Here is a 57671-nt window from a genome sequence, read left to right on the forward strand (position 1 = left end):
TCTTTGATAATCCAAAAGAAATCAAAGATTTAACACATGGATTCAAAAATATTACTGTAGCAGGTGGCGGTGTCTTAGGTAGTCAAATCGCATTCCAAACTGCGTCTGGTGACTTTAACGTGTCACTTTATGATATTAGTGATGATGCGATTGAAGCTGCTAAAGGCCGTGTAAAACAAATCAAACAAGATTACAAATCAGATATGAATGTGGATGACGCAACTGTAGACAAATTTGAATCAAATATTAGCTACTATACTGATTTAGCTGAAGCAACAAAAGATGCAGATTTAGTTATTGAAGTTGTACCAGAAAACACTGATATTAAAAAAGATTTCTATAAACAATTAAGCGAAGTCTTAAATGAAGATGCGTATATCGTTACAAACTCTTCTACATTAAGACCAAGTGACTTTGAAGACTTAACTGGTCGTCCAGAAAAATTCGCGGCATTACACTTCTCAAATGGTGTATGGCTTAAAAACACTGGTGAAGTCATGGTTGCAAGCAAAACAACAGAAGACACATTTAATAAAATCTTAGCATTTGCACGTGATATTCACTTAGTAGTGATTCCAATTCACAAAGAACAACCAGGATATATCTTAAATACGTTATTAATTCCATTACTTCATGCTGGACTTAAATTATTAGTTAAAGACATTGCAAATGTTGAAACAATTGATAAAACATGGATGATTGGATTCCATGCGGTTCATGGTCCATTAGCTATTGTAGATATCATTGGATTAAATACGATGTATCACATTTTAAATGCTATTTACCAAGAATCTAACGATGAAATCGATGGTAAAGTTGTTGATTTATTACAAAGTAAAATCGATAAAGGTGAATTAGGCCGTGGCGTAGGTAAAGGTTTCTATGACTATTCAAATGGTGCACCATATTTAGACCCAGATTTCTTAAAATAAGCATTCTGCATTAGTAGATGTAAAGATTCATTAGTGACAGTTCCCTTTAACAATTAAAATCATTCAATAGATGACATATAAATAATTTCCCCAAACCCCCTTTACTATCCGCCGTAGTAAAGGGGTTTTTGCTATTGATTAAGCGTATCAAAAAAGCTCGACAGCGATCGCTACATTGATCTTTGTCGAGCTTTAGTCGGTTAATCACCATGTCACGTTAATAAAAGGAGGTCTTCATATGCTGATTAACCATGAGATGGGGTGAATATGGGTTTATGGGATAAAATGATTACGCTAAAATTTGTTTACTGATAATCCAGTTTTTATGGTGTTTAAGCAAAATATTTTGCTCTTTCAATTCTTGAATAATATGGCCAGTTGTTTCACGTGAAATACTTGCAAGATCACTAATCATTTGAATTGTTAAAAATGATTTGATTTCATAAAATTCGTCGTTATCATAACCAATCATGTGACATAAATAAATTAATATTTTAATCACGCGTTCTTTTGCACTTTTAGAACTGAGTGCCATATGATATTCAATTTGTTGTTTCTGATTGTTACATAACAATTGGTAAATTCTAATAAACACTTTGTCATTGTTTCTACATAGATATTCAATAAGATCAATGGGAACGGCAATCATGATACAGTCTGTAATGGCTGTACACATTTCATTCGTTGTCTTCTCTTGGAAGAGATTATGCATGGGGAATAATTTATCATCCTTGTTTAAGATGCGGTATACATCACCATTCATACTAAATTGTTCTCTTAATATATAACCATCAATCAAATAGTAAATATGTGTTAATTCGTCAGAAGAATAGTAAATGACTTGTCCTTTGTTATATTGTCTAACGATACATTCATTTTTGTAAGGTTGTAAAGCAACAGAAGGGATGTGAATCAATTGGGCAAGTCGTTCAAGACACTGATCACTATGATTTGTGATTATTGAATTATCGATTGCAATGCCTCGTGATTGGTTGTTTGTCATAAAGTCACCACCTTAGTGATTAATGCTCGATTTGTGTGCCAACATGTCCTTTGAATGCTTCATATGCATTATCTAAATTAGTGATAATCGCGCGTCGGCCTTCACCACTTTCAACAAAATCAATGGCAGCTTCGATTTTAGGAAGCATAGAACCCTCGGCAAATTTACCATCTTTGGCATATTGTTTTAACGTTGCAACGTCAACGTTTGTTAATGCCTCTTGATTAGGCTCGTTGTAGTTGATATATACATGCTCTACGTTCGTTAATATCATTAAAGTATTAGCGTCGATGAGTTGTGCTAAGCGTTCACTGGCAAAGTCTTTATCTATTACAGCTTCGACACCTTCATATGTGTCGTTGCGCTTAATAACTGGTATGCCGCCGCCACCACATGCAATGATGATATTTTGATTCTCTACTAATGTACTAATGAGTTGATGCTCTAAAATAGACACTGGCAAAGGTGAAGGTACCACTTTACGGTAACCACGTCCAGCATCTTCCTTATAAGTTGATTCTGGATTGGCTTGCTGTAATTGCTCAGCTTCTTCTTTAGTGTAAAATGGTCCAATAGGTTTAGTTGGGTTAGACATACGGGGGTCATGTTCGTCGACCTCAACACGAGTAATTACTGTACCTGCACGTCTTGGACTCTTAATTTCAGCAAGTACTCTGTTGACTTCCGTCTCTATCCAGAATCCTATCATACCTTGGGTCATGGAACCACAAACATCAAGCGGCATGGCAGGGGTTTGTGGACTATCTGCTTTAGCTTGTTGGATTAACATCGTACCAATTTGTGGACCGTTACCATGAGAGATAACAATGTCTGCATCAGTATCAAATAAAGGTTTGAGTGCTTGCATTGTCGAACGTATTGCTTTTCTTTGTGCGTCAGCTGAGCCATCATCAGTTTGTATGGCATTACCGCCTAACGCGATGACGATTTTGTTATCCATATCGTTCACTCCTTAATTAGAATACATTTACGGCACCAGTGATTAATCTAAAAATGCCGATGATTGCTAGAATTGTGATTAATACAAAGAAGATATAGTCAACCTTGCTTAAAGGTTTCCGGTTATTTTTTTGGACGGTTTGGTAAACGAATAAGCCTGGGATATAGAGCAACATGGTTAATAGTAAGTAATCTATACCCGCTGCATAAACGAGCCAAATCGCGTAAACAGAAGAGATAATACCAATAACCCATTGTTTCGTTGTAGCACGTTCCTTCGTTAAGTAAGTGTATTTAACTTGATAGAAAGCACTGAACATATATGGGATAAGGATCGCACTGGATGCGAGTGAAAAGGCGAATTGATAAGCACTCTCTGTGAATAACATACTGATTAAAAAGATTTGTACTAATATATTCGTAATTAATAATGAATTGACAGGCGCTTTATTTTTATTTTCTTTTGCAAACCATTTAGGGAATAGGCCATCTTTCGCAACGACGAAGGGTAATTCACCTGCGAGTAGTGTCCATCCTAACCAAGCACCTAATACTGAAATGATTAAACCAATGTTGACTAGTACTGAACCCCAATGTCCTACTATATGTTCTAAGACTGCGGCCATAGATGGGTTAGATAGTTCTGAAATATGATTCTGTTGAATGACACCTTGTGCGAGAACAGTCATTAAGAAATAGATGACTAATACAGAGATAAGACCGATCACAGTTGCAGTACCGACGTCTTTTTTACTTTTAGCACGGCTTGAAAAGACAACCGCACCTTCAATACCTGTAAATACCCAGACCGTTACAAGCATTGTACTTTTCACTTGGCCTAATGTGTCACCCCAACTGAATATGCCAGTATCGCCACTTGTCATGCCGTATAAACCAGCTTTAAAGGTCTCAAAGTTAAACGCACCAATCATACATACGATGACAAGTAAGATAGGGATGAGTTTGGCAACAGTAACGATACTATTAATAAACGCAGCTGTTTCTACACCTTTTAAGATGAGGTAATGCACGCCCCATAAAAGGATAGAAGCAACGATAATACTTGGTAAGGTATTTCCACCTTTGAAGATCGGGAAGAAGTTACCGACCGCTGACATTAATAATGTGGCATAGGCCACATTGCCTAGAAAGGCTGCAAACCAATAACCCCAAGCACTTGAAAATCCAATAAAATCACCGAACCCGGCTTGTGCATAACTATAGATACCACCGTCTAAGTCTTGTCTTTCATTCGTTAAGTTTTGAAAGACAAAGGCTAGGGAAATCATACCAATTGCTGTGATAATCCAACCAATAATGATGGCTAAACCACCAGCTTGATTACCCATATCTGAAATAATGTTAAATGCACCGCCACCAATCATTGAACCAATGACGAGGCCAATCAAGGAGGTTTTACTTAATTTATTTCCATCTGATTCACTCATATGTCATGTCTCCTTTGAATAAATAAGCAGGTTCAGTTGTGATTCATATATAGGAGTTCAGTGATATGAGGGTATCGTAACCAAACCTGCGTCTTCTTTTTAATTGCAAACTATCCTAGCGTAGCCGCCATCACAGCTTTAATCGTATGCATACGGTTTTCTGCTTGATCGAATACTTTAGAATGTTTGCTTCTAAATATCTCGTCAGTGACTTCCATTTCAGATAAACCATAGTCATCTTTGATTTGTTGACCGTATGTGGTATTTGTATCATGGAAGGCTGGTAAACAATGTAAGAAAATCGTGCTATCTTTACCAGTTTTATCGAACATAGCTCTATTAACTTGATAGTCTTTTAATAATTTAATACGTGATTCAAACTCACTTTCTTCACCCATAGATACCCACACGTCAGTGTAGATAACATCGGCATCTTTAACACCTTCGTCAATATTATCTGTAATTGTGATTGAACCACCATCTTGTTTGGCACGTCTTTCTGCAATATCAATATAGTCTTGAGATGGGAAGAGTGCTTTAGGAGAACAAATTGTTACGTCTACACCAAGCATTGGTCCAGCCACAAGTAGTGAGTTAGCCACATTGTTACGTCCGTCACCCACATAAGTAAGTTTGATGCCATCTAAATGACCAAAGTTTTCTTTAACTGTCATGTAGTCAGCTAACATTTGTGTTGGATGCCATGCGTCCGTTAAACCATTCCATACAGGTACACCTGAATATTTAGCTAAGTCTTCAACCATCTCTTGTGAGAAACCGCGGAATTCGATACCATCAAACATTCTTCCTAGTACTTTAGCTGTGTCTTCAACAGATTCTTTTTTACCTAATTGGATATCATTTTTTCCTAAGAATTCAGGATGTGCACCTAAATCAATAGAGGCAACAGTAAAGGCTGCACGTGTACGTGTAGAATTCTTTTCAAATAATAGGGCGATATTTTTATGATCTAAATAACGATGTGGAATCCCTTTTTGTTTATAATCTTTTAAAGTAATAGCGAAATCGATTAAATCGCTAAATTCTTTTTTCGTAAAGTCATCTTCTTTTAATAAATGTCTACCTTTTAAGTTAAGTGGTTGTTGAATTTCTGACATGATTCATTCCTCATTTCTTTAAAATGTATTAGTAAAGTGCATGTGTGTACTGAATTAAATATCTTCTCTATATAATGGTTGGCTCATACATCTTGGGCCCCCACGACCACGTACTAATTCACTACCTGTAATTTCAATAACTTTAATGCCTTTATCACGTAATAATTGGTTAGATACATAGTTTCGGTCGTAAGTTACGACAACCCCTGGACGGATAGTCAATGTGTTAGAACCGTCATTCCATTGTTCACGGGCACCATCGATAACGTCACCATTACCTGTTGGGATAAATTCAATATTGTCGATGTTAAGCGCATCTTCTAATGTTTCTTTTAATTTGTTTGAGTGCGTAATTTTAATGTCTTGACCTTGTTCATCTTTTTCAATGGTGAAGATGTTCATGTTATCTTCTTCTTTGAAAATCGCAGCATGCATTGTAAATTTGTCGTAGTCAATCATGGTAAATACTGTATCTAAATGCATAAATGTACGGCTGTTTGGAATTTCGATGGCAAGTACTTTAGTAAATGTAGATTGATCATCGAATAAAATTTGTCTTGCTAAGCGTTCGATAGCTTGTGCAGAGGTACGTTCAGAAATACCAACTGCAAGTACATCTTTAGATAGAATTAATTCATCGCCACCCTCAATATTGAATGGTGAATTTCTATCTAACCAAACTGGGACATCGTCGTTTTTGAATCTTGGGTGATATTTCAAAATATATGTCATGAAGATAGATTCACGACGACGGGCACGCCAATACATACGGTTGATAGTCATTCCTCTACCTACAGATGCTTGTGGGTCTCTAGTGAAGTAAAGGTTTGGCATTGGATCGAGATAGAATGGATAGCGGTCATCCATATATTCTACGAGGTGATTCGTTTCTAATTGAATTTCTTCTTTACGTACACCAGCCATAATTTTTTCTACCAGTTCTTGGTCATTTAATGTTGCGAATAGTTCTTTAATTTCTTTTTCATGACCGAGGACAGTCTTTTGTGATTCTTTTAAAATATCGTCGATAAATTGTTCGCGAACAGAGGCATCTGCAATGGCTTCTGCAGCTAGGTGTTCTAAATAGACAACCTCGACACCTTCATCTCTGAGTACTTGCGCGAAATGGTCATGCTCTTCTTGAGCAACTTTCAAATAAGGAATATCGTCAAATAGCAATCCACTTAGATGATCAGGCACTAAATTTTCTAATTCTTTACCTGGTCGTTTAAGTAATACCGTTTTTAATTTGCCGATTTCACTGTTTACGTGGATAGGTCCTTTTTCCATTGTTATTTCCTCCTTTGATTTAATACACCTAGAGTATAAAGCGCTTTCAACATAGAGATTGAGAATCTTTTCACAATAATAATGTCGAATATCTCATATAAAATATTTATTCAATGCAATTTGATGATAGATTATGCAATATAAACGCATAAAACCTATAACTACATGTATATTAAGTTAATACGATAATAAATAATTAATATAATATGATTTTTTATTCGATTGAATGTATGGATAGTCATGCATGATTAATTAACTATAAATGTTAAATCTGTCTATATTTTAAGAAGATTTTTATACATCAATATAAAACTTTTTATAAAAATTGTTATAAATGAGAAATACTTCACATATTGTATGAAAGAAATTTGATATGGTATTTGTGATGAAGTTTGTCTGTATTTTGTGAAATATGCAGATAAAGGAGTAAATAGATATGAGAAAAAGTAAACGATTGGATTTAATATCGACAATTGTGAAAGATAATGACATACGTTCAAAAGCCGAAATTGTCGACTATCTTGATAAACATTTTGGTATCAAATATAGTGTGGCAACGATTAGTAGAGATTTAAATGAACTTAAAATATATAAAATGCCTACCGCCAATAATGATCGATGTTACCGAAAGTTTAATGATAATGCTCAAAACGAAGCGAAAACGAAACTCATAGCCTTTTACAATGATGAGATCGAAAAGGTCACAATTAAAGATCACTACCTTATTGTCAAAACATCGCCAGGATTTGCGCAAAGTGTGAACTTTTATATCGATCAGCTCAATTTAAATGAGGTATTGGGAACAGTTGGCGGTAATGATACGATATTGATATTAGTCAGTTCAGCAGATGTTACCGAATTTGTACATTATCAATTATTTGGGCAGACATATCAAGAAGAGCTAAAGTCATGATTCATGTGACGTGATGTATATTAAAAGTCGATGACAAGTATCAAAATGAATTTTGCCATTGAAGCGTGCTTGATGTTATAATGCGTAAGGTTTCAATTCGGCAAATAAAACGCGATTCAATTGATATATGTCATATAGTGAGTGGCACGTAGGATAGTCAATAAATAACAATTCTAATGAGATGATAAGATAGCCACCTTCATGGGCGAGTGATGAAACCAAGTTGAATGACACAATGGTTTCTTACTCGCTCTATTTTATTGCGGAAAAAGTGGACGGTGTCATATGTATGCAAAGTGCAAATATATGCATATTTTAAATACGATAGGGACGTAATGAGCGCTTTATCAATATTGAATTTAAATAGTATGAAAAGGAGCGGATGTTATGGTAGATAGTTGGAAAGTACAGTGGTTTAATCAACCGATGAAAAATATACTAGCAGGTATTGTAGTGGCACTTGCTTTAATTCCAGAAGCGATTGCCTTTTCAATCATAGCGGGGGTAGACCCGATGATTGGTTTATATGCGGCGTTTATCATAGCGACAGTGACAGCGATTGTTGGTGGACGACCGGCAATGATTTCAGGTGCTACAGGTGCTGTTGCACTTGTTGTGACACCACTCGTGAAGGAACATGGAGTGGAATATTTATTTGCAGCAACGATTTTAATGGGTTTGATTCAACTTGTCTTAGGTATTTTAAAAGTAGGAAGACTGATGAAATTCATTCCACAATCCGTAATGATTGGCTTTGTTAATGCATTAGGTATTATGATCTTTCTATCTCAAATTGAGCATATTTTTAATATATCCATTGCGACTTACATTTATGTCATTATTACTTTATTAATCGTATATATTGTACCTAGATTCTTTAAAGCAATTCCTGCTCCATTAATTGCGATTATTTTATTAACAGCATTATATATGTTTACAGGTGCCAATGTGCATACCGTTGGCGATTTAGGTACGATTAAGCAAGCATTGCCTCATTTCATTATTCCACAAGTACCGTACACACTGGAAACGTTACAAGTCATCTTACCATTTTCAGTTTCGATGGCGATTGTGGGGTTAGTAGAAAGTTTACTCACAGCTAAAATTGTTGATGAATTTACAAATACTTATAGTAGTAAAAATAAGGAATCTCGTGGACAAGGTATCGCAAATATCATTACAGGATTCTTCGGTGGTATGGGTGGTTGTGCGATGATCGGACAATCTGTCATTAATGTGAAATCCGGTGCGACAAGTCGATTATCGACATTAACTGCAGGTATAGTACTCATATTTATGATTATTGTATTAGGGGATTTAGTAGTGCAAATTCCAATGCCTATTTTAGCGGGAATTATGGTCATGGTATCTATTGGAACAGTAGACTGGCATTCCTTTAAATATGTTAAAAATGCTCCAAAAACGGATGCCTTTGTGATGATTCTAACAGTTATTATTGTATTGATGACACATAATCTAGCCATTGGTGTTATCGTAGGTGTAGTATTTAGTGCACTCTTCTTCGCGACTAAGATTTCTAACGTGAATGTGACAACAGAGACGTTTGATGAGACGTTACATGTATACTTTGAAGGCCAAATTTTCTTTGTATCTATTGATTCCATGATGAACCAAATTGACTTTAATGTGGACCATTCAGTCATTGAATTAGACTTCAACCATGCACATTTATGGGATGATTCAGCAGTGAATGCGATTGATACTATCGTACAGAAATTCGAAGCCAATCATAATACCGTCTATGTGAAAAAGTTAAATTCAGATAGTAGAAAAATTATTTCCGAGCTAAGTCAGATTAATCATAACCAGTTGATTTAATCGACACTAGCTGTAAAATATAGAGGAACTCATGACGGTAATTGTGTAAAATATCAGCGCACTAACTATGATGAGGGGTGATAGGATGAAATTCATCATCAGACAAGAGCAAAAAGAAGATTACCTGCAAACTGAAGAAGTAGTGAAAAAGGCTTTTGAGAATGAATCATATAGTGATCAAAGTGAGCACACATTGGTTGCGAAATTACGAAAGTCAGAGGCATTTGTTCCAGATTTATCATTAGTCGCTGTAAATGAAGATAAAATCATAGGACATATATTATTATCTAAAATTTTGATTGATACTAAGGATAAGAAAGTAGAATCTTTAGCATTAGCACCTATTTCTGTTTTACCCGAATATCAAAATAAAGGTGTAGGTCAAAAATTAATACAACAAGCTTTAACCATTGCAGAGAGCCTTGATTTTGAATCAGTCATCGTTATGGGACACGAAGCATATTATCCGAAATTTGGTTTCAAAAAAGCATCTCATTGGGGCATACAAGCGCCTTTTGAAGTATCAGATGAGTTATTGATGGCAATTGAATTAAAAGATAGTGCTTTAAATCATGCTTCAGGTATCATCCAATATCCAAACGCATTTTTTGAATGATGAGGTTGAGATTGATAATGGTATGTAAAAAACATAATGTAGATTGGTATATAAAAGAATAAATTTATGATCATAGAAACTATAATTTGACTCCTGTTAACTTCATGTAACGGGAGTCTTTTTTTATCTAACTGATTTTTTGGCTAATATTGTGATTTTAATAGAAACTATAATTATATTAAAAAATTATAAGAGATTATTTGAAAATTCCAGGTTTTTAGTTACAATATAGGCGAACAATATTTTAAAGGAGTGTTTAAATGTTCGTTTCTCAAAGCTGCATTGGAAGAATAGAAAATCGTTGCGAGTGGTTGAATCGAGAAATTAAACAATCTAAAGAAGTTATAGAATCGAAAGGATTTCCATGTGTATTTGGCATACAAGGACATAAAAAGGAAGTTCACTTTTATTCTGCATTAAATTATCCATATAGTCCTGAAGAATTATCTAAAGATATAGATCTTTATTTAAATGAATTAAAAAAGATGCCTAAAAAAGATAGGGGCATTTCTGGATTGTTAGTATATTTTGAACCAATTGGCAATATGAGTATACATGCAAAGCAGTTTATGGTTTGGCAACTTCTTTCATCAATGAAAAATAAGTATTGATATAAAAAGGATAATATTGATAATAATCCTTTAGACGATGGTTATGCGTATCGTTTTAAAAATGAATTATGGTTCATTAATTTTAGTTCTAATAGTTATAAACACAGAAAATCAAGAAATTTAGGTGCTTTTATAACATTAGCAATGCAAACTCTTAGTAAATCAGATGAATATTTTAATTACAATATGGAAACTAAAGCTAAAGCACAAAAAAATGTTAGAAAATTAGCAGAGAAATATGATGGTTGTCCCGTACATTCTGGTTTAGGACCTGTTATTGGTTCAGGAAAATTTTCACCAGCTAAATTATCTTATTTTATAGGGGATACCAATTCGGAAAAATCTTATGAACCATGGAAATTTCAAGCATTTAGACCACAAAAAATAATATTAGATGAATCAATTATTAGTGAAAATGGACCTCAAGTTAAGCATTTTGAATGTCTTTATGGAAACGAAAAAATTAAACGATATTCAAACTGTAAAGAAGAACATGACATAAATGAAAACAATCTACTAGTTACTAATTCCTCAGATTTAGTAGATTTATATAATAGCAATATTCAAATAGCAACCTTTAATAAGAATATAGCTTCAGAGTACAATGTTTTTGATATAGATTATATGAATGATTTATTGGCATTAAGATTCATCAAAGATAACGCTATTTATAACTAATATAAATTTGAAAGGAGTAAATGTTTTGTATAAAAATATAATATTTGACTTCGATGGAACAATTGCTGATTCAAAAAAAAGTAGTTCGATAGCAACCAAAAAAGCATTTTCAGAATTTGGTTTACATATACCTAGTGACACGCAAATTGAATATTATATGGGGATACCTATAGAAAAATCTTTTGATTTAATGAGTGAAAAAAGTTTATCTGAAAATGAATTGAATCAATTAATGGAGTTATTTAGAAGATATTATAAAGAAACAGAAACATTATATTTGAATATTTTTGACGGAATGACAGAACAACTCGCAGAGCTCCATGAAAAATATAAGTTGTTTGTAGTATCTAGTAAAAAAACAGATGTATTAAAACGAAATCTAAAAAAATTGAAAGTTGAACATTTCTTTTTAGAAGTTATAGGTTCGGATAAGGTTGAAAACTATAAACCTTCCCCCGATGGAATAATATATATATTAAATAAATATAACTTGCATCGTAATCAAACGATATATATAGGAGATGCAGTTTTCGATATAAAAATGGCTAATAATGCTAATTTAGATTCTTGTGCTGTAACTTGGGGAAGCCATGGTGTTGAAGAATTAAAACGTGAAAATCCTACATTCATTATTACAAATGTTCACCAACTAGATTTTGAGGAATAGTATATGGCCATCAGTAAAAGAATAACAATTATTGGATTTTTAACAATGTTTATCGTAGGCGTATCAGATTTGATAGTCGTTGGTATGTTAGGTGAAATGAGTAAGGAATTTCATGTAAGTAAAGCTTTGATAGGTCAATTGGTCACTTTATATGCTATTGCTTTTTCGATATTAAGTCCTATCTTAACGAAACTCACAAAAAATATAAATGATAAAAACATCTTAGTGTATGGTTTGATTATTTTTATTCTGTTAACTTTAATGACTACGATAATTAGAAATTACATTTTGTTGTGTTTAGTTAGAATTGTATTAGCAGGTGTCGCTTCATTAATAACAGTAAAGTTAATGGCAACAGGTGCCAACATTGTTCCAGAAGAATATAAAGCTTCTGTAATTGCTAATATATATGTTGGATTTAGTGCTGCAAACATATTAGGTATACCATTAGGTACGCTAATAGCTTCTCAGTATAATTGGAAACTTCCATTTTATTTAATCGCAATTATAACTTTTTTATGTTTATTAGGTGTATTGTATTTTATACCTCATAAAACCGAAGATCAAAGTGTTAATAATACTGAATATAAAGTAATTAATTATAAAGGTATCATATTGATACTTGTTTTTTTACTATTAATGATGGTTTCTAATAGTATATTGTTTACATATATCGAGCCTTTAGTAAAAAGCAACGGTCATAGTATCTTTATTGTAAGTTTATGTTTATTCCTTTCAGGTATTGCAGGTGTACTAGGATCAAAATTAGGTAATAGTTTGTCGGAGAAAAAAGGATACAATATAGCTGGAAATATAATTATTGGGGTATACACAATCTCTATTATATTCATTTGGTTCGCCGGTGGAAATGTTTTAATTCTTACTTTATGTGTATTTATATGGAATTTATTTCATTGGGGAACAAATCCAACAGTTCAATATGCATTACTTAAATTTTTACGAGGAGACCCGAGTCAAATATTAAGTTATGATATCTCAGTATTAAATTTAGGAATAGGATTAGGTTCATTTATAGGGGGGATATTATATTACATAGATTATCATTTTAATTTATCTTTAATGATTTCAATCATATTAGCAGTTTGTTCATCATTAATTTTAAAAATGGTGGTTCGCTCAGAGTATATGAATTAAATATTAAAGATCATAAATGGAGCTTCACTGTTTTAATCTCATTCATCAAAATAATTTGGATACGTATTCATATAAAAAAGCAATTTCTATTCGAAGTGGATAGAAATTGCTTTTTTTAATTTGAACATAGTCTATTTATTTGTAATTCACACTTATTGTTTTCAACAATAGTAAGTATTTTTATTAAATGATATCTAACTCATTTTTGAAGTACGTATATTTCATAAAGTTGTAGCTACTATTTAAAAAAATTCTAGTTTTATTTAAAATTGTTGCTAATTTTTTTATTAAGTTGTGTTAATATTTAATTATTAAACGAAAAGGGTGGGGAGAAATGAGAATTAAATACATAGCAATACCTAGTATTGCAATTACTTTATTATTAACAGGTTGTGGTCAAAAGGATAATGACCAAGATAAAGATTCTAAAAACAAACAAGAACAAAAAAAGAAAGATAATAAGAAAGAGAAATCAAAAGGTAAAACTACAAATAATTCTACAGAGAATAATTATAATGAAAATTCTCAACAAAATTCTAATAATGAAGAAACTGCTAATACTTCTAATAATCAACAAGGAGAACAAGAACAAGCTAATACTAATTCACAAAATAATAATGTAAGTAAAAGTAACACAAATAATGAAAGTGTAAATACTAATAGTAAAGAATATAAAGAGTATTTAGATGCTAAAAAGAGCCAATATGATATTACACATTTAACACCTGAACAAAAAGCTAATGGTGCTGGTGGTGGTGGTTCCAGTTGGGCTTATGCTGATGAAAATGAAAGTTTTAATGATTGGAAAGCTAGAACTGATAAAGAAAAAGCTGAGGCAGGATATTAATGAAAAAAATATTATTTTTGCTTGTGTTATCACTAGTAGTTTTGTGTGGTTGTGGAAATAGTGCAGAAAAGAAATTAGAAGGCCATTGGTATAATGAAACTTTTGAAGAAAATTGGGCTATTATTAAAGATGGTAAAATGGAACAAAGAGACACAAGAAATGAGATGGAAAATATTAAAGAAAGAGGAGACTCAGTAAGCTTTGATATTTATGATTCTAAAAACGATGTAACGCAACATTTTACATTTAAATTTGATAAAGATAACCCTGATAAAGCAAAGGTTACTTTGTCTGCTGAAAATGTTATATCTATACAAATAGACGCAGTGAAAAAAGATAGTAGCTCTTCAAGTATTACAAGTTGGCTGACTAGAATATGTATAGTAATAGCATTAATTTGGTTTATTTATACTATATATAGTATTAAAAAGAATACTAATAGTAAAAATAGAGTTGAATAAACTCATTATTAAAGTCAAGTAATTTAAATCGAAAAAATATTTTTATTTTATCGAGTTGTGTTTAGCCCAATAGTTGTCAGTGTTCGAAAGAAAAGACGAACATTTGGCATAAAACTTTAACTTTAAATAAGTTTAGGTATTATGTATAATTATCCTTATAAAACTTAGTTCAAAAATTTGTCATATGTTATCGCTTTACACTTGAGAAAGTGAGGTGATGCGTATGACTATTCACTTAGATATAGATATTTCTATAGTTGTAAGTTTCATTAGTACTTTATACGTAGTCATCAAAATGACTGCAAAAAAATAAGCTCTCGTACTACCAATACGAGAGCAGAAATATACATTGTGATAACATATTAACCCAAGAATTTCAAAATTAGGTTTACTAAGTTTTTCCAGTCTCAAAGTTGAGATTGGTTTTTTTGATAAGTATATATTATCATGATATTACACATTTAACAAACGATTTTTTCGTACTAAAAAACTACTTTTGGGTAGTGTTATTTAAGATTTTTTTAATTCCATGTATTTGCTTTGATTTTTAATACAAGAACTTCTCTGAAAAAGAATATCATTTCAACACAATCTTAAGTTCATTAATATTCTTAAAGAGTTATGTATGTTTGGTTGGTATCTACTTAAAGTTATTATTTTTCTCAATTTAATATATTTGTTAATAAAAAAATTATTTCCGAGCTAAGTCAAATTAATCATAACCAGTTGATTTAAAAGTTAGATGATGTGAAATATACCAATTAAATCGATAGCTATTAATTTTTACATTTCATCATAAACATGAGAAAAAGCAATTTCTATTCGAAGTGGATAGAAATTGCTTTTTGTTTTGAATGTATAAAACTAAATTTTAATGTAATGCTTGATTCTTTTGCTTTTTTGAAATTACAATATTAGCGATTAACCATGCTATTTGCACTATAAATGGAATTAAAAATGCAAATCCTAACACACCTAGATTAACTAACTTTAGTTCGGTTGTTTGTGTTACGCCAGCTGCATCTACATTTCTATTCCACACCATAAACGCGAAAAAGATGAAAGTTATAATTTCTAGAATACTCATTATCCACCAAGAAATCCATGAAATTTTCATTTTATTCACCTCAACTTAGTTACTTTTAGATTAACATAATTAAGTTAATTTTCTGAAATGATATTTCATAAGCCCCCTTACTATTTTATTAGTAGGGGGATTTTTGGATAGATGAATTTTAAGTCAATACAATAGATTTTACTTTTATCATTAAGTGAATGTCTCTTATTAAGCGTTTATTCATACAGTGCCTGTTGTATTATACTCACGAATGTATCAATTGTGAGTTGGTTAGCGTGTCTAGCTTGGTAAGTACGATGTAAGTCGAACTGTTGATGGTTAGTAGTGATATCGTGTAACACTTGGTTAAACTGGTTCAATTGTTCTAATGTAAATGTGTTTTCTGGTGCAGTAAATGGACGCTGATGCGCAACCTCATCCCACGCTAAGATAACGTGTTGATGATGAAATGCCCGTGCTACTGCATTTTCAATTTCGTTGCCTTGATTAATGTCGAGGTAAATATCACAGAGTTGGTATAGTTCCGCAAATATATCTTTAGTTGCTGCTGGATATAAATGTACGTGTTGATGTTGATCGTACGTCATGAGTTTGGACGACATTTCAGTTAATGCAGCGATATGGAATTGCATATTAGGGTGCGCCACTATAATATGTTCAAGCTGCGGTATTTCATCTGAGTTTGTCAGGATGAGTGCATGGTTTGAATATTGATTTGATTTATCAAAGTCATACAGATAACCGGCTTGATAAACATGCGATGCTTGTTCAGAATTAAGTTGTGCCACCACAGTATGATATTCTCTGTAATCAGGTATCATCACAGAGAATTGACGTTGTAATGTACCATCTAGTAATGACAACATATTTCCTGGGACATGACCGTTACTACTTTCTTGCCAGAATAATAAGCCTTTACCTTCTGTATTCATATGATGTAAGACTAAGAATGGTGTTGATAAAGAATTAATAATGATCTCAGATAAATCCACTTGAATTTGTTGAAGATAGAAGGTTATAAACGCCACTTTAGAAGGGAAGAAATAGGATTGTCCTTGCCAGTCTAATACATAATCCCCTGTGACATAGTTTTCATATATCACTTCTTTACCTTCTCGGGTTACATATTTCTTTAATATAGCTTTTCCAGCCAAATCATAAATCGTTTCAGCAAATTTAAAGCCATGTTTTGAATAATGATCTTCAGAACGCAAGCGACCTTTATCGTCGAACCAACGCACATGACTAACTATGCGCGTTTTATAATGAGGGCGATAACGTATTTCGCCTCTAATATGTCCCATATCTTTAATTTGAGCTGATTGCCCATCGCCACTAATTTCCCAAAATGGTGGGACATCAACAGCATTAAAGAATTTAGGTTGATCGTCATCATGTAATAAATTAGCCGCAAAGAACTGATAAGGGGATGTCACCTCATCTGGTAGGAAACCATCATCTTCAATACAAATAGTGAAGTTATGATAATCTGCTTGTTCAAGTGTTTGATGTAATAACTGAGTCGGTTGATTATAATATTCAAATAAATTAATCATAGAGCACCTCGTCGACTAAATTCTGCCATTTGTTAATCATTTCTGCTGTCTTAAATGGTGTAGCAATATCATATGAAACTTGCTGAGGAGATGTAGGGCCATTGTTAAAGTATTGAACTATTTTATCAGCCATGCGATCTGTAATCTCCTCGATAGATTCTTCCTTAGTCGGTTTATCTAATAAGTAACCGTTTTGACCATCTGAGATGAAAGTGGGGTTCCCATAATTCACATTGAAACCAATCATACCTAAGCCAGAACCTACTGCTTCCATAAGTGTTAAGCCAAAGCCTTCACTTTGTGATGCTGATACAAATAATTCATATTGTGTGTAAATTTCATCAAGATTGACGTGACCTCGTAAGTGAATGTAGTCTTCGGCATGATGTTCACTGATGATTTGTTGAATTTTATCTTTTTCTGGGCCGTGTCCGTAAATATCAAATGATAGCTGTGGTACTGCTTGTTTGGCTTTAATGACTGCTAGTGCGATCCAATCTACGTGTTTCTCAGACGCTAAACGTGAAGCGGTTAGGATAGAATATGGTTGTCTTTCTACACTTGGCATTGTTAATTGGTCGAGACTACCCACAGGTATTGTTCTAATACGTGGTTGAAATTTTGTATATTGCGCAAATTGTTGTGACAGAATTTGATTTTGTAAATCGGTAGCCACAATATAGAAATCAATATATGGTGCGTGATTAAACTGATATTCATAATAATTGTTCCATAAAATGTGCGTACCATCTGTGATATTGTCACTATAATGTTCTGCATGTACCACAATACCGACATGACTTTGGCCTTTATTTTGTAGAACTGCTTGGCCGATATCAGTGGCACGATCTAATATGACAATGTCGTTATGCGTTAAATATAATTGTTGAATAAAGTAAGCAACAAAGGCTTCTTTACTATCAAAACGTGCATCGTTAAATACATAGGAATGTGCATCACCATCTATGATCTCTTGATAGGCGATAGAGCCATTTTCATTGTAGAACTGACGCATATACAATTTGGCATAGTTATCATATGGTGCGTAATATTCAGAGAAGACACGAACGTAGCTATAGAAATCTTTGCGAATTAACATACCATTAACGACAAATTCAGCACGGTCAACATAGGGTTGGTCGGCATTTTTCATATAACAGGTTACAAATGTTTGAGATTGATGGTCTAAATAAAGACGTTGTACCTTGCCTTGTTGATCGACTTCAGTCCGTGTCACTGTATTTCCGACATCAAGTTTAAGTTGATCAATGGTATATGTAGTTGGTGCTATTGGGATATCTGTAAAGTATTGATATAACCAAATGACTTCATTGTCTTGAAACCCCAAGTTAGCTGTTAAGGTTTGTATATTTTCTGACGCAATAAAATCTAAAAATATGAATTTTGCATCTTCTTTTAAATGTCGTAGCATTTGTGCGCGATAACTTTGTGCATATTCTACGCCGCTACTTGCCCAACCAATGCCAAAGTTGATGTTATAAATTGTCATAAATAGCCCTCCTTTTAAGGGAAATGAATGGTTAAATCACCATTTTGTTGTTCATCAATGATACTTAAACATAAGTTTCGAATCATACGATGTTTAATATCATGTTCCATATCATTAAATGAGTCTAATGCCACTTTATGGTATTCAAATATAGAATTCCGTTGACCTTTTTGACGCTGATTGACGTTCGCTTTGAGTTGTTGTAAATAGTCTACTTGCTCAATCCATGATGTGTCGATGGCTTTGAGTACTGCTTTTCTTAAAAATTGTTGGTATAACTCGTTGTCACTAATTTTCTGTTTATTAGTGGCCAGTTGGTCTTTAAATTGTGTTATTAAAAACTCAATATTTTCATCGTGATTTTGATGATTAAATTCAAAATTAGCATCCACAAAACTAAAGCTCAAGTTTTTATAGATATAACGAACAATATGATCTCTTGTCATACTACCGTCAGTCTTAAAGTCATGATTAAAGACATCACGAGCAATACTTTCAAAGTCTAAGTCATCTAAGTTTTCACTATTAAGTATACGGTTACGTTCACTATAGATTAATTGACGTTGTGTACTAATACTCTTCTCGAATTCATTTGCCGTTTCACGTGCTTTCATGCCTTCTTCTTCAGAAACACGTTGTGCCTTTTTAACAATACGTTTGATTTTATTATTAAAGGTAGGGCTATCAGATAGGTATGCTGTATCTTGTTTCATCAATGATGGATTGTCTTTTAACTTGGAATCGCTCCAACGTTGGACTAAGTAATCATCTAATGAAATAAAAATTTGAGACTGACCTGGGTCACCTTGACGACCGGCACGTCCTCTTAATTGTCTATCGATACGACTATTTTCCATGTGCTCGTTAATCAGTACTGTTAGACCACCGAGTTCGTGAACTTCTTTAGATAGTTTAATATCTGTACCTCTACCAGCCATACTTGTAGCTACAGTAACGGCATTCAATTGACCTGCCTCTGCAATCATTTGGGCTTCACGAGCGACATTTTGTGCAATCAGCAAGTTGTTCGGGATATGTCTATTAAATAATTCACTGGAAAAGTATTCCGCTGCTTCAGCTGTACGTGTAATTAATAATACAGGACGATGCTTTTGATGATAGTCAATCACTGTATCTAAAATTGCGACATTTTTATCATCATCATTCACAAATACTTTATCCGGTAAATCTCGTCTTATCACAGGATTAGATGTTGGAATTTGAATAACGATTTTTGAATAAAGGTCGAAAAATTCTTTCTCCGCAAGTTTACCTGTCGCCGTCATTCCAGAAAAGCGCTCAAATTGCATAAAGAGATTTTGGAAGGTAATGGTAGCCATGACACTCATATCATCTGAAATATCTAAATGCTCTTTAGCTTCTAAGGCTTGGTTAAGCCCGGCTTGCATTTTAGTGCCTGGTAACATACGTCCAGTGATACGGTCGATTAACATGATTTCGCCGTCCATAATAATGTAATCTAAATTAAGATCAAATAAATAAGTGGCACGTAATGCAAGATTAATATTCCTTACTAAATCAAAGTAGGGGGCATCATAGATATTAGGCACATCAAAATATGTATTGGCCTTTTCGATACCTTGTTCAGTTAACCAAATTTCACGCTTTGTCTTTTTCATTTTGAAATCTTGATCCTCTTTAAGTGTTGCTACAAAGGCTTTTACAATTTCAAACAAATTAGATTGTACTCTTGGTGCACCAGAAATGACGAGTGGTGTTTGTGCTGCATCTAAGATAATAGAATCCACTTCATCAATGAGGGCATAGTGTAGTTCAGGTAAGAACTTGCTTTCTTTCGTATCAGCTAAGTTATCGATAAGATAGTCAAAACCTAAATTACCATTGGTTGTGTAAATAATATCGTGATGATATAGCGTCTGCTTTTCTTGATTGGATATAGGTCCTTGAGGATTCTCTACAAATCCCAGTGATGTTGTAAGACCTAACCATTCATATAAAGGTTTCATTTCTTCATAGTCACGTTTCGCTAAATAATCATTTGTAGTGATTAAAAAGACAGACTTACCTGATAGCGCATTTAAGTACAAGGGTAATGTGGCAGTTAATGTTTTCCCTTCACCTGTCTGCATCTCTGAAATATTTCCTTGATGCATCACTATTGCACCTAGTACCTGTACGTCTTTGTGATACATACCTAATACACGACGTGACGCTTCTCGGACAACAGCATAGGCTTCAGGTAAAATATCATTCAACGTTGCGTTACCATCTTGCAGCTGCTGTTTGAAGTCTATGGTTTTGTCTTGTAATTGTTCATCTGAATATTGACGCATGTCTTCACTATAACGATTGATTTTATTTAATATTTTATAAAGTTTTTTTAACCTCATATGATTAATTGCGGTATTCACATTGAGATTCATAGTTATCCTCCTTTCTGATTGATTAATGGATTTTAATTATGATCACGTTTTGGACGTGTTGTTTTCATGATTTGATTGACTAAGTTAACATTCTCCTGTGGTGTACGTGGTCGACCGTCCTCTGATGAATGTGTCTCTGTTATATCATCAGAGCTCGTTAAAATGTCATTGGTTGATGATTCGATAGATTCGGCGATTTCTTTATCTTTATCCTTTACAAAATATCGTTCAGTTAAGGTGATTTTCTTAAATATAAGATGATGACATGCAGCGTTCATCAAGCAAATATCATAACTATAAGCCTCATTTGGATAAATAAAATAGCTATCAGTTTCTTTAATCATACAGTGGTCGAATGCTTTACCATTTTTTAAATAAAAGGTCACAATGACATAAACACTTTGTGCTGGCGTGGCAGTAATATCTAGATGAATATCATAACGATAACCTCTCTTTAACATAGGGAGTTTAGGCGGATGGCCATCTTTATCAAATGTAGTGGCTGGTTCCCATAAGTTAATTTGCAAGCCTGATGGCATGAGTTGATTTTCATAATATGTGTAGTCATCGTGAAATTGTATTGTTGCGCCATGTTTGTAAGTATGACGTGTCACTTTGCGCCATCTTACGTCTAATGTTTGATTACTTTGCATGATTGTCTCTCCCAAAATGATCTTTTAATAAAATATGATAAAAGTTCATAAACCAATTCACAACGGTTGATGTATCATCATTATGTCGACCTGGTACGGCTTTGTTCATCAGATGGACATGATGTCGGCTTAATACTGGTAGCAAATCTTCGAATGCAGACTGATCGTAATCGTCATTTTTCATATAAGTAATAGCAATGGATGTATCGCTAATATGACTATTTGAAAAGACATTCCAGAATTTGTCGTCTAAGTCTTTAATATGCTTCAAATCGTTGTTAGTTTGTGATGACTCGGTCATTGTATGTTCGGGTGAAAGGGCGATATCTAATGATGTTTCGAAATCATTAGGTCGTAATAATTTCATATTTTTAGCTATAGTACCGACATTGACTAAAGGCTTACCAACGTTAATGCCTTTAGGATTTAATTGGGCACCGTAGTATAAAGCACCAAATGATCCCATAGATAAACCTGATAGTATCAAGTCATCTTCTTTGAACTCGAGTTGGTTTAGTGTATCGGTAATGACCTGTTTAATACCATTTTCATACGTATCCGAACCTAAGTAAAATGCGCCACCTTGAATTCTTGGATCACTAATCAGTAAGAAAGGCGCACCTAATTGATTCATTAGAAAATAAGCTTCAAATCCTTCAGCTTCACGATAACCACTGAAGTAAACATTAAGTGGTGGTTTGAAATCTCCAGGATTAAAGTAATAAAAGAATTCTTCGCGATTTTCATCTACAAAACGATGACTACCGAGTAATAAATGACCGAATTCAATATGTGATAAACGTTTATGTACGGCGCCGATATGAACGGTACCATTACCTTTAACACTGACTGATGTTGAAATGTATGCCGTATAGGGTCTGCGTTGTAAATAAAGTGGCTCGGCAAGTTCTTCCTCACTTAGAACAATCTTTTCAAGGACGCCTTCTTCTGGATTTAAAGATACTAATCGAAACGTATATTCTAAGGTGACATCACCTTCAGTTCGGAATTCCGGCCAAACTTCAATCACTTTATCTTTATCGTATACGAGGTTTTGCTGCCAATTGAGCACCGGAATCAATTCATCACCGAAATGACCTTTCAATTGAATTTCTCTATTACCATAATGAATCACTTCGATATGTGCTGGCGATTGGATATGTGTTCGAGCTGGACTCACCTTATCTCCGTATTGCCCAGGAAATGAAATAGATATCAATTTATCATGAAGATCATCCGTCGTATCATAATGAATAGGACGAATGAGATACCTCTGCACTAAATCAAGTTCTTCATAGCCACTTGGCCAATATTGTGCATCGACAAGTGTATTATATGGATGACTCACAATATGCAAGAGTTGTGTTAATGCATCTGTCAGGTTCGCTTGTATAAATACTAAATCAAACTGTCCAGATTCCTCGACAATCTCTTTAATACTATCGATATACCCACTATCAAATTCAAATAATTGTGTATCAAAATAGTCCCAAGCGACTTCTGGTTTATGCGTGAATAGATATTCTAAATCTGTTCCACCAATTTGTAATACTTTAAATTTACGTGGCATGGTTATCACCTTCTAAAAAGTGGTCAAGTTGTTCAATAATGTGACCTGAACTTAAATCTTCAATCATATTGGTATTAAATGTAAACGCACCATTCCAATGCTTTAAGGTACTTAAGAAATAATCTAACGCAGTCGTAATATCCGCATAACTATTAATCAAAAAGCCATTTTCTAAATGAGTGACATAACTACTTTGATGCATATTTATTTGTGGAATTCTGACACTGATACTTGCAATTTGTAAGAATAAATCCGGCTCAGCACTAAGGTCAATGACAATTCTTAGTCGGGATAATGCCTTTAATACGTCATATTCAAATGGCACCGATTGAATTTGTACTAATTCCTCAAAGTCTTCCGCTGATTTTGCTTGGATTAATTCTGATTTGGCTAAATCTTCCTCATCTTCTTCGTTGAACGTTTCATTGACATTTTGTATTAATTGAGATAGCCATTGTTGTAATTGTGTAGCGCTATTTTTCGTTAAAATGACTAGGCGATACGATGGATGACGTTTAATATAAGTGATTAAATCATTGATTAATATTTGTAAATAATCGTCATTAAGACCATCAATCCAAACACCTATGTAAGTTTCATCTAACTGGCTACTAAGATTTTCTAAGATTTGTGTATCGAATGGTGTAAATCTCAATATTTCAGGTTTAGTATCTAGTGTTTCAATGAGTTGATGTAAGATATGTTCGTTTTCATGTGTATCAACAAGCCATTTGTTGCTATGCGCCATACTCTTAATCAATGGTTGGTCAATCGTACGATTACGTTTACTAAAAATGGAGTAATATACTTGCACGTCATTTCTAATCGTATTAAAAATGCCGTTATGAGCAATATGTGATGAAACAATCAGTTTATCATTCGCTTGCATATGTTGATTACAAAATGTGTTTAAACGTTCTGTAATTAAATCAACCATTGATGGATAGGTCTTGGAATGAAATTGGTGCGCATGATCTGCCATAACTTGAACAACATTGGTCTCTAGGTTTTCACGTAAAACAACATCACCCGAAGCGGTTAAATAATCTTGATATTGTTCGTGACCGAGTTCGTTGTAATAGCGGATAGCACTCAAATAACCACGTTCATCAAAGATATAACGACGCTGATGAATATCATGTTCAAAATCGTCCACTACAATTAAATAACCGTCTTGATTAAAATAAATTTTGGATACGTAATGTGCTTTCATAGCCTGTATTAAATAAGGTGAATAGAAAAATTCAGTGTTATCAGGCCACTCTAAGTCTTCAAATTGAAAGGATCTAGGTGGAATGTCTTCGAATCCCTGAATTTCGTCAAATAACGACCAAATATTTGCTTCATATAAGTCATACTTATGCAGAAATAAACGTAAGTTGGGATTAAAACTTAAATGAAGTAGTTTAAAATCTTCGTCATTTTTTTCATGCATCGACATGAGACTAATGGAATCATCAAACTCTATCATTGCGTTTTTTATATAAAATGGTTGATTCAAATTACGCCACCATTGATCATTGTTGTACCAAGCTGGAACGAAATATTTCATACCTTACTCCTTACCAATATTTGTTTAAAAATGATTTATATTTATCAAAGTATAAATATGTTCTAATTGTTTCTGTAATATTTATCGTAATGTAAATTAAAATAATAAACTGCGTAAAAATTGAAATTTGATCATAAATACCAGATATAAATATAGAACTAATAAGCGGCAGACTAATGATAAAACCAATTATTAAGGCACCGATTGCACTAATTTTTTTAGCTCTACGGTTTAAATAATGTCTTGTATCATCACCAGGATAAATGCCGTCGAAATAATTCCCACTCTTTTGAAAGTCTTTAGCAATACGTTTCGTATTCAACATAACTCGGGATAAATAATAGTTTAAGATGATCAACATGATGATGAATATCAATACCCCAATTGGATTATCTAATTCTAAAAATGGTGGTCGATATTGAGCATCTCCAGTGATCCATCTTCCAACTAAATGTATTAAGACACCTAATAAGAAGAAAAGTGAAAAGTTAAACATGATTGAAATACTACCAGCAGGGTTTAATTTCCAAGATACATAAGTGTCTTTTTTAGATGTACTGATATTCATAATATCTCTGTAAATCATCCGATATTCAATCATTTCTATGAATAATAAAAGAATCAACACGACTAATATCATAATTCCACCGATCATCATTGTTTGGGTATCCAACAATTGAAGATGCTTATTTTGAAACATAGATTTGATAATACTAACTAATACGATAGGCGTTGGACCTGCAATACCATAAACAGTATTTTGATCAGCTAACCACACGAGTAACATTGTGCCGGCTACTAAGATAAGTAACATTAAAGGGAAATTAGCGTGATGAATCATACCCTTATTAATGTACTCACTTAAGATAAAATAGCCTTGAATTAATGCTAATAAAATAGTGAAAAAACGTTCTTTATAGCTACGTTCTAGACGTGTTTGTTTTTGACCTTTCTCCATATTTCGATAGGTCAGTAACGTCATAATAATCATCGTGGTAAGCCAAGGACTTAGACCCAATGAGAATAGGTTGAGTGTTGTAATATCTCCGCCGACATTTGAAATAGCTAAATCAAGAAATTGATTCGTATGTTGTGCTGATGATTTCATATCAGCAATTTTAATATTACTACCCAATATGTATATGAAAATGATCATTAGAGTGAAAAGAATACGTTTATATAAAATTTTATATTCGATATTTTTAATGTTTTTAATATTCATCAATTTCCCACACTAATCCTTTTCTTTAAATGATTATAAAGAGGCAAAAGAACCCATTATTTTTTGAGTAATCAATTGAGTACTTTAGAAATAACAATGCTTCTGCCTCTATTTTATTCTAATTAATTATTGTTATCTTCTTTGCGATCTTTTTTGTCTTTTCTAGATTTTCTAAATATAGCTAGACCGAAAATTAATGATAATAATCCTGATAGTAAACCTTTAGATTGATTGTCATCTTCACCAGTGTCAGGTAATGCTTCTGAATGAGGTTTGTTGTTGTCATGATGTTGTGCCTCAGAAGTTGGATGCATTGGTGAAACATTAGTTGATTCACTAGATGATGCGCTCATGCTATGTGACATAGACTGAGATGTGCTGTCGCTTGTAGAAGCGCTTGTGCTCTGACTATGAGATATACTTTCACTTGGTGTTTCGGACGTAGACATTGATGCGCTATGACTGTTTGAATCACTGCCACTTGTTGAACCACTGCTACTTACTGATTGGCTGAATGAGTGACTATGACTTGGCGTATCCGATGTACTTACACTAGCGCTATCTGACATGCTATTACTATTTGAGTCACTGCTACTTGTTGAATCACTAATAGAAATACTATTTGTATGGCTATGTGATTGACTATCAGAAGTAGACATGCTTGCACTATCAGATGTCGACGTGCTCGTTGAGTCACTTGTAGAAATACTGCTACTTTCTGAAGTCGACGTACTAGTGCTAACAGAACCACTTAGTGAAGTACTTGTTGAAGTACTGTCACTTAATGAAGACGAAGTGCTTGTACTTACAGAGTCACTTAGTGATGTACTACCGCTTGTAGATGAACTGTCAGAAAGTGAAGTACTAGTTGAGTTACTTGTTGAAGTACTACTACTTTCTGAAGTAGACGTGCTCGTTGAGTCACTAGTAGAAGTACTGTCACTTAATGAAGTGGATGTACTTGTGCTTTCGGAATCACTCAATGACGTACTACCACTCGTTGATGAACTGTCAGAAAGTGATGTGCTCGTTGAGTCACTAGTAGAAGTACTGTCGCTTAATGAAGTCGAAGTACTAGTACTTTCAGAGTCACTCAATGATGTACTACCACTTGTAGATGAACTGTCAGAAAGTGAAGTACTCGTTGAGTCGCTTGTTGAAGTGCTGTCACTTAACGAAGTCGAAGTACTAGTACTTTGAGAATCGCTCAATGACGTACTACCACTTGTCGACGAACTATCGGAAAGTGATGCACTCGTTGAATCACTCGTAGAAGTACTGTCACTTAAAGAAGTAGACGTACTTGTACTTTCGGATCCACTTAGTGAAGTCGAAGTACTAGTGCTTTCAGAGTCACTCAATGAAGTACTACCACTTGTTGACGAACTGTCAGAAAGCGAAGTACTCGTTGAATCGCTCGTAGAAGTACTGTCACTTAATGAAGTGGATGTACTTGTGCTTTCGGAATCACTCAATGATGTGCTACCGCTTGTTGACGAACTGTCATAAAGCGAAGTACTCGTTGAATCGCTCGTTGAAGTACTGTCACTTAACGAAGTAGAAGTACTTGTACTTTGCGAATCACTCAATGACGTACTACCACTTGTAGATGAGCTATCAGAAAGAGACGTACTCGTTGAATCGCTCGTAGACGAGCTATCACTTAATGATGATGACGTGCTTGTACTTTCGGATCCACTTAGTGAAGTCGAAGTACTAGTGCTTTCAGAATCACTTAGTGACGTACTACCACTCGTAGATGAACTGTCAGAAAGCGAAGTACTCGTTGAATCGCTCGTTGAAGTACTATCACTTAATGAAGTGGATGTACTTGTGCTTTCGGAATCACTCAATGACGTACTACCACTTGTCGATGAGCTATCGGAAAGTGAAGTACTCGTTGAATCACTCGTTGAAGTACTATTACTTAATGAAGTGGATGTACTTGTGCTTTCGGAACCACTTAATGAAGTACTACCACTGGTAGATGAGCTATCGGAAAGTGACGTACTAGTTGAATCACTTAGCGATGTACTTGTTGAAGTACTATCACTTAATGAAGTAGAAGCGCTTGTACTTTCAGAGTCACTCAATGACGTACTACCACTCGTAGATGAACTATCAGAAAGTGAAGTGCTAGTTGAGTCACTCGTTGACGTACTACTACTTTCTGAAGTCGACGTACTTGTACTTTCGGAGTCACTCAATGAAGTGCTACCGCTTGTTGACGAACTGTCAGAAAGTGAAGTGCTAGTTGAGTCGCTTGTTGAAGTACTATCACTTAACGAAGTAGAAGCACTTGTACTTTGAGAATCGCTCAATGACGTGCTGCCACTTGTAGACGAGCTATCACTTAATGATGATGACGTGCTTGTACTTTCGGATCCACTTAGTGAAGTCGAAGTACTAGTGCTTTCAGAGTCACTTAATGAAGTACTACCACTCGTTGACGAACTTGTACTTACAGAGTCACTTAGTGATGTACTTCCACTTGTCGATGAACTATCGGAAAGTGAAGTACTTGTTGAGTCACTCGTCGAAGTACTATCACTTAACGAAGTTGAAGCACTTGTACTTTGAGAATCACTTAATGACATACTACCACTTGTAGATGAACTATCAGAAAGCGACGTACTCGTTGAGTCGCTTGTTGAAGTACTGTCACTTAAAGAAGTCGAAGCACTAGTACTTTGAGAATCGCTCAATGATGTGCTACCGCTTGTTGATGAACTGTTAGAAAGCGACGTACTCGTTGAGTCGCTTGTTGAAGTACTATCACTTAAAGAAGTGGATGTACTAGTGCTTTCGGATCCGCTCAGTGATGTAGACGTGCTTGTACTTTCAGAATCACTCAATGACGTACTACCACTAGTAGATGAGCTATCAGAAAGCGATGTACTCGTTGAATCGCTCGTTGAAGTACTAGTACTTTGAGAATCGCTTAATGACGTACTACCGCTTGTTGACGAACTATCAGAAAGTGAAGTACTTGTTGATCCACTAGTTGAATTACTGTCACTTGTTGACGAACTATCAGAAAGTGAAGTGCTCGTTGAGTCACTCGTCGAAGTGCTATCACTTAAAGAAGTGGATGTACTTGTACTTTCAGAACCACTCAATGACGTACTACCACTAGTAGATGAGCTATCGGAAAGTGAAGTACTTGTTGAATCACTCGTCGAAGTACTGTCGCTTAATGAAGTGGATGTACTTGTACTTTCAGAATCACTCAATGACGTACTACCGCTCGTAGATGAACTGTCAGAAAGCGACGTACTCGTTGAACCGCTCGTTGAGTCACTCGTAGACGAGCTATCACTTAATGATGATGACGTGCTTGTACTTTCGGATCCACTTAGTGAAGTCGACGTACTAGTACTTTGAGAATCACTTAATGAAGTACTACCACTTGTCGATGAGCTATCAGAAAGTGAAGTGCTCGTTGAGTCGCTAGTTGAAGTACTGTCACTCAATGAAGTTGAAGTACTAGTACTTTGAGAATCGCTTAATGAAGTACTACCGCTCGTAGATGAACTGTCAGAAAGCGACGTACTCGTTGAACCGCTCGTTGAGTCACTCGTCGAAGTGCTATCACTTAAAGAAGTGGATGTACTAGTGCTTTCAGAATCACTCAATGACGTACTACCACTAGTAGATGAGCTATCAGAAAGTGAAGTACTTGTTGAGTCACTCGTCGAAGTGCTATCACTTAAAGAAGTGGATGTACTAGTGCTTTCAGAATCACTCAATGACGTACTACCACTAGTAGATGAGCTATCAGAAAGTGAAGTACTTGTTGAGTCACTAGTAGAAGTACTGTCACTTAATGAAGTCGACGTACTTGTACTTTGAGAGTCACTCAATGATGTGCTACCGCTTGTTGATGAACTGTTAGAAAGCGACGTACTCGTTGAGTCGCTTGTTGAAGTACTATCACTTAAAGAAGTGGATGTACTAGTGCTTTCGGATCCGCTCAGTGATGTAGACGTGCTTGTACTTTCAGAATCACTCAATGACGTACTACCACTAGTAGATGAGCTATCGGAAAGAGACGTACTCGTTGAGTCACTTGTAGAAGTGCTTGTACTTTCAGAATCGCTCAATGACGTACTGCCGCTTGTCGACGTACTATCACTTAACGAAGTCGACGTGCTTGCACTTTGAGAACCACTTAATGACGCACTCGTACTGCTAGAAGTCGATGCACTATCACTTGCATATGTACTAGAAGAAGTAGAATCACTGGCACTTGTTGAAGCACTTGCGCTATCACTTAATTTACTACTAGTACTTGTCGACGTGCTTGCGCTTTGAGAACCACTTAATGACGCACTTGTACTGCTAGAAGTGGATGCACTATCACTCGCAGACGTACTAGAAGAAGTAGAATCACTGGCACTTGTTGAAGCACTTGCGCTATCACTTAATTTACTACTAGTACTTGCAGACGTGCTTGCGCTTTGAGAACCACTTAATGACGCACTTGTACTGCTAGAAGTCGATGCACTATCACTTGCAGATGTACTAGAAGAAGTAGAATCACTGGCACTTGTTGAAGCACTTGCGCTATCACTTAATTTACTACTAGTACTTGCAGACGTGCTTGCGCTTTGAGAACCACTTAATGATGCACTTGTACTATCAGAAGTCGAAGCGCTCGTCGAAGTCGATGCACTTAAACTGTTGCTTTTCGAATCGCTCAATGACGTACTTGTACTGTTCGAAGCCGAAATACTATTACTATTTGATGTACTATTAGAGGTACTTGTACTAGTTATAGTAGACGTGCTTTGGGAGTTGGATAGTGAATCACTAGCTGCATTACGTTCTATATTCCATGTAAATGTTTTAGTTGTTGTATTGTTACTTGCATCTTTTGAAGTAACTGTCACAGTATAACTACCTAATTGTGATGGTGTACCGCTTACTGTTTTAGTAGATGGATCATATGTTAATCCTGGTGGTAACCCAGTTACTGTGTCAGTCGTTGAACCACTATTATCACTTGTATTGATAGTGACATTGTTAATAGGTGTGAACACTTGATTAGACTGATTACCGATATCAATCACAGGATTAGTAGTATCTACGACATTGATAGTGAAAGTAGATGATGATGAATTACCTGCTTGGTCTACTGAAGTAACCGTCACCGTATTATTGCCTAATTGAGTTGGCGTACCTGTGATTGTATTTGATGTTGAATCATAAGATAATCCAGCAGGTAGTCCCGTGACAGTATTAGTAACTGTTCCGGTACCATTATCTGTACTATTCACTGTGATTGGTGTAATAGGACTATTAATTTCTTTAGTTTGATTCGTCATATTAATTGTTGGCGCTTTAACATCTTTATAGAAGATGGTGATAGCTTGACCAGCATTAGTTAACTTAACAGTTTTATTTGTAGCATTGTATGTCGGTGCATATGTACTATCTACATTGACTAATTGATAGCCTTTAGGTGTGATTGTACTTTGTTGATCGTCAATGTTAACTGTATTATCAACATCTCCAGCCAATGTTTTAGGTGGAATGATTTCTTTACCAGTATTAGCATCAACATAGTGCACTTGTGCTGTAGCAGATTCTGTATAGGTAAATGAGTCAATTTGAACTTGTTGTAAATTTCGTGCACCACCTGTAGAAGCAGTCATAGATAAAGAGAAATTGGTATTATTACTTGCTTTAATCCAATCTGAAATATTTCTTGTCCATGTTTGACCAGCATACGTGACTGTCATCACTTTTGTATCACCATTATAATCAATGACGAAATCTTGGAAGGTACCGTTAGGTTGTGTCGTTAATTTCGCTGCGTTTGCTGTCTTAGTGCTATCCGTATATGTCGATGCGACACCGCTTGAATTGGTTGTTACAAATGCACCAAATGCACCGCCGCCTGATACGTTCGCAGGGTCTTTATTGGCACTAGCTGATGCGTTTGGTTGAGAGGTATTATGATAACTATCTAGTTTAAATCCGAATGCATTATTTAAGCCACCGATACCTAAAGCTGCACCTTCTTTACCGATTTGGCCTAAAGTACCAGGTGAGAAAGCAAATCCAATTCCATCTCCGCCAGTAACGCCATCAGGACTAAAACCTTCATAACGCGTTCCTAAGTTAACTTTACCAGTGAAGTGGAAACTCTTATTGGAGTTGATTTTAGTACCAAGTGAAATGGCACCTTTTTGACTACTTGCATCAGGTGTCAGTGTAGCGATACCAGTGTTTTTATCAAAAGTTGCAGAACCAACTGTTGTGAAATGGTCGGTAAAGTTATTTTTATCAACAACAACTTGTGATGTTGTTGGTGCAATAGGTGTTGGTGTTGCAGCTGCTGCTAAACGATTGACCGCTAATCGACTAAACGCACGTACTTTAGTTGTATTAGCTGGTTTAGTAGACTCACTTGCAACGGGTGTTGTGACTACACTTTCAGAAGCAGCATGTGTCATTCTTTCATTCACATAGGATGTTTGATTTGTAATCGATTCACTTTTAACAATGTTATTTTGATTAGATGATGATTCACTAGTTGTAGCATTGTTTGGTGTTTGACTATCTTTACTTTGTGTTGGTTTTTGAGACTGACCCTCATTTGTATCTACTTTAGATTCACTAGACGTACTTTGTTGTTGGTCTTGTGAGTTAGATGTAGATTTTTGTGATTGTGCATCAGTTGATTTGTCGTTAGTAGAAGATGCCGTACTTTTAGCATCTTTACTATCACTTTCACTAGATGTCGTACTATTATGTTCTGATTGATCTTGCTTGGATGATTGTTCTGAGTGGCTGTCGTTATGTGATTGATCGGATTCACTTTGTTGTTCAGTTTGATCTTTCACACTCTCACTTGATTGTGTGTTTGATTGATCACTTTGACTATCCGTAGATTGAGTACTATCAGCATTGTCATTTTTTTCTGAACTTTGTGTTTTTTCTGAGGAAACCGATTCGCTATTTGAAGGATTTTCGTTGGTGCTTGCATGTTTAAGTTCTGTTGAATTTTGATTTGCAACAGCTTCACTTTGCGTGGAAAGTTCTGAAGTTATAGGCAATTCAGAAGCCGCCATAGCTTGATGATTATGTAACATGTTCACTGTAAAAGCGCCACCAGCTATGGTTGTAGCTTTTATAGCATTTCTTTTTACGAAATTACCTTTGTCTTGTGTTTCATCAGGACCTTCACTTGTGTGATTAGAAAAGATAGGTAATCCCATGATTTGCATGAGTTTAATTTCTTTGATACCTGATTTAATCCAGTGTTTGCCTGATTTATATAATTTAACCCGTGATTTTTCTTCTTCTAAACTGTGTTTTAAATTTCTTTGTCTTTTTGACATTGAACCATACTCCTTTTAAATGTTGCTTTGTAAGAATGGGTTAGTCTCAATGTAATAATACACTAATATATAACTTCAATATTACAATACAAATATACCACATATAAAGAATAATAAATAATAATATTATTTGGAAAATGAATTTGTTACTTTTTAGTAACGAATAGAGCTAAATTAAATAATATTGTGTTTGCAATATTTTTGTCGACAATTATAGTTAGAAAGCAATTAAAATTAAGTTAAATGTTTTTGAGAAATCTCATTTTTATAACTTTGCAAGTAAATAGGGTGAAGACGACTTCAATATAAAAAGAGATAATGAAAGATATTTGATAAGGGTACACTTCGGTTTGTCTGAGGTCAAACTGACATCCGTCTTAATAGTAGTAGGTTAAAGATAAATGAGCTTAATAAGTCTTCAAAGTCTAATTGATATGCTGTCATGCTATCACTTAGGCTTTTTTAATTAATTTAATTGTGGCTATAAATTTATATTGTATTATTTACTTTTTTATAGTAATCTTTAAAACGAAATAATTACGATTTGAAAGGTTAAGGATAACAATATGGGAAATACATACGATGTTTGGTGGAAAAAGGGAGAAGAAACGGATGATGATATGGCAAGGGACCATCAAGAGTCTTGGCAAAGAATCATTCAGATGCTTGATCCAGTCCATATTAAGGGACAAACAATTTTAGACTTTGGTTGTAATCAGGGTGGTTTTTTACGACAACTGTATCAGACACATGAATTTGATAAAGGTGTGGGCATCGATTTAGCATACAACTCATTAGAAAAGGCGAACACATTAAAAGAACAACGTCCCCTCGAATACTATTTAACGGATAAGCCTCAAACAACAGGATATAAGTTTGATACAGCTATAAGTACGTCTGTGTTATATCTCATTGAAGATGTGCCTCAACATGCAAGAGATTTAAAAGCAGTTTTAAAAGAAAAAGGTGTTTATTACGCCACATTTGCAGATCATACGAATAATCCAAGTAGATATTTTATGAAAGAAACTATCGATAAATATGGCGCGACGCCATCTCAAGATCATTCATTAAAACATATTGTTGATAGCTTTGTCGCAGAAGGTTTTGAAGTAGCAGTAATAAAAGAAAGCGTACCTGACGTTATCAATCTTACAAACTATAGTGATTTTTATTTATCTCCGAATGACTACTTACGTACATTATTTGAAGAATCATTTTTAATTAAAGCTACATTGAAAGAAGGAACAAAATAGTGAAAAAGCGAATATTATTATCAGTTGCAACAACGACGTTACTATTAGCGGGTTGTTCAAGTCATACTAAGGATGATCACAATATTAATGTGTCATTACCAACAGAAGCGAAAGCAGATAAATTAGATGCACAAGGTTATGATGCTGCGATGCCGGTTTATAGCGCAGTATATGATTCACTTGTTCAGTACGATAAGAAGAAAGGCATCAAAGTGGGTCTAGCAGATCGTTGGAAAGTTGATAACGCAGGAAAAGAATATGAATTTCATTTGAAAGATAATGTGAAATTCTCTGATGGGTCTAAACTAGATGCGAAAGCAGTTAAATTTTCAATTGAACGTGCTAAAAAGATGAATAAAGAAACGACTGTTGAAACATTAAAGCAATTAGATCAAGTGGTAGTAAAAGATTCACATACAGTACAGATTATATTGAAACAACCGTCTAATCAGGTGTTGAATGAACTAACACAAGTGAGACCACTTCGTATTATGAGTCCACATGCAGTTGAAGGTGGCAAGGTCGATGGCAAGTTTAAGAAGGCAATTGGTACGGGTGCATTCGTTGTAGACAAAGCAGGTAAGGAAAAAACTACAATGAAACCGAATAAGTATTACAATCACGAGCATCCAGTTAAATACGACTTATCTTTCCAAACGATAGAAGATGGTGATTCTAGAAATTCAGCTATACAGAGTGGTTCTGTAGATATTTCTGGTGGTTCATTAGGAATGTTATCAGACCAACAATTAAAACAAGATAAGAAAAATAAAGACTTAACAATAGAAGACCGACCAAGTACAGTCAGTCATTTTATGGCTTTTAATCCAGATCATAAGACATTAAAAGATGACAAAATAAGAGAAGCAATAAGTAAAGCCATCAATACAAATCAATTATCAGATCAACATATGCGCGGCATTTTCCAAAAGGATGTTCAATTTGTAAATGATAAGAACCAACAACAGCATGACTATAATATTAAAGATACTGAAAAAATTCTTAAAGAGGAAGGCTATCAGAAAAATCATAATGGCATTTATGAAAAGGATGGTAAACCATTATCATTCAATCTTGTCATTCAAACTGCAGAATTTCCAAATTGGAAAGATAAAGCAGAGCAAGTTCAAGATCAATTGAAAAAAGCAGGTATCGAATTAAAGATTAAAACATTAGATTCTCAATCATATTATGACACATTATGGACGAAAAAAGACTTTGATCTCATTTTCTATAGAACATACTCAGATGCCTTAATACCTTATAACTTTATGAATTCAGTATTTAAAAATAGTGATGGTAAATCAGGGGTGCTTGCAAACGATAAAGTGTTATCAGAGAAATTAGATGCGTATCCTAAAAAGATTAACCGTGATGAGCAACAACAGGCAATGGATGATATCTTTAAACATTTTAATCGTAGTTATTATGGTGTGCCGATTGCTTATCCAAATGAAACATTTGTGACGAGTCATAAGATTGAATCATTTAAATTCTCAGGTCTTACTGATGCGCCTATCGACTATAAACATTTGAAAGTTAAGCAATAAAATGTTTAAACGTACGTTGAAATTATTGCTGTACTTATTTATGAGTTCATTCATTATATTTCTGTTAGTGGAAAAGACATCAGGAAATCCAGCCATCTTGTATTTACAGAGGCATGGGTACACACATATTTCCCAGGAAAATATAGAAGCAGCACAACATCAACTAGGTCTAGGTCATCATGTGATATTAAGGTATCTAGACTGGGTTGCGCATGCTTTTACAGGCGATCTCGGTTATAGCTTTAGTACTCGTGAGCCAGTGACTTCTATGATTATTCAATCATTAACGCCTACATTGACATTAATGGTAATTGCAACGGCTATTTTATTACCGTTAGGATTCGCTATTGGTTATGTGGTTGGCGTCAATCCAGGTCATAAATGGAGGATAATGCTTAGAAGTATCGCTCAAATCTTAACCTCAATGCCGGAATATTGGTTGGCGATATTATTCGTGTATTACTTTGGCATTCGTTTGCAATGGTTACCCTTTGTAGGAAGCAGTACGTGGTTACACTTTGTGCTACCTGTTACAGTGCTAGTCATAGTAGAAGGTTGTCATATTATTCTAATGACAGCACATTTAATAGAAGGAACGCTTAAAAGTGATGCTTACCAATTAACCTTATTACGTGGTTTTAAACTAAAACATCGAATCTATGTGCAGATTAAAGATATTATCGCACCATTAATAACGATTATGATTAATAGTATGATTCATTTGTTTGGTAAGGTTGTTATCTTAGAAGTGATTTTTAGTATGTCAGGTATAGGCAAAATATTGATTACTGCAATCAATCAACGTGATTATCCAGTAATTCAAGGTATTATCATGATAGTGATTGTCGCAATTATGATCACTAATTACTTGGGAGATATATTAATGATTAAGAATGAACCTCGAATTCAGCACAAGCAATTAACTCAACCTAATTTAGAAAGGATGGGTAATCATGAATAAGCATAAAACTGTATATATAATAGTAGGTTTTATATTCATGATGATTGCAACTATAGTTGTTAGTTTGATCCCACAACAGTTGAATGAGGCATTAGGATTACGTCCACCTAATTTCAATCACTTATTAGGAACAGATCAGTTAGGTAGAGATTTTCTATTGCGTCTTATTCAGGGAAGTATCGTGACGATTGGATTAACGATGACAGTAATCGTGTTAAGTATCGGTATCGGTTTAATACTGGGATTAATTGCAGGTATAGAGGGACGTTGGTTTGATAAAAGTTGTATGTTTTTAGCGGATTTATTATTAGCTATCCCATCGTTTATTATTGCTTTAGTTGTTTTAAGTTTAGTGAGTGATTCAATGCTAGGATTACTATTTGCACTCACAATAGGATGGTTAGGACGCTACTTACGTTACTTTAGAAATTTAACTAGAGATTTACAAAAGCAACCTTTTATTACTTACGCAGTATTAAGTGGTAATTCTAAGATGAAAACAACACTAGTGCATACTATTCCTCATCTAATGAGTAATATACTAGCCCTAATTACTGCAGATATAGGTAAAATTATGTTAAGCATTTCAGGGTTAGCCTTTTTAGGACTAGGGATTAAGCCACCCACACCTGAATTAGGGACAATATTATTTGATGGTAAGAGTTACTTTAGTGCGGCGCCGTGGTTATTCTTCTTCCCGGGACTACTATTAGGAGGTTATGCTTTATTATTTCAAATGATCAACAACAAAATAATGAAATAACAACCTTTGTGAGTGTCGATCGGTTAAGTGTTTTTAACAATGCGCGCACATTATTAAATTCAATTTCTGTAGATATTCAAAAAGGTGCGTTTCATTGTGTTATAGGTGAAAGTGGTAGTGGGAAGTCCTTGTTAATTCGTACAATATTAAATATGACTTCTGCAGAATTATCGTATCAAGGGAAAATTGATATCAATTTGGCCAATGTTGATGCAGTGTTTCAAGATACAACGAGTAACATGTTTCAAAATATTACACTTGATAAACACTTTGATATGTTATATCAAGCACAATCATCGAAGTTGACCAAGCCAGAGCGACGTGTGCAGTTGATTGAAATGATGACAGCCTTTGGTTTAGAAGAGCCGCAACGTTTATTAAAATCTTATCCCTTCGAATTGAGTGGTGGTATGGCTCAAAGAGTTGCGCTAATGATGGCATTGATTAGCAAGCCTCAATGTTTAGTTTTAGACGAACCTACAAGTGCACTCGATCAGAAAAATAGTCAAAAGGTAATGCGTTATCTTTCGAAGATAATGAAGGAAAAACAGATGACGATGATATTTATCACACATGATCTTAATTTAGTAGAAGATGATGCGACACATATTAGCATTATGAAAGAAGGTCATCTCCTAGAAAATGGTACTGCAAAGGAGATACTTCAACATCCCAAAGACGATTATACGAAGAAATTAATCGACATTGCGCATAGGAGAAAGCAATATGCTTACAATCAAACAACTGTCTAAAATTATTCAACATCAACCAATTTTAAAAGATATAACATTAGATTTAACAGAAGGTCATTTACTGATATGTGGAAAAAGTGGTAGCGGAAAGTCTACTTTAGCGAAAATAATAGCTGGATTAGATTTAGATTATACTGGCCAAATCAAGTACAATGGCATTTCAAGAACAGACACTCAAACGAAAAGATGGACGAAACAGATTCAATATGTACCACAATATCAAAGCAATACATTAGATTATCGAAAAAGAGTACGTGATATCTTATTAGCCCCGTTAAAAAATTATCATTTTGATCCTTCAACTTATCAAGAGAGAATCGCGGCAGTGCTTAAACAATGTCTTCTACCTCAGTCGATTTTAGATCAACGTGTAAGTACATTGAGTGGTGGCCAATTTCAGCGACTTTGGATTGCTAAAGCACTTATTATAGAGCCGCAAATATTAATACTTGATGAAGCAACTACGAATTTAGACATTATTAATGAAGAAACGATTCTCAATATGCTAAAGGAATTAACACAAATTCAAATGATTATCATCTCACACGATCCTTACGTGATAGATTATTTTAAGGGTCAGAGACTCGACTTGGATTTATAAAATTGATTGAGTCATATTGTAGTGATCACGATTCACTATGATATGGCTTTTTGTATGAAAAAAGGTTTGCCCTTGAGCACGCTCCATGGTTTACAATGTTCGTAACAGAAGTGGAGGTCGTAGTCATGAATACAAAAGAAGTTGTCGAATTGATGGATATTTCTCAAGATACTTTAAGATACTATGAAAAGGTAGGCGTAATTCCACCAGTTGAACGTGATAAAAATGGATATCGCATCTATCAAATGAAAGATTTAAATTGGATATACTTAGTTAAGCATTTAAGACAAGCTGGTGTAACGATTGAATTGCTCGTTGAATTTTGCAGATTAGGTCAATTACCTAAAGATGAGGCGGTTCAAAACCAACAGAAAGAAGTACTCAACAAACAACTTGAAGAATTAGATGAACATTTGAAGATCATTCATAATGCAAGAGAATTATTAAAATATAAAATTGAAACGTATGATGACCATATTGCCAAAATCAATGATGAAGCGGCTCAAGAATATAATTTGAAAAAGATTTGGGAAAATAAAAGACAATAAATTTGCTATAGAGTGAACTCTATAGTGTAAGGTGTAGTTATAAATAGTAGGAGGTTTTCATATGAAAACAATAAAACTAAACGAAACAATTGAAATACCAGCATTAGGATTTGGTGTGTTTCAAATTCCACAAGAACAAACAAAAGACTCCGTAGTTAATGCGATTCAAGCAGGCTACCGCCATATAGATACAGCACAAAGTTATATGAATGAAACAGAAGTAGGCGAAGGTATTAAAGCATCTGGTATTGATAGAAGCGAATTATTTGTTACTACAAAAGTATGGATTGAAAATGTTAACTATGAAAATACATTAAAATCAATCGAACGTTCTCTAGAAAGATTGCAATTAGATTATATTGATTTAGTATTAATTCACCAACCATATAATGATGTTTACGGATCTTGGAAGGCGTTAGAAGAGCTACAAGAAAATGGAAAAATCAAAGCGATTGGGGTATCTAATTTTGGTGTTGATCGCGTTGTTGATCTAGGTATTCATAACAACGTGCAACCTCAAGTGAATCAAATTGAAATTAATCCGTTCCATCAACAAGAAGATGAAGTACAATCACTTCAAAAAGAAGGTGTACTTGTTGAAGCTTGGGCACCATTTGCTGAAGGAAAAAACAATTTATTTAGCAACGAAACGTTACAAAATATTGGTGACAAATACGGTAAATCAATCGCACAAGTTGTACTACGTTGGTTAGTAGAAAAAGACATTGTTGTCTTAGCAAAATCAGTTAATCCAGAAAGAATGAAACAAAACTTAGATATTTTTGATTTTGAACTAACAGATGAAGATAAAGCACAAATCGCAACATTAGATAGTAACGATAGTCAATTCTTCTCACATGCCGATCCAGAAATGATCAAAGCATTAACAAGTAGAAGACTCGACGTATAATATATATACAAAAGAAAGGGGCATCCTGAGAATGAGGATGCCCCTTTTTTCATGATTGCAAATTACTAATTATATATTGATTATGCGCCTGATCCGTCAAAACCTATTGTTACTGAAGTGACTTGTCCATTTTTTTGTGAAATGGTTACCGGAGTATGGTAAAAACCTGTTTTTGGACTTTTAAGTTGATAAGAGTCAGTGTTTGGATGTTTATTACCTTGTATATCTCTCATTTCTTGAAGATCATTACCATAAACAGATTTTAATTGTTTAATAGTAATATTATTGACTTTGATGTGTACAGATGTTGCTTGCTTTTTCCCAGGTTTAATAGAAGAAAAAGATTGGTCATATTTAGTGAAATCATTAATTTTAGACGAAGTGCCACTTAAATTAACAATTTTTGTACCATTGAAAGTAACATTTCCATATTTTACGGCATTCTTAAAGCTTTTATTTAGTAAGAATGATCCGTCATTATTAACATAACCTTTATAATTATAATAAGGTGTTGTAGCGGCATGTACATCTTGATTAGGATTTACATCTAATGAGGCTCCGACTCCGAATACTGTTCCGATGGCTAAAGTTGATGAGACAATTGCTTTGGCAGTTTTATTCATACGAATCTCCCTCTCATTTTTAGTTGAATCGTTAAAAAAGTGAAATGTTACGATTCAATGACAATATTACAAAACAATTACATCAATTTCAAATGAATAAATAAGTTTGATTTTATACACATATATACATAGTTAACATAAGTGTTAATCGAAAAATTTAAGGTATTAGTAAAATGTATAAGGCTAATAAAAAGAGAGTTTAAATCAAATAATGAATATTAAGTCATTATTTTTTGTTTATTAACGATATTTTTACAATATATTAACAAAACTTTAAAAGAGGTTTCTTTATATTGGAAGCGGGAATGAAAAATTATCTAATATAAAGGAGAGATTAGTAATGAAACATACTAAAACAATAGCTTTATTATCATCAGCAGCCATTTTATTAGGTGCGTGCGGTAACGGTGGCAGTGATTCTGCTTCAAATAAGAAAGACGAAGGTACGAAAGATGCCACTGTAGCGGTTAAAGATATTAAGACAAAGCCTGAAGATGCAATTAAAAAGGCACAACAAACATATAAAAACCAAGATTTAAAAGATATTTCTTATGAGAAATCAAATGGTGACTGGGTCTATAAAGTAGAACAACAAGACACGAAAAATAATAAAGAGTCTGAAGTTATCATCAATGATAAAGATAAAAAAGTGATTCACAAAGAAACTGAAAAAGGTGAATCTAATCAGTCTAATGACACATTTAAATACAGTGATGTGAAGAATTATAAAGATGCTATTAAATCAGCACAAAAAGACTTTGATGGAGATGTGAAAGAGTGGTCATTATCAAAAGATGATGGCAAATTAGTATATAACTTTGACCTACAAAAAGGTAAAGAAAAGCATGAAGTGACTGTCGATGCTAAAACTGGAAAAGTATTAGACAATCAAAAAGACGATTAAAATACATGCGCTAATATGAAAAACGAGCCTGGGACATAAATAAAATGTCTCAGGCTTCAATTTTTTTAATATATTTCCAATAATTTCTTCCAGTTATAAGAAACCATAACCGCAATGCTCATAACTAGTAATAAGATGACGAGTTCAGAAGCCATGTAACCTTGTGATAAGTGTACTGTAAATAGGGCGCCTAACATAATGACGATAAATCCAGCAGCAACGTAATTTGAAAATAATCCGATAATCATTAAAATACCACCGATAAATTCAAATAATCCTAATATAATTCCTAAAAATGCAGGAAATCCTAACCCAGACATCATTTCCATAGGCTCTTTAAATCCGCTAAATACCTTTTGTGATCCATGTATTGTAAATGTAATACCTAACATCAGTCTAATTAATAGTAATCCTAACCGCATAAATACTTACCTTCCCTTTAAATATATTTTATATACTTGATATGGTTAGTATACTACAATAAGATTATTTTCAATGCAACCACGTATTTGATTTTTTTTGAAATAAATTCAAAGGCATTACATATAGAAGTAGTAATAAAGCTTTTAAGAGGACACATGGTGTCCGGTTCAAATGATTAAATTAATAAAAATGAATAAATTTGATTTTGATTTTAAATTGGATATAAGTTTGCGTTATAATACTTATGCGTATGCAATATACATATAATTAATTTAATTTGAGGATTTAAAAGTGTTTTGTGCGAAAAACGTTAATGACTTCAGCAATGTATATTAATGCAAGTTACATCTAGTTTTAAGAATGATTGCGTAAAGCAAACTAAAGGGGGAACATCGTTGAAAAAAGTTTTTACTAGTTTAATGATGATTATGATGTGTTTAGTCTTAATATCGCCAACTGTTTTTGCTGAACAGTCTCCAGTCGATGTTGCTAAACAAGAACATCAAGATATTGATAAGCAATACAATCCAAAAGGGATGATAGTAACAACTAAAGATGGTCAAATACTTTATGATTATCATGGAAATACTCAAGTAGATCCAGCATCTACTACTAAATTGATGACGATGAATTTGGTTTATGACGATATTAAATCAGGCAAAATTAAAATGAATGATAAAGTGAAAATAACATCACGATATGAAAAAATGTCAGAATTGCCTAATTTAACTACATTTCCACTTAAAGAAGGAACAACCGTTACAATCAATCAATTATTGAAGCAAGCTGCATTAGAATCAAGTAACGCTGCGACATTAGTATTGGCAGAACATATTGATGGTAGTTCTTCGAAATTTACAGATAGAATGAATCAAAAAGCTAAAGACTTAGGCATGAAGGATACAAAGTTTACGAATCCAAGTGGAGCTAATAATAAAATATTAAAACCATATGAGCCTAAAAGTTATAAAGATGATACGATTTCACATACAACTGCACGTGATATGTCATTATTAAGTAATCATATATTGAATGCACATCCAGATGTTTTAAAAATTACAAAACTATCTAAAGATAAGCAGTCAAATCAAGAATTACATAATACCAATACATCATTACCTAATGAAGCAGATGGTATGAAAGATGTTGATGGTTTAAAAACAGGGACAAGTGACAATGGATACAATTTAGAATTAACTGCCAAACGAAATCATTTAAGAATCGTAACAGGCATATTTAATGTTAAGCCGTACCCTGATGAACAAGCGAAGCATGCCCGTCAAAAACTGGCGAATGCTTTAACTGAACATGCATTTAAGCAATACGACTACCGTAAAGTCATTTCAAAAGGTGAGCATGAAATAGACGGTAAAAAATATGAAGTAAAAAAAGATTTATATGATTTAGTACCTAAAGATAAAAGTAAATATCAATTAAAAGTGTCTGAGGATAATCAATTATATGTTGATTATGATCGTCAATTTACGAAAGGACATCAAGCACCTACCGTAGAAGTCGAACCTACGACACATTGGGGTATGATTTTTCTATACGTATGTATGGCAATTGCCGGACTAGTATTACTAGGTATGTTGACAATCATAGGTATCAAAATTTATTACAAAAAGTTTTAATCAAATGATGACGTATAAAACATACTAAGATTAGCTATGAAGAAATCTATGACGATAGATTTTTTCATAGCTATTTTTTATAGTTATAGAGAGTAGGACAGAAATAATAAAGAACCATTAATCATTGATTATGTAGTGGTTCTTACGCATTAGCCACAGCTAATGTGTACTTTAAAATAGAAATACATGAGTGAAACTCATGCATAAGAAATACTAATTTCTAAAGAAAAAAGTATTTCTTTATCGTTGTCCATCCCCAACTTGCATTGTCTGTAGATTTTCTTTTCGAAATTCTCTATGTTTGGGGCCCGTCCCCCCGGCAAGGATGACTAGAAATAAAAAGCTTGGTACATTTAGACCGTCTTTGTAATGTATTACTTAGACGGTTTTATGCATGAACTTTAGTTCATGTATACCTCTAAAGATTAATTTGAACACATGAGTCAATACGCATGTGTAAGTCAACTACGGCCTAAATATAAATGTAACTTGAAATATATTTATGCCCCGACCTGTTTTTTAAAAATTAAAAATCAATCAAATTGACAAAAGATATAAGTGTAACTACAATGGTTACAGGAGGTTAATTTATTTGAAAATTAGTAGTAGATTTACAGTAGCAGTGCATATATTATCTTTAATTCAAATAGAGTCCAATCAAGAGCTATCATCAAAATATATAGCTGGCAGTGTTAATACTAACCCCGTTGTTATCCGACGCATTATTGGCTATCTTAAACGTGCACAATTAGTAGATATGTATCGTGGCAATGGCGGTCTATACTTACTAAAACCGTTATCAGATATTACATTATTAGATGTATATCATGCTGTAGATGTGGTTGAAGAAGGACAATTGTTTCAGATACATGAAGACACGAACGTGAACTGTGTGGTAGGTGCTAACATTCAAGGGGTGTTAGAGATTATATTAATGCAAGCACAAGATGCTATGGAAGGTGTTCTAGCGAAAGTGACAATGAACGATATCGTTAATCAAGTATTGCAACATAACGAATAGCGTATTCGTTATTCGACTTGATGTAACTGTTACAGTTACATCAATGATAAGCACATTTCAAAATGTAATTAATCTTAAAAGAGATAAACGGAGGAGTTTCACAATGAAAATAGGAATTATAGGCGCTTCAGGTAAAGTAGGACAACTTGTATTAAAAGAAGCTTTAGATAGAGGACATCAAGTAACTGCCATCGTGAGAAATGCATCAAAAATAACAAATACGGAAGTAGAAATCATCGAGAAAGACATTCATGATTTAACAACTACAGACATAGCATCATTTGAAGTTGTTGTTAATGCTTTTGGTGCACCATTAGGCGATTCAGAAGGACATATCAATGCAGGCCGTCATTTAATTGATATTTTAAAAGGAACAGATACAAGAGCAATTATTGTTGGTGGTGCCGGAAGTCTATATGTAGATGATGCACATACAGTTCAATTAATCGACACACCAGAATTTCCTGATATTGTTAAACCTACAGCAAGTGGTCAAGGACAAAACCTTGAAGAATTACGCAACTCAGAAGGTATAACATGGACATTCCTAAGCCCTGCTGCAGAATTTGATCCAGAGGGTGTTAGAACAGGTCATTACCAATCTGGTAAAGATCAATTAATTGTTAATTCTGAGGGGAATAGCTATATCAGTTATGCAGATTATGCCGTTGCATTAGTAGACGAAATTGAAAATCCTCAACACATTAATGAACGCTTTACTGTTGTGGGAGAAGCAAAATAATAGAATTAAAAAAGGCTGAGATATTCATGAGGACTGGTTATGAGTTGATGTGTACATATCACACAATCACTCACATTATCCATCATGTATCTCAGCCTTATTTTTATTATTTTTTAGGATATAAACCTAAATAAGATTCTAAACTTTGGCCAGACTCTTTGACTTCTTTGGCTTTCTCTTTACCTAAATAGCGTAAATGCCATGGCTCATATTGATAGCCAGTTTCATTTTCTTTGCCTTTACCATATCTAATAATAAAGCCATATTCATCTGCATGGCGTTTAATCCATTGACCTTCTTTGGTTTTACCAAAACTGTGGTATAAGTTTTTATCAGACCCCTGTGCACCCACATCGAATGATAAACCAGTTTGATGTTCTGAATGACCTGGTTTAGAGCTATATTTATTAGCTGCTTTTTCACCATCTCTAGCTTTATAATTATTGAATAATTGAATTTGAGTTTGATAGCTTCTGAAGCCACTAATTTTGTATAAATTGATATGATCTTTTTTCGCATCAGCAATCATTTTATTTAATGCTTTCACTGCTTTAGGATTTTCCCCAGGATTATAGTCTTTTGGTAATTTAATTTGCTTATTCACCATTAAGATACCGTCAATATAAGTTTTACCATCTTTTTTAACTTTCTTGTGAGATTGATTCTGTTTATTACTATCTTGCTTGCTCGCTTCATTTTTTCCTTCAGAATGATGATTTGAACATGCTGATAGTACTAATAATCCCATCAATAGCACAGTCCATAACTTTTTCATATCACACAAAACTCCTTTTATATTGTTAACGTGATTTACCAAATAACCAACTAATTGTACACGAAATAAGTTTAACATATTTTATTAGTATAATAATGGTATATAAGAAATGAATTCATTTGGTTTTTATGTAAGTATTTTAATTTTGAATTTATGATATTTATAAATCTGTTATGTAACAGTGAATAAAAATGTAATTCTGTATTAATTTAAAATACAGGTTCGCTAATCAGCCATATTTTAGTTGAAAATTAGTCATAAATTTTGTGAAAATTATCACAATAAACATGCTACACTACATGTGAAAACGTTAACAAAACGAAATGGAGGCGAACAGTATGTTAGAAACAAATCATCATACTAGTGCTTGGCAAGGTTTTAAAAATGGTCGTTGGAATAGACATGTAGACGTGAGAGAATTTATTCAACTAAATTATTCATTATATGAAGGTGACGATGACTTTTTAGAAGGTCCAACTGAAGCAACATCAAAATTATGGGACCAAGTGATGCAATTATCTAAAGAAGAACGTGAACGCGGTGGTATGTGGGATATGGATACGAAAGTAGCATCCACAATCACATCACATGACGCTGGATATTTAGACAAAGATTTAGAAACAGTTGTCGGCGTGCAAACAGAGAAACCATTTAAACGTTCAATGCAACCATTCGGTGGTATTCGTATGGCTAAAGCAGCATGTGAAGCATACGGTTATGAATTAGATCCAGAAACAGAAAAAATCTTTACAGACTATCGTAAAACGCATAACCAAGGTGTATTCGATGCATATTCCAGAGAAATGTTAAATTGTCGTAAAGCTGGAATAATTACAGGATTACCAGATGCATATGGTCGTGGACGTATCATCGGTGACTATCGTCGTGTGGCATTATATGGTGTTGACTTCTTAATGGAAGAAAAACTTAAAGACTTTAATACAATGTCTACTGAAATGTCAGAAGATGTGATTAGATTAAGAGAAGAATTATCCGAACAATATCGTGCCTTAAATGAATTAAAAGAACTAGGACAAATGTACGGATTTGATTTAAGTCGACCAGCTACTAACTTTAAAGAAGCGGTGCAATGGTTATACTTAGCATATCTTGCAGCAATCAAAGAACAAAATGGTGCTGCCATGAGTTTAGGACGTACATCAACATTCTTAGATATTTATGCTGAACGTGATTTGAAAAACGGTGACATTACAGAAAGTGAAGTACAAGAAATTATCGACCACTTCATTATGAAATTACGTATCGTTAAATTTGCACGTACACCAGACTATAACGAATTATTCTCTGGCGATCCAACTTGGGTAACTGAATCTATCGGTGGTGTAGGTATTGATGGTAGACCATTAGTTACGAAAAACTCATTCCGTTTCTTACATTCATTAGATAACCTAGGTCCAGCACCTGAACCAAACTTAACTGTGCTTTGGTCAGTAAGATTGCCTGAAAACTTCAAAATTTATTGTGCAAAAATGAGTATTAAAACAAGCTCAATTCAATATGAAAACGACGATTTAATGCGTGAAAGCTATGGTGATGACTATGGTATCGCATGTTGTGTATCAGCAATGAAAATCGGTAAGCAAATGCAATTCTTCGGTGCTCGTGCTAACTTAGCTAAAACATTACTATATGCTATCAATGGTGGTAAAGATGAAAAATCTGGCAAACAAGTAGGTCCAAGTTATGAAGGTATCCATTCAGACGTATTAGATTATGATGACGTATTTGAGAAATTTGAAAAAATGATGGACTGGCTTGCAGGTGTATACATTAATTCATTAAATATCATTCATTACATGCACGATAAATATAGTTATGAACGTATTGAAATGGCGTTACATGATACAAATATTATTCGTACGATGGCAACAGGTATTGCGGGATTATCAGTAGCAGCTGACTCTTTATCAGCAATCAAATATGCACAAGTAAAACCTATCCGTAATGAAGAAGGTCTAGTTACAGACTTCGAAATCGAAGGCGACTTCCCTAAATATGGTAATAATGATAGCCGTGTGGATGATATCGCAGTCGACTTAGTTGAACGCTTCATGACAAAATTACGTAGCCATAAAACATACCGTGACTCAGAACATACAATGAGTGTATTAACAATTACATCAAACGTTGTTTACGGTAAGAAAACAGGTAACACACCAGACGGTCGTAAAGCCGGCGAACCATTTGCACCAGGTGCAAACCCAATGCATGGTCGAGACCAAAAAGGTGCATTATCTTCATTAAGTTCTGTTGCTAAAATTCCTTATGACTGCTGTAAAGATGGTATTTCAAATACATTTAGTATCGTACCAAAATCATTAGGTAAAGAAGAAGACGCTCAGAATAAAAACTTAACAAGCATGTTAGACGGCTATGCAATGCAACATGGTCATCACTTAAATATCAATGTATTTAACAGAGAAACATTATTAGATGCAATGGAACATCCAGAAGAGTATCCACAATTAACAATCCGTGTATCTGGTTATGCAGTTAACTTCATTAAATTAACTCGCGAACAACAATTGGATGTCATTTCACGTACATTCCACGAACAAATGTAGAAAATAAGGTGGGAGCAAAATGCTTAAAGGACACTTACACTCCGTCGAAAGTATGGGCACAGTCGATGGACCAGGTATTAGATATATATTATTTACACAAGGTTGCTTATTAAGATGTTTATATTGTCATAATCCAGACACTTGGAAAATCAATGAACCATCTAGAGAAGTTACTGTAGATGAAATGGTTAATGAAATATTACCGTATCAACCTTACTTTGATGCATCTGGTGGTGGCGTGACCGTAAGTGGTGGCGAGCCATTACTACAAATGCCATTTCTAGAAGCGTTATTCAAAGAACTACAAGCAAATGGTGTGCATACATGTCTTGATACCTCTGCAGGATGCGTCAATGATACACCAGCGTTTAATCGACACTTTGATGAACTACAGAAACATACAGATCTTATATTATTAGACATCAAACATATTAATAATGAAAAACATATTAAATTAACAGGCAAACCCAATACACATATACTCAAATTTGCCCGTAAATTGTCAGATATGAAACAACCTGTTTGGATTCGTCACGTCCTAGTACCAGGTATCTCAGATGATAAAGAGGATCTCATCCAACTTGGAGAATTTATTAATTCTCTAGATAATGTTGAGAAATTTGAAATCTTACCCTATCACCAACTCGGCGTGCATAAGTGGAAAAATTTAGGCATCCCATATCAATTAGAAAATGTTGAACCACCCGACGATGAAGCTGTCAAAAAAGCCTACCGTTACGTCAATTTCAAAGGGAAGATCCCAGTTACATTATAAAAAGAAATAAACTCATAACACTACACACCCTTCACAAACACATCAGTTCCTTATTGGAATTGGTGTGTTTTTAATTATTCAAATATCTTTTTAAAAAGAATGATATGTGAAGTTATTAAATAAAATATTCTGAATTGTATTGAAATTAATAAGAATTTTATTTACATTTATATTAATAAATATATTTTTGAAAGGAGTCATTTTGATGAAAAGAATTTTCGTATTAAGTTTATCAGCATTCCTAGTTTTGGCAGGTTGTCATTCAGGTGAAAAATCGAACGCAACAGATAAGAAAGAAGAAAACAAGCAAGCGTCTAAAACAAATGATAGTAATAAAGAAAAACAAGATAATAAAAATGAAAACAAAAGTACGTCAGTGACTCAATTATCAGAAAAGAAAAAATTAGCATTAGCTTTTTATGCTGACGAAGCAGATCAATATATGTTAACTAAAAATGAAATCCTAACAGGCATTTATGAGTATAAAAAGGGATCTGAAGTTGAGAAAAAGCAAATGGAAGATCTAATGTTAGAGAAAGTGGATTCTATAAAAAATGCACCCGATGGCATGAAGTTTTATCAAGTATATCCAACGAAAGGTCAGTTTGCTTCTGTTATAGGTGTAAATAAAAATAAAATATTTATAGGTAGTACACAAGGTGCATTAAATGATTATGCTTCTTTATCTAAAGATGGTAAGGAACTAGATATTAATCAGTTATATAAAGCAAATAAAGATAATAGATCTTTACCAGAAATGGAAAAGAAAATACAAATCGTTGATAGTGGTGCAGCACAAAAAGCAGATGATCCAGATAAAAACGCTGCTAATACGATGGCACATATGAGAAGCCAAATTTATAATGAAATCAGTGAATTTGATGGCGAATTAGATAATAAAACCTACCTTTGGGATAACATCCGTATAGACAACGATGGTAATTGGACAGTGAATTATCGTAATCATGATGGGGAAATCATGGGTACATATAAGAGTGAGAAAGATAAAATAATTAAACTCGATCAAAATGGTAATAAAGTTAAAGAAAAGCAAATGAGTAATCAATCAGAAGAATAATGAATCGATGAAGCGTTTAGTGACATATCAAGGTTACTAAGCGCTTTTTAAATTTCTAAATAAATTATTGTTAATTTTCTGAAAATAGGGTATCGGTATAAAAATATTAACTTCAATGATTTAAAAAGGGGATTAATCATATGAAAAAAGAAAAATCGAAGGAGTTCAAATTTAAAACACCTCATACGTATGCTTTATTATTAATGGTTATTATATTTGCTTGGATAATGACTTATGTGATACCAGCAGGGGAATATGCACGAGAAAAGAAAAGTGGTCAAACAGTAGTTGTTTCTGGTTCTTACCATGAAGTTGCGAATCAGCATTTATCATTTTTAGATATTTTTAGAGCAGTACCAGAAGGTTTGGTAAGTGGCGGTGAAATTGTATTTTATGTATTTTTAGTAGGCGGTGCATTTGGGATAGTTCACCAAACAGGTGCATTTGAAAATGGTGTGAACAAAGCAATGCGTACATTAGGCAAAGCCAATTTTTTAATGATTCCATTGACGATGACGGCCTTTTCCATTTTAGGGTTTTCTATCGGATTATCAGAGGAGACGATTATTTTTGTACCTATAGGAGTGTTGATTGCTCGTACACTTGGTTATGATGCATTAACAGGGGCAGCGGTAGTCATATTAGGAGCCGGAAGCGGATTTATGGGTGGTATGCTTAATCCGTTTACTGTTGGTGTTGCGCAAAAAGTAGCTGAGTTACCATTGTTCTCTGGTTGGGGATTACGTACGATTATATACGTCTTTATACTCACTGCAGCTATTACTACAGTCATGCTTTACGGTCAAAAAGTTAAAAAGAATAAGTCGAAGAGTATTGTTTATGAGTTGGAAAAGGAAGAAGGACAACTTAATACAGAAATTGAATATCAAAATTTTAGTAAGAGGCAAGCTTTCAGTCTAGCATTGATTCTTGGTGCGATTTTATTTAATGTATTTGGTATTTTTAAGTATGATTGGACGTTTACGCAAATGAGTGCCAACTTTCTATTGGCTGGTATCGTAGCTGGATTAGTCGCTGGACTTGGATTTAACGGAACATTTGATGCACTAGTTAAAGGGATGCAAGATATTCTCTATGGTGCGTTAGTCGTGGGTATTGCTAAAGGGATTGTCGTGTTATTGGAAAATGGTAAAATCATCGATACGATTGTACATGGTATGACAACACTATTATCTGACGTACCTGCTTCATTAGTCATCATGGTGATGTTTGTTTTACAATTTATATTGAATTTCTTTATTCCGTCAGGCTCAGGACAAGCTTTAACAACAATGCCACTCATGATACCTATTTCAGATTTACTACACATCAATCGACAAATTACAGTGTTAGCCTTCCAATATGGAGATGCCATTAGTAATATTTTATTCCCGACATCAGCGACACTGATGGGTGCTTTAGCAGTTGCGCGCATTTCATATACACAATGGCTAAAATTTGCATGGAAACTCATTGTTGTATGGATCATTATCTGTGCAACAGCAATGTCTATCGCCTTGATGCTAGGTTACTAGTAAGTTTATATAATTTATAAATGAAAAATATTTAAAACTGATTTTACATCTAAGGTGTAGAATCAGTTTTTTATAGAATAAGTCAATTTAAATTGCTGCACAATACAGACTAGTACAATATTTATAAAAATTAATACTAAAAATAAGTGAAATGTTGTGATAATATAATATGGTGTAAATACTTAACTTTTTAATAAATTGAATAAATCTATGTAAGTAATACATATACTATATATATTGATTATTAATCTAATAAATGATTTATTCGAGGGATTAAACGGTTATTCGAGGGGAGCTATTTGAGTGAAAGTTAAAAAAGCAATTATTCCAGCAGCTGGTTTGGGGACAAGATTTTTACCAGCAACGAAAGCAATGCCAAAAGAAATGTTACCTATCTTAGATAAACCAACAATTCAATATATTGTTGAAGAAGCATCAAGAGCAGGGATCGAAGATATCATTATCGTTACAGGTAAACATAAACGTGCGATTGAAGATCATTTCGATAACCAAAAAGAATTAGAAATGGTATTACAAGAAAAAGGGAAAAATGACCTATTAGAAAAGGTTCAATACTCAACAGATTTAGCTAACATCTTCTATGTTCGTCAAAAAGAGCAAAAAGGTTTAGGCCATGCCATTCATACAGCACGTCAATTCATTGGAAATGAACCATTCGCTGTATTATTAGGTGATGACATTGTGGAATCAGACACACCAGCAATTAAACAATTGATGGATGTTTACGATGAAACAGGTAAATCCGTAATTGGTGTTCAAGAAGTAGCTGAAGAAGACACACATCGTTACGGTATTATCGATCCATTAGAAAAATCGGGTTTACGTTATGAAGTTAAGAAATTCGTAGAAAAACCAAAACAAGGTACAGCACCATCTAATTTAGCGATTATGGGACGTTATGTACTAACACCTGAAATCTTTGATTATCTTGAAACACAAGAAGAAGGTGCAGGTAACGAAATTCAATTAACAGATGCAATTGAACGTATGAACGCCGAAAGCCAAGTATACGCATACGATTTCGAAGGTGATCGTTACGATGTCGGTGAAAAACTAGGCTTCGTTAAAACAACGATTGAATATGCATTAAAAGACGAAGATATGAAAGATGATGTGAAAAAATATATTAGAGAATTGAATTTTTAATATTAGGAGAAAAAAATTGAAAAAAGTAGATATTAAAAAAAAGATTGATAATTACAAAAAGAATAAAGGTAAATTTTGTTATATAGAGAATCGAAGAAAGAAAAAGATACAAAAAAACTATTTTGTATTAGAGTCCACTCACGGTGATTCGGTAGGGGGACATATTTTTTATCTTATTGATGAAATTCAAAAACAGGTTGAAAAAAGTAAAATTTTCATCGTTTCTAAACAACCAGACAAGCATAAAAAATTGCTTGATGAAAAAGGGATTTCTAACATTCATATGGTGAAACATTTATCAGAAGAATATTATGAATTGATGGCGGTTTCTGAGTATTTAATCAATGATACAACATTTTATCCATTCTTCAGTAAAAGAGAAGGACAAAAATATTATATTATTTGGCATGGTACACCATTAAAAAATATGGGGAAAGATATGGAAGTAGTCGTAGATGTTGCTAATGTCCAACGAAACTTCTATATGGCTGACAAAATCATTGTAAGTAATGAACATACTAAAGACGTTTTAGTGGATTCACATAATTTAAAAAATATCTATCCTGGTAAAGTAGTTGTCGGACCATCACCTAGAAATAGCGTGTTTTATAATCAGGAATTACGAGAAGTTATTAGAAAAAACTTAGGTCTAGAGAATAAAAAAGTGATAAGTTACATGCCGACATGGAGAGGAACAGTAGGTAAGGTAAAAAAATCAACAGAAGTCGAAAAAATGCTCAACTACTTAGATAAATTTTTAGATGACAATACTATATTATTTGTTAAACTTCATGATTTCGAAAAAAATAGTATAAAAAATACGTATAGAAATATTCGTTTCTTCCCAGAAAACTTTGAAACATATGAATTCTTAACTGCTACAGACGCTTTAATAACAGACTATTCATCAGTGATGTACGATTATTTGAACATGGATAAACCTGTCATTCTATATACATATGACTTAGATGAATACGCCAATACTAGAGGAATGTATGAGGATTTAACAGATTATCCATTTATTAATACAGATACCTTAGAAGAATTAGAAAAGGTTATTAATAAAATTGAACCAACCACTGATTACACTGAAATGAAAAATAGATTCACTAAATACGATAGCCAAGCAGGCGCCTATAAAATAACTAAAAATATATTGAATGATTATACGGATGATTCAATTATAGAATATGATATACACAACGGAAAAGAAACTGTAGCCATTCTTAGCGGGGGCTTTTGGAATAATGGTGTAACGACGGCACTTATCAATACTTTGGAAAATGTTGACACCTCTCAACGAAACTATATATGCTTTTTTGAAAAATCTAAGGTGAAACCAGAGCACTATTATAGATTACTAAATCTTCCAGAAAATGTACTTTTTTATCCTACAACTGGGGAATTAAATGGTAATTTATATGATCGAATGCTAGTTAAAAAGTATTTATGGGATGAAAATTATTCTGCAAAAGCTAGGAAAAACCAGTTAAAACGCCTTTATAGAGAAGAATTCAAACGATTATTCGGTGATGTAAAAATAGATTGGATGATTCATTATACTGGTTTTGAACGAAAAGAAGCTGAGATGATGAGACATATAGATGCTAAAACAGCTATATGGGTGCATACTGATATGTTTGAAGAATATAAAGCCAAACGTAATTTTAGTAAAAAAATTGTATTTGGCGCATATAAAGATGTAGATAAGATTGTTTTGGTACATAATAATTTAAGAGAGAATCTAGTGAACAATATCAAAGGTATTAGTCATAAAATGACAACTGTGAATAATTTCTTAGGAGAAAATAGAACTCGAAATCTTGGTAATGAAGATTTGTTTGAATCATTAGAGGGTGTTAAGGTCGATTATTCTTTTAATGACAATGCATATAAATCTAAGAACCAAATTCATCTAGAGAACTTTAAAGATGAAATTCAAACTCTATTAAATGAAATTAAAAATAAGAAAAATATAAACTATAAGTTAGTCATAGATAAAATTATTGAAATTAGCTCAACATACAAGCTTAGTGACTATTTAACTCATGTCGTTAATAAAGAGGTTGAAATGATTAATGAGTCTATACACAGACTTCAAGGTATATTTAATGATAATGAAGATTTGGTATATGAACTAGCATTTGAAGAGTTTGTATCAGCTATACTTCCTACATTAAAAGATAAAGAAGACGAACTGCACTTTGATTTTCCTGAGTTAAACGATCGAATAGAACAATATAGAGATAGTGAAATCGATGAAAATGAAGATTTGAGTAATGATGCAATTAACCAACCTCGACAACAACTATCTCCAAAAGTTGAAAAATTAATTTTAGATAGCTATCAAACTTTAAAAAGAGAAAAAGATTTATTAGCTAAATATGATCATTTATTTGGTAAACAGTTTGAAAAAGTGTCTAACTATATGAATCACTCAGTTTTAGATAATGAAAATCAGTTATCTAAAAAACCAATATTTGATTTTTACAATCACTTTAGAATTTCTAAAGTGAAACTTTTAAATGCTATATATGATGAAAATATTAAGGTTTACATTAATATAGGACGATATGATTATCAAAAAGGACACGATAAATTAATTGAGGCATTCGAAGATTTATATGAAATCAATCAAAATATATTCTTAGTTTTAGTTTGTCCGCATGGTCCACTAAAAAGTAAAACGATTAATAGTGTTAGAAATTCATCGGCTAGGGAAAGCATCGTCATTTTAGGTGGGATGAATAATCCATACCCACTATTATCGAATTGTGATGCATTTGTATTATCATCAAATTACGAGGGATTAGGATTAGTTGTATACGAAGCATTAGCGCTAGAAACAGATGTAATCACTGTAGACCTTCCGGAAACAATTCAATACTTAGAAGAAGATCAAGCCATTATTGTAGATAACAATGCGAAAGGAATCTATAACGGTTTATATAAACATAGATATAATCAATATGAAATTAAACCATTTAATTTCGAACCATTTAGACAATCGTCTATTAAGGAATTTGAAGAAGTCTTTAAATAATTCATATAGACGTACAGGCATTGCTAACCATCAACTAGGAAAGATAGGTCTCCGATTATCAAGTTATTGTTACATTAAATGTATCAATATATTTAGTGTAAAGGAGAATAAATATGAAGTTAATTCGATGGTCAGGTCTCGTATTAATTTGTACTTTAACTGTGATACCGATGAATGGTTTAGCACATGCCCAAACTAATCAAACAAATATGTCATCAGTACATACTGATATCCATGATACTCAGTTTGAAAAATCTGGAAATGTCGGTAATCACGCACAATTTTTACTTGATGAATCGTTTCTAAAATCACTAGATAAAGGAACTGTTTCATTTAATGGTTACCAAGTTGTATCAAATGATGATGGAAAATCAACATATAACAAGCAAGTGTTTGATCAAGATATCACAGTTATTGATTCCCATTCAGCATCGAGTGTGAGATTTTCAGTAGCAAATCCAAGTGTGTCATTACAACAGATGAAGGACGTATATGATGCATCAAAGCTAAAACATATCCCTCATACAAGTAATGATGCACAATATCCTGATGATGGTACTTATGTTTATCAAGGTGATGCTACGCGATTACA

Annotated in this window: 44 protein-coding genes and 1 pseudogene (2 of these 45 cut by a window edge); 28 read left to right on the forward strand and 17 right to left on the reverse strand. The window is 33.7% G+C overall.

The window, feature by feature from the left end; all coding sequences use genetic code 11:
- Positions 1-932 carry the 3' portion of a 3-hydroxyacyl-CoA dehydrogenase gene (locus P7F85_RS00505; protein ID WP_002466991.1) on the forward strand. The gene continues 883 nt to the left of window position 1, outside the view, so only the last 932 of its 1815 coding nucleotides appear in the window; the start codon falls outside the window, past its left edge; its stop codon occupies positions 930-932.
- A gap of 289 nt (positions 933-1221) precedes the next feature.
- Here the strand turns inward: P7F85_RS00505 and P7F85_RS00510 are convergent, their stop codons facing one another.
- The 5 genes from P7F85_RS00510 to arcA form a co-directional block, all read right to left on the reverse strand.
- Entirely contained in the window at positions 1222-1935 is a 714-nt protein-coding gene (locus tag P7F85_RS00510) for a Crp/Fnr family transcriptional regulator (RefSeq protein ID WP_002466992.1), read from the reverse strand.
- Between the two features lie 19 nt (positions 1936-1954).
- Positions 1955-2896 carry a carbamate kinase gene (arcC, locus tag P7F85_RS00515; RefSeq protein WP_002466994.1) on the reverse strand — a complete coding sequence of 314 codons (942 nt, stop codon included), beginning with the start codon at positions 2894-2896 and terminating at the stop codon, positions 1955-1957.
- 16 nt (positions 2897-2912) lie between these two features.
- On the reverse strand, positions 2913-4343 hold the full coding sequence (gene arcD, locus P7F85_RS00520; protein WP_002466996.1) for an arginine-ornithine antiporter: 1431 nt from the start codon (positions 4341-4343) through the stop codon (positions 2913-2915).
- 110 nt (positions 4344-4453) lie between these two features.
- Positions 4454-5461, reverse strand: a complete 1008-nt coding sequence (gene argF, locus P7F85_RS00525; protein ID WP_002466993.1) for an ornithine carbamoyltransferase — start codon at positions 5459-5461, stop codon at positions 4454-4456.
- 54 nt (positions 5462-5515) lie between these two features.
- The gene (gene arcA, locus P7F85_RS00530; RefSeq protein WP_015364606.1) at positions 5516-6751 is read right to left on the reverse strand and encodes an arginine deiminase; all 1236 of its coding nucleotides are present in this window, start codon (positions 6749-6751) and stop codon (positions 5516-5518) included.
- 436 nt (positions 6752-7187) lie between these two features.
- Here arcA and P7F85_RS00535 point away from each other — a divergent pair, with 436 nt between their 5' ends.
- From P7F85_RS00535 to P7F85_RS00570, 8 genes and pseudogenes are all read left to right on the forward strand, one after another.
- Positions 7188-7664, forward strand: coding sequence for an arginine repressor (locus P7F85_RS00535; RefSeq protein ID WP_002450226.1), 477 nt, complete (start codon positions 7188-7190; stop codon positions 7662-7664).
- Positions 7665-8051: 387 nt separating this feature from the next.
- Positions 8052-9503, forward strand: a complete 1452-nt coding sequence (locus P7F85_RS00540) for a SulP family inorganic anion transporter (protein WP_002467573.1) — start codon at positions 8052-8054, stop codon at positions 9501-9503.
- Between the two features lie 85 nt (positions 9504-9588).
- A complete protein-coding gene (locus P7F85_RS00545) occupies positions 9589-10119 on the forward strand; it encodes a GNAT family N-acetyltransferase (protein WP_002467578.1) in 531 nt (176 codons plus the stop codon).
- Between the two features lie 260 nt (positions 10120-10379).
- Positions 10380-11408, forward strand: a pseudogene (locus tag P7F85_RS00550) (YqcI/YcgG family protein).
- Positions 11409-11433: 25 nt separating this feature from the next.
- Complete coding sequence (locus P7F85_RS00555; protein ID WP_002467575.1) at positions 11434-12075, forward strand: HAD family hydrolase; 642 nt, start codon at positions 11434-11436, stop codon at positions 12073-12075.
- A gap of 3 nt (positions 12076-12078) precedes the next feature.
- Positions 12079-13230 (forward strand): MFS transporter, encoded by a 1152-nt coding sequence (locus tag P7F85_RS00560; RefSeq protein WP_002467577.1) that lies wholly within the window; start codon positions 12079-12081, stop codon positions 13228-13230.
- A gap of 334 nt (positions 13231-13564) precedes the next feature.
- Positions 13565-14077: a hypothetical protein gene (locus P7F85_RS00565; protein ID WP_002467561.1), complete on the forward strand. Its 513-nt coding sequence runs from the start codon at positions 13565-13567 to the stop codon at positions 14075-14077.
- A complete protein-coding gene (locus P7F85_RS00570) occupies positions 14077-14538 on the forward strand; it encodes a hypothetical protein (protein ID WP_002467569.1) in 462 nt (153 codons plus the stop codon). The genes P7F85_RS00565 and P7F85_RS00570 overlap by 1 nt, the downstream gene beginning before the upstream one ends.
- 871 nt (positions 14539-15409) lie before the next feature.
- Here the strand turns inward: P7F85_RS00570 and P7F85_RS00575 are convergent.
- The 9 genes from P7F85_RS00575 to P7F85_RS00615 form a co-directional block, all read right to left on the reverse strand.
- Positions 15410-15655, reverse strand: a complete 246-nt coding sequence (locus P7F85_RS00575) for a DUF3923 family protein (RefSeq protein WP_002467564.1) — start codon at positions 15653-15655, stop codon at positions 15410-15412.
- A 176-nt stretch (positions 15656-15831) separates the two neighbouring features.
- Positions 15832-17172 carry an accessory Sec system glycosylation chaperone GtfB gene (gene gtfB / locus P7F85_RS00580; RefSeq protein WP_002467563.1) on the reverse strand — a complete coding sequence of 447 codons (1341 nt, stop codon included), beginning with the start codon at positions 17170-17172 and terminating at the stop codon, positions 15832-15834.
- Entirely contained in the window at positions 17165-18682 is a 1518-nt protein-coding gene (gene gtfA, locus P7F85_RS00585) for an accessory Sec system glycosyltransferase GtfA (RefSeq protein ID WP_002467568.1), read from the reverse strand. Before gtfA ends, gtfB begins: the two co-directional genes overlap by 8 nt.
- Positions 18683-18696: 14 nt before the next feature.
- On the reverse strand, positions 18697-21087 hold the full coding sequence (gene secA2 / locus P7F85_RS00590; protein ID WP_015364610.1) for an accessory Sec system translocase SecA2: 2391 nt from the start codon (positions 21085-21087) through the stop codon (positions 18697-18699).
- 32 nt (positions 21088-21119) lie between these two features.
- A complete protein-coding gene (gene asp3 / locus P7F85_RS00595; RefSeq protein WP_002467565.1) occupies positions 21120-21740 on the reverse strand; it encodes an accessory Sec system protein Asp3 in 621 nt (206 codons plus the stop codon).
- Positions 21730-23310: an accessory Sec system protein Asp2 gene (gene asp2 / locus P7F85_RS00600; RefSeq protein WP_002467570.1), complete on the reverse strand. Its 1581-nt coding sequence runs from the start codon at positions 23308-23310 to the stop codon at positions 21730-21732. The genes asp3 and asp2 overlap by 11 nt, the downstream gene beginning before the upstream one ends.
- A complete protein-coding gene (gene asp1 / locus P7F85_RS00605; protein ID WP_002467560.1) occupies positions 23300-24862 on the reverse strand; it encodes an accessory Sec system protein Asp1 in 1563 nt (520 codons plus the stop codon). Before asp1 ends, asp2 begins: the two co-directional genes overlap by 11 nt.
- Before the next feature lie 10 nt (positions 24863-24872).
- Positions 24873-26084, reverse strand: a complete 1212-nt coding sequence (gene secY2, locus P7F85_RS00610) for an accessory Sec system protein translocase subunit SecY2 (RefSeq protein WP_002467558.1) — start codon at positions 26082-26084, stop codon at positions 24873-24875.
- Positions 26085-26206: 122 nt separating this feature from the next.
- A complete protein-coding gene (locus P7F85_RS00615) occupies positions 26207-33433 on the reverse strand; it encodes a KxYKxGKxW signal peptide domain-containing protein (RefSeq protein ID WP_046464462.1) in 7227 nt (2408 codons plus the stop codon).
- 566 nt (positions 33434-33999) lie between these two features.
- Between P7F85_RS00615 and P7F85_RS00620 the strand changes: the two genes are divergently transcribed.
- The 8 genes from P7F85_RS00620 to P7F85_RS00655 all read left to right on the forward strand — a co-directional run bounded on the left by P7F85_RS00620 (position 34000) and on the right by P7F85_RS00655 (position 40774).
- Positions 34000-34689 carry a class I SAM-dependent methyltransferase gene (locus P7F85_RS00620; protein WP_002466902.1) on the forward strand — a complete coding sequence of 230 codons (690 nt, stop codon included), beginning with the start codon at positions 34000-34002 and terminating at the stop codon, positions 34687-34689.
- A complete protein-coding gene (locus P7F85_RS00625) occupies positions 34689-36239 on the forward strand; it encodes an ABC transporter substrate-binding protein (RefSeq protein ID WP_046464461.1) in 1551 nt (516 codons plus the stop codon). Before P7F85_RS00620 ends, P7F85_RS00625 begins: the two co-directional genes overlap by 1 nt.
- Before the next feature lies 1 nt (position 36240).
- Complete coding sequence (locus P7F85_RS00630; protein WP_002466905.1) at positions 36241-37200, forward strand: ABC transporter permease; 960 nt, start codon at positions 36241-36243, stop codon at positions 37198-37200.
- Entirely contained in the window at positions 37193-37963 is a 771-nt protein-coding gene (locus tag P7F85_RS00635) for an ABC transporter permease (protein ID WP_002466899.1), read from the forward strand. The genes P7F85_RS00630 and P7F85_RS00635 overlap by 8 nt, the downstream gene beginning before the upstream one ends.
- A gap of 8 nt (positions 37964-37971) precedes the next feature.
- The gene (locus P7F85_RS00640; RefSeq protein WP_002466901.1) at positions 37972-38715 is read left to right on the forward strand and encodes an ATP-binding cassette domain-containing protein; all 744 of its coding nucleotides are present in this window, start codon (positions 37972-37974) and stop codon (positions 38713-38715) included.
- The gene (locus tag P7F85_RS00645; protein ID WP_002466896.1) at positions 38690-39316 is read left to right on the forward strand and encodes an ABC transporter ATP-binding protein; all 627 of its coding nucleotides are present in this window, start codon (positions 38690-38692) and stop codon (positions 39314-39316) included. Before P7F85_RS00640 ends, P7F85_RS00645 begins: the two co-directional genes overlap by 26 nt.
- Before the next feature lie 125 nt (positions 39317-39441).
- Positions 39442-39864 (forward strand): MerR family transcriptional regulator, encoded by a 423-nt coding sequence (locus P7F85_RS00650; RefSeq protein ID WP_002466897.1) that lies wholly within the window; start codon positions 39442-39444, stop codon positions 39862-39864.
- A gap of 61 nt (positions 39865-39925) precedes the next feature.
- Positions 39926-40774: an aldo/keto reductase gene (locus P7F85_RS00655; protein WP_002466903.1), complete on the forward strand. Its 849-nt coding sequence runs from the start codon at positions 39926-39928 to the stop codon at positions 40772-40774.
- An 80-nt stretch (positions 40775-40854) separates the two neighbouring features.
- On the opposite strand, the gene isaB (P7F85_RS00660) is transcribed toward P7F85_RS00655, so the two are convergent.
- The gene (isaB, locus tag P7F85_RS00660) at positions 40855-41397 is read right to left on the reverse strand and encodes an immunodominant staphylococcal antigen IsaB family protein (protein ID WP_002466900.1); all 543 of its coding nucleotides are present in this window, start codon (positions 41395-41397) and stop codon (positions 40855-40857) included.
- A 340-nt stretch (positions 41398-41737) separates the two neighbouring features.
- Here isaB (P7F85_RS00660) and P7F85_RS00665 point away from each other — a divergent pair, with 340 nt between their 5' ends.
- Positions 41738-42301 (forward strand): PepSY domain-containing protein, encoded by a 564-nt coding sequence (locus P7F85_RS00665; RefSeq protein ID WP_002466898.1) that lies wholly within the window; start codon positions 41738-41740, stop codon positions 42299-42301.
- A 65-nt stretch (positions 42302-42366) separates the two neighbouring features.
- Here the strand turns inward: P7F85_RS00665 and P7F85_RS00670 are convergent, their stop codons facing one another.
- A complete protein-coding gene (locus P7F85_RS00670; protein ID WP_002451435.1) occupies positions 42367-42723 on the reverse strand; it encodes a DoxX family protein in 357 nt (118 codons plus the stop codon).
- Positions 42724-43119: 396 nt separating this feature from the next.
- On the opposite strand from P7F85_RS00670, the gene pbp4 reads away from it, so the two are divergent.
- The 3 genes from pbp4 to P7F85_RS00685 all read left to right on the forward strand — a co-directional run bounded on the left by pbp4 (position 43120) and on the right by P7F85_RS00685 (position 46121).
- Positions 43120-44358: a penicillin-binding protein PBP4 gene (gene pbp4 / locus P7F85_RS00675; RefSeq protein ID WP_002466895.1), complete on the forward strand. Its 1239-nt coding sequence runs from the start codon at positions 43120-43122 to the stop codon at positions 44356-44358.
- Positions 44359-44950: 592 nt separating this feature from the next.
- Entirely contained in the window at positions 44951-45379 is a 429-nt protein-coding gene (locus tag P7F85_RS00680; RefSeq protein ID WP_002466793.1) for an Rrf2 family transcriptional regulator, read from the forward strand.
- A 103-nt stretch (positions 45380-45482) separates the two neighbouring features.
- Positions 45483-46121, forward strand: coding sequence for an NAD(P)-dependent oxidoreductase (locus P7F85_RS00685; RefSeq protein ID WP_002466791.1), 639 nt, complete (start codon positions 45483-45485; stop codon positions 46119-46121).
- A gap of 106 nt (positions 46122-46227) precedes the next feature.
- On the opposite strand, the gene P7F85_RS00690 is transcribed toward P7F85_RS00685, so the two are convergent.
- Entirely contained in the window at positions 46228-46896 is a 669-nt protein-coding gene (locus P7F85_RS00690; protein WP_447158549.1) for a M15 family metallopeptidase, read from the reverse strand.
- 338 nt (positions 46897-47234) lie between these two features.
- Between P7F85_RS00690 and pflB the strand changes: the two genes are divergently transcribed.
- From pflB to isaB (P7F85_RS00725), 7 genes are all read left to right on the forward strand, one after another.
- A complete protein-coding gene (pflB, locus tag P7F85_RS00695) occupies positions 47235-49481 on the forward strand; it encodes a formate C-acetyltransferase (RefSeq protein ID WP_002466795.1) in 2247 nt (748 codons plus the stop codon).
- A gap of 19 nt (positions 49482-49500) precedes the next feature.
- A complete protein-coding gene (pflA, locus tag P7F85_RS00700) occupies positions 49501-50256 on the forward strand; it encodes a pyruvate formate-lyase-activating protein (RefSeq protein ID WP_002466792.1) in 756 nt (251 codons plus the stop codon).
- A 205-nt stretch (positions 50257-50461) separates the two neighbouring features.
- Positions 50462-51334 (forward strand): hypothetical protein, encoded by an 873-nt coding sequence (locus P7F85_RS00705; RefSeq protein ID WP_002466796.1) that lies wholly within the window; start codon positions 50462-50464, stop codon positions 51332-51334.
- Between the two features lie 140 nt (positions 51335-51474).
- Entirely contained in the window at positions 51475-52869 is a 1395-nt protein-coding gene (locus P7F85_RS00710) for a YfcC family protein (RefSeq protein WP_447158550.1), read from the forward strand.
- Positions 52870-53172: 303 nt separating this feature from the next.
- Positions 53173-54036, forward strand: coding sequence for a UTP--glucose-1-phosphate uridylyltransferase GalU (gene galU / locus P7F85_RS00715; protein WP_015364618.1), 864 nt, complete (start codon positions 53173-53175; stop codon positions 54034-54036).
- A 16-nt stretch (positions 54037-54052) separates the two neighbouring features.
- Positions 54053-57079, forward strand: a complete 3027-nt coding sequence (locus tag P7F85_RS00720; protein WP_447158551.1) for a CDP-glycerol glycerophosphotransferase family protein — start codon at positions 54053-54055, stop codon at positions 57077-57079.
- Positions 57080-57192: 113 nt separating this feature from the next.
- A protein-coding gene (gene isaB, locus P7F85_RS00725) for an immunodominant staphylococcal antigen IsaB family protein (protein ID WP_002466691.1) crosses the window boundary here: on the forward strand, positions 57193-57671 show its 5' portion. The gene runs 64 nt beyond the window's last position; the window shows 479 of its 543 coding nt (coding positions 1-479); its start codon is at positions 57193-57195; the stop codon falls past the right edge of the window.

The organism is Staphylococcus sp. aM, assembly GCF_052975125.1.

Bases quoted from the DNA above. Each gene is read 5' to 3' on its own strand.
- P7F85_RS00510 (WP_002466992.1), bottom strand. From the start codon at position 1,935: ATGACAAACAACCAATCACGAGGCATTGCAATCGATAATTCAATAATC.
- arcC (WP_002466994.1), bottom strand. From the start codon at position 2,896: ATGGATAACAAAATCGTCATCGCGTTAGGCGGTAATGCCATACAAACT.
- arcD (WP_002466996.1), bottom strand. From the start codon at position 4,343: ATGAGTGAATCAGATGGAAATAAATTAAGTAAAACCTCCTTGATTGGC.
- argF (WP_002466993.1), bottom strand. From the start codon at position 5,461: ATGTCAGAAATTCAACAACCACTTAACTTAAAAGGTAGACATTTATTA.
- arcA (WP_015364606.1), bottom strand. From the start codon at position 6,751: ATGGAAAAAGGACCTATCCACGTAAACAGTGAAATCGGCAAATTAAAA.
- P7F85_RS00535 (WP_002450226.1), top strand. From the start codon at position 7,188: ATGAGAAAAAGTAAACGATTGGATTTAATATCGACAATTGTGAAAGAT.
- P7F85_RS00540 (WP_002467573.1), top strand. From the start codon at position 8,052: ATGGTAGATAGTTGGAAAGTACAGTGGTTTAATCAACCGATGAAAAAT.
- P7F85_RS00545 (WP_002467578.1), top strand. From the start codon at position 9,589: ATGAAATTCATCATCAGACAAGAGCAAAAAGAAGATTACCTGCAAACT.
- P7F85_RS00560 (WP_002467577.1), top strand. From the start codon at position 12,079: ATGGCCATCAGTAAAAGAATAACAATTATTGGATTTTTAACAATGTTT.
- P7F85_RS00565 (WP_002467561.1), top strand. From the start codon at position 13,565: ATGAGAATTAAATACATAGCAATACCTAGTATTGCAATTACTTTATTA.
- P7F85_RS00570 (WP_002467569.1), top strand. From the start codon at position 14,077: ATGAAAAAAATATTATTTTTGCTTGTGTTATCACTAGTAGTTTTGTGT.
- P7F85_RS00575 (WP_002467564.1), bottom strand. From the start codon at position 15,655: ATGAAAATTTCATGGATTTCTTGGTGGATAATGAGTATTCTAGAAATT.
- gtfB (WP_002467563.1), bottom strand. From the start codon at position 17,172: ATGATTAATTTATTTGAATATTATAATCAACCGACTCAGTTATTACAT.
- gtfA (WP_002467568.1), bottom strand. From the start codon at position 18,682: ATGACAATTTATAACATCAACTTTGGCATTGGTTGGGCAAGTAGCGGC.
- secA2 (WP_015364610.1), bottom strand. From the start codon at position 21,087: ATGAATCTCAATGTGAATACCGCAATTAATCATATGAGGTTAAAAAAA.
- asp3 (WP_002467565.1), bottom strand. From the start codon at position 21,740: ATGCAAAGTAATCAAACATTAGACGTAAGATGGCGCAAAGTGACACGT.
- asp2 (WP_002467570.1), bottom strand. From the start codon at position 23,310: ATGCCACGTAAATTTAAAGTATTACAAATTGGTGGAACAGATTTAGAA.
- asp1 (WP_002467560.1), bottom strand. From the start codon at position 24,862: ATGAAATATTTCGTTCCAGCTTGGTACAACAATGATCAATGGTGGCGT.
- secY2 (WP_002467558.1), bottom strand. From the start codon at position 26,084: ATGAATATTAAAAACATTAAAAATATCGAATATAAAATTTTATATAAA.
- P7F85_RS00615 (WP_046464462.1), bottom strand. From the start codon at position 33,433: ATGTCAAAAAGACAAAGAAATTTAAAACACAGTTTAGAAGAAGAAAAA.
- P7F85_RS00620 (WP_002466902.1), top strand. From the start codon at position 34,000: ATGGGAAATACATACGATGTTTGGTGGAAAAAGGGAGAAGAAACGGAT.
- P7F85_RS00630 (WP_002466905.1), top strand. From the start codon at position 36,241: ATGTTTAAACGTACGTTGAAATTATTGCTGTACTTATTTATGAGTTCA.
- P7F85_RS00635 (WP_002466899.1), top strand. From the start codon at position 37,193: ATGAATAAGCATAAAACTGTATATATAATAGTAGGTTTTATATTCATG.
- P7F85_RS00645 (WP_002466896.1), top strand. From the start codon at position 38,690: ATGCTTACAATCAAACAACTGTCTAAAATTATTCAACATCAACCAATT.
- P7F85_RS00650 (WP_002466897.1), top strand. From the start codon at position 39,442: ATGAATACAAAAGAAGTTGTCGAATTGATGGATATTTCTCAAGATACT.
- P7F85_RS00655 (WP_002466903.1), top strand. From the start codon at position 39,926: ATGAAAACAATAAAACTAAACGAAACAATTGAAATACCAGCATTAGGA.
- isaB (WP_002466900.1), bottom strand. From the start codon at position 41,397: ATGAATAAAACTGCCAAAGCAATTGTCTCATCAACTTTAGCCATCGGA.
- P7F85_RS00665 (WP_002466898.1), top strand. From the start codon at position 41,738: ATGAAACATACTAAAACAATAGCTTTATTATCATCAGCAGCCATTTTA.
- P7F85_RS00670 (WP_002451435.1), bottom strand. From the start codon at position 42,723: ATGCGGTTAGGATTACTATTAATTAGACTGATGTTAGGTATTACATTT.
- P7F85_RS00685 (WP_002466791.1), top strand. From the start codon at position 45,483: ATGAAAATAGGAATTATAGGCGCTTCAGGTAAAGTAGGACAACTTGTA.
- P7F85_RS00690 (WP_447158549.1), bottom strand. From the start codon at position 46,896: ATGAAAAAGTTATGGACTGTGCTATTGATGGGATTATTAGTACTATCA.
- pflB (WP_002466795.1), top strand. From the start codon at position 47,235: ATGTTAGAAACAAATCATCATACTAGTGCTTGGCAAGGTTTTAAAAAT.
- pflA (WP_002466792.1), top strand. From the start codon at position 49,501: ATGCTTAAAGGACACTTACACTCCGTCGAAAGTATGGGCACAGTCGAT.
- P7F85_RS00705 (WP_002466796.1), top strand. From the start codon at position 50,462: ATGAAAAGAATTTTCGTATTAAGTTTATCAGCATTCCTAGTTTTGGCA.
- P7F85_RS00710 (WP_447158550.1), top strand. From the start codon at position 51,475: ATGAAAAAAGAAAAATCGAAGGAGTTCAAATTTAAAACACCTCATACG.